This window comes from Rubrivivax gelatinosus, from assembly GCF_004340905.1.
Classification (GTDB): domain Bacteria; phylum Pseudomonadota; class Gammaproteobacteria; order Burkholderiales; family Burkholderiaceae_C; genus Rubrivivax; species Rubrivivax gelatinosus.
In genome coordinates, this window is the sequence record NZ_SLXD01000001.1 from 558,047 (window position 1) to 611,212 (window position 53,166).

Consider the following 53,166-nt stretch of genomic DNA (forward strand, 5'->3'; position numbering starts at 1 on the left):
GGCGATCACGGCAACGCGCTGCTGTCCAAGTACCCGATCGTCGCCTACACCAACCACGACGTCTCGGTCGACGGCCACGAGGCGCGCGGCCTGCTGCACTGCACGCTGCGCCTGCCGGCCGAAGGCGCGCAGGTGCACGCCGTCTGCGTGCACCTGGGGCTGGCCGAGGGCCATCGCCGGCGCCAGCTCGACCGGCTGTGCGAGCTGGTGCGGCGCGAGGTGCCCGACGACGCGCCGCTGGTCGTCGCCGGCGATTTCAACGACTGGCGCGACCGCGCCCACCCGGTGCTCGAGCGCGGCCTCGGTCTGCACGAGGTGTTCGTGAAGGCGCACGGTCGTTCGGCACGCACCTTCCCGGCGCGATTCCCGCTGCTGCGCCTGGACCGCATCTACGTGCGCAACACGCGCGGCCACCGCCCGCTGCCGCTGCCGCACCGGCCCTGGGCGCATCTGTCGGACCACGCGCCGCTGGCTGCGGAGATCGCGCTGTGAAGCTGCGGCCACGCTGGCAGGACGGCAACACCGTCGAGCTGCTCGAAAACGGCGAGGCCTTCTTCCCCGCCGTCTTCGACGCCGTCCGCAACGCCCGCCACGAGGTGCTGCTGGAGACCTTCATCCTCTTCGAGGACAAGGTCGGGCTGGCGCTGCACGCGGCGCTGCTGGAGGCCGCACAGCGCGGCGTGCAGGTCGACGTGATGGTCGACGGCTTCGGCTCGCCCGACCTGTCGCCCGAGTTCACCGGCTCGCTGCGCGCCGCCGGCGTGCGCCTGCGCAGCTTCGACCCGAGCTGGCGGCTGTTCGGCCGGCGCTTCAACGTGCTGCGCCGCATGCACCGCAAGATCGTCGTCGTCGACGGCGAGACGGCCTTCGTCGGCGGCATCAACTACTCGGCCGACCACCTGGCCGACTTCGGGCCGGAGGCCAAGCAGGACTACTCGGTGCGGCTGCGCGGGCCGGTGGTCGAGACCATCCGCCAGTTCGCGCTCGCCGCGATCCGCGGCGGCACACGCGGCGAGCCGCCGGTGCAGCGGCCGCGGCTGCCGCCGCCGCGCACCGAAGGCCCGGTGCAGGCAATGCTCGTCACGCGCGACAACCTCGAGCACCGCGCCGACATCGAACGCCAGTACCGCGCCGCGCTGCGCGCCGCGCGCCACAGCGTGATCATCGCCAACGCCTACTTCTTCCCCGGCTGGCGTTTCCTGAAGGAGCTGCGGCGCGCGGCCCGGCGCGGCGTGGACGTGCGCCTGGTGCTGCAGGGCACGCCCGACATGCCGATCGTGAAGACCGCCGCCGGCCTGCTCTACGAGCACCTGCTGCGCGACGGCGTGCACATCCACGAGTACTGCGACCGGCCGATGCACGGCAAGGTGGCGGTCGTCGACGAGGACTGGGCGACGGTGGGCTCGAGCAACCTCGACCCGCTGAGCCTGTCGCTGAACCTGGAGGCCAACGTCATCCTGCGCGACCGCGGCTTCGCGGCGCAGCTGCGCGAGCGGCTGCAGCACCTGATCCGCCACAGCTGCGAGGAGGTGAAGCCCGAGCCGACGCCGCGCTGGCGGCTGTGGGTGCGGCTGCGCAGCTACTTCGTGCTGCGCTTCGCCCAACGCTTCCCGCTCTGGGCGCGTGTGCTGCCGGCGCACCGGCCGACGCTGCAGCTGGTCGAAACCCCGCCGCCGCCCGCGCCGGCCTCCGAACGCGAAGACGAGGCGCGGAGCCTGCATGCCGGATGAGGCCGCACCGCGCCGCGCTCGCGCGCCTTCGTGGTGGCCGCGCGCACGCCGCTGGCTGGGCATCGCCTTCATCGTCGTCGTCGGCGCGCTCGTCGCCAAGGTTGCACGTTCGATGGACTGGGGCGCGGCCTGGGACGCGCTGCAGCGTGTCGAGCCGGGGACGCTCGCGCTCGCGGCGGCGCTGGCCGCGGCCAGCCACGCGCTCTACGCCACCTACGACCTGATCGGCCGCCAGCTGACCGGCCACGGCCTGGCCGCGCCCCGCGTGGCCGCGGTGGGCTTCATCTCCTATGCCTTCAACCTCAACCTGGGCGCGCTGGTCGGCGGTTTCGCGCTGCGCTACAAGCTCTACGGCCAGCTCGGGCTGGCGCCCGGCGTCGTGACGCGCGTGCTGGGTTACAGCCTGCTGACCAACTGGCTGGGCTACTTCGTGCTCGGCGGCACGGTGCTGCTGCTGCGGCCGCCGGCGCTGCCGCCGGACTGGGAGCTGGGCCGCACCGCGCTGCGGTTGCTGGGCGGCGCGCTGCTGCTGGCCGCGGCGGGCTACGTCGCGCTGTGCGCCTTCGCGCGGCGGCGCAGCTGGCGGCTGCGCGGCCACGAGCTGGTGCTGCCGCCGCTGCGCGTGGCGCTGCTGCAGCTGCTGCTGTCGGCGACGAACTGGGCGCTGATCGCCGGCGTCTGCCACGTGCTGCTGGGGCGCACGCTGCCCTACCCCGACGTGCTGACGGCGCTGCTGCTGGCGGCCGTGGCCGGCGTCGTGACGCATCTGCCGGCCGGGCTGGGCGTCATCGAGGCGGTGTTCGTCGCGCTGCTGGGCGCGCGGCTGGGCCAGGGGCCGGTGCTGGCGGCCCTGCTGGCCTACCGCGCCGTCTACTACCTCGCGCCGCTGGCCGTGGCCACCACGCTGTACTTCGCGCTCGAGGCGCGCGGCAGGCAGGCCGCGCCAGCGCCGTCTTCGGCGCGCTGACGGCGCCGCCGCCGGCGCCTGTTCCCGACCATTGCACTGCGGCAGTTGCCGCGTCGCCACAACGCCAGCGGGGTCTCTGCGAGGCAGACGCCGTTGCGATTTGGTCGATTTATCCGGCTTTGCGCTGTGTCAGATCGTGACCGCGGGGTCAGGACTGGAATGCATCCGTCGTCTGGACTGATTCCAGATCGCCCCGGTGCCCGATGGGCCGTCCCGGCCACCGGCTACAGATTCGGACGGATAGAGGAGATTCCATGCGCATTCGTTGGACCCCGGTCGCCCTGGCCGCCGCCAGTGTCCTGGCCGTCGGCGCGGCCGTTGCCCAGAGCCAGGAGCCGATCCAGCCGATCGTGCCCCCGCAGCAGGTGAACCTGGGCATGGTCGAACTGGGCAAGAAGCTGTACTTCGACCCGCGCCTGTCCAAGTCGGGCTTCATCTCGTGCAACTCGTGCCACAACCTGTCGATGGGCGGCACCGACAACATCCCGACCTCGATCGGCGACCGCTGGCAGCAAGGCCCGATCAACGCGCCGACGGTGCTGAACTCCAGCCTCAACGTCGCCCAGTTCTGGGACGGCCGCGCGGCCGACCTGAAGGCCCAGGCCGGCGGCCCGATCGCCAACCCGGGCGAGATGGCGTTCACGCACACGCTGGCCCTGGGCGTGCTCGAGTCGATCCCGGCCTACCAGCGCGAGTTCAAGCAGGTCTTCGGCAAGGACAAGATCGACATCGACCAGGTCACGGCCGCGATCGCCGAGTTCGAGAAGACGCTGGTGACGCCGAACTCGCGCTTCGACCAGTGGCTGCTGGGCAAGAAGGACGCGCTGAACGCCGACGAACTCGCCGGCTACAAGCTGTTCAAGGAAAGCGGCTGCGTCGGCTGCCACAACGGCCCGGCCGTCGGCGGCAACTCGTTCCAGAAGATGGGCGTGGTCGCGCCGTACAAGGCCAGCAGCCCGGCCGAGGGCCGCGTCGCGGTCACCGGCAAGGACGCCGACCGCTTCAACTTCAAGGTGCCGACGCTGCGCAACGTCGAGATGACCTACCCGTACTTCCACGACGGCGCGGCCAACACGCTGACCGAAGCCGTGGACATCATGGGCCGGCTGCAGCTGGGCAAGAAGTTCACGCCCGACGAGAACGCCAAGATCGTCTCCTTCCTGAAGACGCTGACCGGCGACCAGCCGAGCTTCACGCTGCCGATCCTGCCGCCGTCCAGCGACAAGACCCCGCGGCCGCAGCCGTTCAAGTAGCCCCACCGCGCCGGCCCGCCGGCGCCACCCCGCCCCGCGGCCTGTCCGGCGCGGGGCTGTTCTTTTGTCGACGACACACTGATCGCCGGCGTCAGAGCACGCCGCTGCCGACACCGGGCGCGCCGCTTGCTGACGGCGCCGGATGCGCCCCGCCCTGCCCTTCACGCTCCTGGCCCTGCTGTGCCTGCTGGTGGCGTGGAGCGCGGGCGCACAGCCGCAGCCGCCCGCCGCGGCGTTCGTGCTCCGGCTCGACGGCGCCGTCGGCCCGGCGGCCGCCGACCACCTGAAACGTGGCATCGCCGCCGCCCATCGCGACGGCGCGGCGGTCGTCGTGCTGCAGATCGACACGCCCGGCGGGCTGGACACGTCGATGCGCGAGATCGTGCGCGCCATCACCGCCGCGCCGCTGCCGGTCATCGCCTGGGTCGGGCCGGCGGGCGCACGCGCCGCCAGCGCCGGCACCTTCATCGTCTACGCCAGCCATCTCGCGGCGATGGCCCCGGGCACCAACCTCGGCGCGGCGACGCCGGTGGCGCTGGGCGGGCCGCCGGTCGAAGCCGGGCGCGCCGCCTCCACGCCCGACCCGTCGGCGGCCAAGGCGATGAACGACGCGGTCGCCTACCTGCGTTCGCTGGCCGAACTGCGCGGGCGCAATTCCGACTGGGGCGAACGCGCGGTCCGCGACGCTGCCAGCCTGGCCGCGCCGCAGGCGCTGGCCGCCGGCGTCGTCGAGATCGTCGCCGAATCGGTGCCGGCGCTGCTGGCGCAGGCCGACGGCCGCAGCGTGAAGCTGGCCGCCGGCACGGTGACGCTGCACACCGCGGGCCTGGCGCTGCGCCACCACGAGGCCGACTGGCGCACGCGTGCGCTGGCCGTGATCTCCAACCCCAACCTGGCGCTGATCCTGATGGCGATCGGCGTCTACGGCCTGCTGTTCGAGGCCATGAGCCCGGGCGCGCTGGTGCCCGGCGTCGTCGGCGCGATCAGCCTGCTGCTGGGGCTGTACGCGCTGTCGACGCTGCCGGTGACCGTCGCCGGCCTGGCGCTGCTGCTGCTGGGCCTGGCGCTGATGATCGCCGAGGCTTTCGCGGCCTCGTTCGGCGTGCTCGGTCTGGGCGGCGTCGTCGCCTTCGTGCTGGGCGCGCTGCTGCTCGTCGACACCGAGGTTCCGGGCGCCGTCGAGGTCTCGCTGCCGCTGGTCGCCGGCCTGGCGCTGGCCTGTGCGGCCGCGGCGCTGCTCGTCGTGCGCGCGGCGCTGCAGGCGCGGCGCCAGCAGCCGCGCAGCGGCACGCCGGCGATGCTCGGCGAGACGGCGCGTGTGCTCGACTGGGCCGGCAGCCAGGGCCACGTGCTGCTGCAGGGCGAACGCTGGCGCGCCGTCGCCGAGGCCCCGCTCGCCCCGGGCGACGGGGTGCACGTGCTCGGCGTCGACGGCCTCACGCTGCGCGTCGCACGCGCGGCCCCACCCCCGGGCTGAGGCCCGCACCACCCGACGGAGATGCCGATGTCCTCGCTGCTGATCTTCAGCCCGCTGCTGTTCCTCGTGATCATCGTGCTCGCGATGTCGATCCGCATCCTGCGCGAGTACGAGCGCGGCGTGGTCTTCACGCTCGGCCGCTTCACCGGCGTGAAGGGGCCGGGGCTGATCCTGCTGATCCCGGTGCTGCAGCAGATGGTGCGTGTCGACCAGCGCACCCAGGTGCTGGACGTGCCGGGCCAGGACGTGATCTCGCGCGACAACGTCTCGGTGCGGGTCAGCGCGGTGATCTATTTCCGCGTCGTCGGCCCCGAGCCCTCGGTGATCCAGGTGGAAAACTACCGCCAGGCGACGAGCGAGCTGGCGCAGACGACGCTGCGTTCGGTGCTCGGCCGCCACGAGCTCGACGCGATGCTGTCCGAGCGCGACAAGCTCAACGCCGACATCCAGAACATCCTCGACGCCCAGACCGAGGCCTGGGGCGTGAAGGTCGCCAACGTCGAGTTGAAGCACATCGACCTGGGCGAGAACATGGTGCGCGTGATGGCGCGCCAGGCCGAGGCCGAACGCGAGCGCCGCGCCAAGGTGATCAACGCCGAAGGCGAGGAACAGGCCGCGCGCAAGCTGCTGGAAGCCGCCCAGGTGCTGTCGGCGCAGCCCGAGGCGATGCAGCTGCGCTATCTCTCGACGCTGGCGACGATCGGCACGCAGAACAGCTCGACGATCGTGTTTCCGTTCCCGATCGACCTGGCCTCGATGCTGCGCGGCGCCGCACCGCCGGGACGCTGATGCCCTGGCTCAAGCTCGTGCACCTCGCCGCGGTGATCGTCTGGTGCGGCGCGCTCAGCTACCTGGCGCTGGCGCTGGCGAGCGCCGCGGAGCTGCCGCGGCGCTCGCTGCCGCGGGCGCTGTTCACCAGCGTCGCCACACCGGCGGCGCTGGTGGCCATCGCCTCGGGCACGGCGATCTTCGTCTGGCACGGGCCCTACGCGGCGTGGCTGGTGGCCAAGCTGATGCTGGTGGCGCTGCTGGTGCTGGGCCATGCGCTGGCCGGCGTGCTGGTGCTGCGCGTGGAACGCGACGGCGCTGCCGTGCCACGCGCCGGCGCGACGCTGCTCGGCTGGACCCTGGCATGGCTGGGCGCGATCGCGTGGATCGTGCTCGCCAAACCGTTCTGAGACCGGCGCCGTGTGCCAGCGCCCGACGTGGTCAGCCGGCGGTGTCGACGCCGACCGTCTTCTCGTAGACCAGGCGGCCGCCGAGGTAGGCCGCCAGCGCGATGAAGGCCGCCGTCAGCAGGCTCAGCGCCAGGCCCCAGGGCAGCACCACCGCCTCGCGGTCGCCGACCAGGCGCAGCGTCCAGTTCAGCGTCGCCAGCGACAGCATCATCACCGCCAGCAGCGCATGCGCCCAGGCGACGACGAGGCGGCGCACGCGGGCGATCGCCAGCAGGTCGACGAGGCCGAAGACGCTGGCCACCCAGCCGCCCAGCGCGCCGACGCCGGCCAGCCAGAGCGCCGCCCGGGCCCAGAAGGCGTCGCCGCTGACCAGGAAACCGAGGTCGGCACCGACCAGCCCGATCAGCGCCGCCACCGGGAAGTGGATGACCATCGGGTGCAGCGGGTGCCCGGCGATCGCGGCGCGGCTGAGGATGGGTTCGGCCTGCATCGGTCCATTCTGACCGCGGGCGCTGCCGCGGCGCTGGCCGGCTGCGAAGGCCCGCTGTCGGTACTGGATCCCGCTGGGCCGTCGGCACGCGCCGTGGCCGAGGTCTGGTGGTGGATGGCCGGCGCCGCGGCGCTGGTGTTCACCGGCACGCTGGCGGCCTGGATGCTGGCGATGCGCCGGCAGGCGCCGCCCGACGAGGCCCGGGCGCGGCGCGACGGCCGGCGCTGGCTGGTCGGCGGCGGGCTGCTGCTGCCGTCGGTGGCGGTGCTGGCGCTGCTGGTGCTGGGCTCGCCGGCCGCGCTGCACCAGCTGCCGCTGCCGGGCACCGGGACAGCGCCGCTGCGGGTTCACGCCGTCGGGCTGCAGTGGCACTGGGAGCTGGTCTACCCGGACGCCGGCATCAGCCTGGTCGACGAGCTGCGCATCCCGGCCGGGCGCCCGGTGGACGTGCACACCGAGAGCCGCGACGTGATCCACTCGTTCTGGGTGCCGCGCCTGGGCGGCAAGCTCGACGCGATCCCCGGCCACGTGCGTGTCGTGCGGCTGCAGGCCGACGCACCGGGGCGCTACCGCGGCGTCTGCGCCGAGTTCTGCGGCCCGGGGCACGCCGGCATGGCGATGACGGTCGTCGCGATGGAGCCGGCCGAGTTCGACGCCTGGCTGGCGGCGCAGCCGGGTGCCGCACGGTGAACGGCCCGCTCGCGAGCGAACCGGCCGACGACGGCGCGCCGCCGCGCGAGCCGCAGGCGCTGCACGCGGAGTTCGAACGCGTCTGGGGCAACCCCAAGGGCTGGCAGGCGCTGGCCGTCGTCAACCACGGCAGCATCGCGGCGCGTTTCGTCGTCACCGGCGGCGTCTTCTTCCTCATCGCCGGGCTGCTGGCGATGCTGATGCGCGCCCAGCTCGCGCAGCCCGGCCACCAGGTGCTGGGCCCCGAGGCCTATGCCCAGGCCTTCACGATGCACGGCACGCTGATGATGTTCCTGTTCGCGGTGCCGGTGCTGCAGGGTGTGGCCGCCTGGCTGCTGCCCAAGATGCTGGGCGCACGCGACCTCGTGTTCCCGCGCCTGTCGGCCTTCGGCTACTGGTGCTACGCCTTCGGCGGCACCCTCCTGACGGCCAGCCTGCTGCTCGGCGTGGCGCCCGACGCCGGCTGGTTCCTCTACACGCCGCTGTCCTCGGGCCGGCACTCGCCGGGGCCGAACTCCGACTTCTGGCTCATCGGCGTCACCTTCGTCGAGATCTCGACGATGAGCGCGGCCATCGAGGCCACGGTGGCGATCCTGCGCACGCGCGCGGCCGGCATGTCGCTGGACCGCATGCCGATCTTCGCCTGGGCGATGCTGGTCACCTCGCTGATGATCGTCGTCGGCTTCCCGCCGCTGATCCTGGGCTCGCTGCTGCTGGAGCTGGAGCGCGCCGCCGGCTGGGCCTTCTTCGACCCCGCGCGCGGCGGCGACCCGCTGCTGTGGCAGCACCTGTTCTGGCTCTTCGGCCACCCCGAGGTCTACATCATCTTCCTGCCGGCCGCCGGCATCGTCTCGACGCTGGTGGCGGCGCACGCGCAGCGGCCGCTGGTGGGCTACCGCTGGGTCGTCGTGGCGATGGTCTCGACGGGTTTCCTCAGCTTCGGGCTCTGGGTGCACCACATGTTCGCGGTCGGCATCCCGGCGCTGGCGCAGGCCTTCTTCTCGGCCGCCAGCATGCTGGTCGCGATCCCGACCGGGGTGCAGGTCTTCGCCTGGATCGCCACGCTGTGGGCGGGCCGGCCGAGCGGGAACGTGCCGATGCTGTGGCTGGGCGGCTTCCTGTTCGTCTTCGTCGCCGGCGGGCTGACCGGCGTGATGCTGGCGCTGGTGCCCTTCGACTGGCAGGTGCACGACACCCACTTCGTCGTCGCGCACTTCCACTACGTGCTCGTCGGCGGGATGCTGTTCCCGCTGGTGGCGGCGCTCTACCACTGGCTGCCGCTGGCGAGCGGGCGGCTGAGTTCGCCGCGGCTGGCGCGGCTGGGCTTCTGGCTCAGCTTCGTCGGCTTCAACGGCAGTTTCCTGGTGATGCACTGGACCGGGCTGATGGGCATGCCGCGGCGCGTCTGGCGCTACGACGCCGGGCTGGGCTGGGATCTGCCCAACCTCGTGTCGTCGGTGTTCAGCTTCGTGATGGCCTTCGGCGTCGCCGTCGTGCTGCTGGACCTGCTGCTGCACGCGCGCCTCGGGCGCCGTGCGCCGCCCAACCCCTGGAACGCCGACACGCTGGAGTGGGCCGCCGGCATGCCGCCGCGCGCCTACAACTTCGCCAGCCTGCCGCGGCTGGCGACACGCCACCCGCTGTGGGAGCGGCCGGAACTGCTGCGCACGATCGCCGAGGGCCGCCACGCGCTGCCGCAGGCGGCGCACGGCCGGCGCGAGACGCTGGGCTGCGACCCGCTGAACGGCCAGCCGCGCGAGGTCATCCACCTGCCGGGCAACAGCTGGCTGCCGCTGGTGGCCGCAACCCTGCTGGCTGCGCTGTGCATCGCGCTGCTGGCCAAGCACTACAGCGCGGCGGCGCTGCTCGGGCTGGCGGCGCTCGGCGTGCTGCTGCGCTGGTCCTGGCTGAACGGCGCGCACCCGCAGGCCGTGGCCGGCGAAGCCGCCGACCTGCCGCAGGGCCTGGCGCTGCACTCCCGCACGTTCGACGGGCCCGGCCTCTGGGGCATGGGGCTCGCGCTGCTGGCCGATGCGGCGCTGTACGGCTCGCTGCTCTTCGCCTGGGCCTACCTCTGGACCGTGGCGCCGGGCTTCAAGCCGCCGGCCCAGGCGGCGCTGCCCGGCTGGGCGCTGGGCGCGGTGGCCGCGGCCTTCGGGGCCGGGCATCTGCTGCAGCGGCAGGCGGTGGCACGCCTGCGCCGGTCGATGGCCGGCCGCCTGGCCGCGACGATGGCCGCGGCGGCGGCCTGCGGCGGTGCCGGCGCCGCCGGCCTGGGTCTGCTGCTGGCGACGGCGCCGCTGCAGCCGACGACGAACGCCCACGACGCCGTCGTCGTCTTCACGCTCGGCTTCCTGCTCGTGCACGGTGTGCTGGCCGGCGTGATGTCGGCGCTGCAGGCGGCGCGCGTGCGCGCCGGCCACGTCGGCGTCGCGGCGCCCTACGAGCCGACGGTGGTGGCGCGGTTCTGGGGCTTCAGCGTGGGCGCGGCGGTGCTCGCCTGGGCCGCGCTGTCGGGGCTGCCGGCGGCCTTCGGAGGCAGCGCATGAGGCTGACGGCCGACCACCCGCTGCAGCTCGTCGCCGGGCTCACGGTCTGGGCCGCCTGGTTCGTCGCCGTCTACGGCGGGCTGTCCCTGGGCTGCGCCTGGGTGCCGCCGGATCCGGCCGAGGGCGCCGCCACGGCACTCAACGCCGCACTGCTGGGCTTCAGCGTGCTGAGCTGCGCGGCGCTGGCCGCCGCTGCATGGGTCTGCGCGCGCGCAGCGCGTCGTCGCACGCAGCACGCGCGCCGCTTCGTGGCCGCGGTCTCGGCCGCGCTGTACGGCGTGGCGGCGCTGTCGACCGCCGTCATCGCGCTGCCTCTGCTGGCGCTGCCGCCATGCATCTGACGCTGCTGCTGCCGGCGCTGCTGCTGCCGGGCGCGGCGCTGGCGCACGCGCCGGGCAGCGGCGCGGAGACGCTGCTGCTGCGGCTGGCGCAGGCGCTGTTCGTCGTCAGCTGGTTCGGCTGGGCCTGGGGCGCGGCGCTGAAGCGGCCGACACCGGCGCGGCGCGCCGCGCTGCACGGCGGCATGGCGCTGGCCGGGCTGGCGCTGTTCGGGCCCTTCGACGACTGGGCGGCGCAGAGCACCAGCTGGCACATGCTGCAGCACATGCTGCTGATCGTCGGTGCGGCGCCGCTGCTGGTGCTGGCGCGGCCGCTGCCGCAGTGGCGCGCCGCCTTCGGCCATGGCACCGACCCGGCCTGGCGCGCCCTGCTGGCGCTGGCGCGCCGGCCGCTGGCCTGCGCGGCGCTGCACGGCGCGGCGATCTGGTTCTGGCACGCGCCCGCGGCCTACACCGCGGCGCTGCTCGATCCGGCGCTGCATCTGGCCGAACACGCCAGTTTCGCCGGCAGCGCCGTGCTGTTCTGGCAGGCGGTGCTGGGCGCCGGGCGGGCACGCGTGGCGGCCGCCGGGCTGGCACTGCTGCTGACGCTGATGCACACCGGGCTGCTGGGCGCGCTGCTGACCTTCGCGCGCGAGCCGCTGTACCTGCGCGAGTCCCGCGAGCTGTGGGACCAGCAGCTGGCCGGGCTGGTGATGTGGATTCCCGGCGGCGCGGCCTACCTCGCGGCCGCAGCGGTGCTCGCGCGGCGCCTTCTGGCGCCCGGGCACCTGCAGCCGGGCTGACGTGTTGGCCCGCACCGCCCGGAGACATCCGGGGCAGCCGACCCGGCACGACGGGGGCAGACGATGGCCCACAAGATCGTGATCGACGCGGACGCGGGGCCCGTGGGCGGATCGGGTTCGGGGGGCTCGCTGGCGCATCACGCCGAGCACAGCCAGGTGCCGGCGGCGAAGTCGGTGCCGGTGCGCGTGCGGGGCAACAGGCCGACGCTGCGCTGGCCTGCGAGCGGGGGGAAAGGTCGTGCTGATCGGGAGATCGCGGCGGCCGGTGTCGCCCGATACTCGGTGCTCCGGCCGACCGGGCCGCGCCGAGGAGAAGCAAGATGCCGGATTCCGGCCATCCGGGACAGGACGGGCACTGCAGGATCTGCCGCGACGGGGAGGCCTTCGGCGCGCCGCTGGCCTTCGCGTTCCAGCCCATCGTCGACGTACCCGCACGCAGCGTGTTCGCCCACGAGGCGCTGGTACGCGGGCCCCGGGGCGAGCCGGCGGCCAGCGTGCTGGCGCAGGTCGACGACCGCAACCGCTACGCCTTCGACCAGCGATGCCGGCGCGACGCGATCGCCGCCGCGGCCCGCCTGGGGCTGAGCGAGCGGCTGTCGATCAACTTCATGCCCAACGCGATCTACCGTGCCTCGGCCTGCATCCAGGCCACGCTGCGCGCGGCCGACGCCTGCGGCTTCCCGCTCGACCGCATCATGTTCGAGATCACCGAGACCGAGCGCGTTCGCGACGTCGCCCACCTGGTCGAGATCGTCACCGAGTACCGGCGGCTGGGCTTCCTGACTGCGCTGGACGACTTCGGCGCCGGCTATTCCGGCCTGAACCTGCTGGCCGCGTTCGAGCCCGACATCGTCAAGCTCGACATGGACCTCACGCGCGCGCTGGACAGCCGGCCGCGCTCGCGCGTGATCGTGCAGTCGCTGGTGCGGCTGTGCGAGGAGCTGGGCATCGCCGTGATCGCCGAAGGCGTGGAAACGGCCGGCGAGCGCGACGCGCTGCTGGACTGCGGTATCACCCGCATGCAGGGCTGGCTGTTCGCGCGCGCGGCCTTCGACGCGCTGGTGCAGCCCGACCCCGGCGCCTGGGGCGCCGCGCGCTGATCGCGGCCCTCAGACCGGTCGCGGCGCCGCCTGCGGGTTCGGAGCGTGGCACGCATCACGGCCGCCAGCGCCAGCCCGGCCAAGACACCGAGCAGGTGCTGCGACACCAGCACCGGTGCGCCGATCAGCTCGGCACTGCCGGCGGCCGGCCCCCACGCGAGTTCGACCAGGACCTTGGCGATGGCCGCCAGGCCCAGCAGCCGCGTCACCGGTTGCTGGGTCCGATCGGCGGCGAGCAGCACCGCGATCCCGTGCAGCGGGCCCGACAGGCCCGCCGCCCAGGCGTGCCGCGCCAGCAGGTGCTCGCCGAGCATCACCATCAGCGCCAGCAGCGGCAACGCGGCCAGCAGCCGCAGCCGTGCGGCGGGCGTGGCCAGGGCGACGAGCAGCAGCAGCGCGCCGAGGTCCAGCGCCCAGTGCGCGGCATTGGTGTGCACGAAGGCGCCGCTGGCCAGGCGCCACCACTGCCCGGCGTCGACCGCGGCGCGTACGTAGCCCGCCGCGTGCGGCCCGGCGGCGGTGGCCAGCACCGAGAGCGCCAGCCAGGCCGCCAGCAGCGCGGCCGCGCGGGCGTTCACCGCGCGGCGCGACGCCAGACCAGGCCCAGGGCGAGCGCCAGCAGCGCGCTCCAGTGCAGCGCGCCGCCGCCGCCTCCGCCGTCCTCGTCGGCCGTCGAGCTGCTGCCGGCGGCGGACACGGTCAGCGTCACCGTGACCTGCGTCGCGTCGGAGACGTCGGCATCGGCGTCGTCGCTGACCGCCAGCACCACCGAGTACGTGCCTTCGACCGGGTTGTCCCAGCCGAGCACGTTGTCGCTCACCGTCATGCCGCTCGGTCCGCTGACCAGCGTGAAGTAGACGGTGTCGCCGTCGGCGTCGCTGCCTTCGAGCTCGGTGCTGAAGGCGGTGCCGGCGGTGGCCGTCCAGCGGTCGGGCAGGTCGGCGGTCGCCGGGTTGTTGACGCTGACGGTCCAGCTGCTCGAGCCGCTCTGGCCCGCCGAGGACGTGACCACGACCTTGAAGACCATCGGCGTGCCCTTGGTCGCCGGTGCGGTGAACGACAGGCTGGACGTCGCCGCGCCGTTCAGCGTCACGCTGGGGCCGGAGACCTGGGTCCAGGCGTAGCTGTAGCCGGAGTCCACGCCCGACACGCTGGCCGTCAGCGTCACGGTGGCCGAACCGGCGACGACGCTGGAGCCCGAGATCGTGACCACCGGCGTCTGCAGCGCGGCCACCGCCGCCTGGGCGTCGAGCATGCCGGCGCCGCACTGGCCCGCGTTGTTGGCGCAATAGGTGCCGGACGGGTGGCTGGCGGCAGTCGACACCAGCAGCGAGCGCACTTGGGCCGGGGTCAGCGAGTCGTCGACGGCCAGCAGCAGCGCCGCCGCCGCCGCGACGTGCGGCGTCGCCGCCGAGGTGCCGGCGAAGCCGGTCAGCTCGCTCATCGTGCCGGCGCTGCGCGTGCCGGTGTTGCCGATCGTGTAGGTGGCGCGGCTGTCGCAGCTCGTCAGCAGCATGCAGGACCCGCCGCCGGGCGCGGTCAGCGTCACGTCGGCCGAGTGGTTGGAATAGGACGCGAGGTCGCCGCCGACGGTGTGCGCGCCGACCGCGATGACGTCACTGCAGTTGGCCGGCGCGCCGACCGAGGTCGCGCCGTCGTTGCCCGCGGCGACGACGACCACCGCCTGGCGCGAGACGGCTTCGTCGACCGCCTCCTGCAGGTAGGCGTAGCAGCTGGTGCCGGCCTCGGCGCCCAGGCTCAGGTTGATGACGCGCGCCGGCGTGGTGTTCGTCGGCACGCCGGAGACGCTGCCGCCGGCGGACCAGACCACGGCGTCGGCGACGTCCGAGAGGTAGCCGCCGCAGCGGCCGAGCGCACGGGCGTGCAGGATGCGCGCGTGGTTGGCGGCGCCGCCGGCGACGCCGTAGGCGTTGTTGGCCTCGGCGGCGATCAGGCCGGCGACGCCGGTGGCGTGCCAGGACGAGTCCGTGCCTTCGTCGTCGCAGTAGTCGCCGACGTCGGTCGGGTCGGCGTCGCGGCCGTCGCCGTCGCCGGCCATCGTGCTGTCGGAGATGAAGTCGTAGCCGCCGATCTGGTTGCTCGTCAGGTCCGGGTGGGCGAGCAGGCCGGTGTCGACGACGGCGACGACGATGCGGCTGCTGCTCGACGGCCAGGCCGCGAAGAGGTTGGCGGCGCCGGTGAAGCTGGAGCTTTCGCGCAGGCTCCACTGCGACGAGGCGTAGGTGTCCGACGGCAGCGCCGTGGCCTTCACGCGCACGTCGGGCAAGGCGTAGGCGACGCTGGCGTCGGCGGCGACACGCGCCGCCACCTGCCGCGCGCGCGCCAGCGTCAGCGGCGCCGCCAGGGTGTAGACGGTGGCGCCGGTGGCCGTCTGGCGCAGCGCCGACAGCTCGACGCCGGCCGCCTCGGCGAGCGCCTTGACGCGCGTGCGGGCACGTTCGGTCGAAGCGGCCAGGGCCTGGGTCTTGTACTTGACGACGAGGCGGGTGGTGGTGTCGGCCGTGGAGGCGGCACGAGCCGGCAGCGCCAGCCAGGCCGAGCCCGCCAGCGCCATGGCCAGAAGCGGTGTGAAGAGTTGACGCATCGAAGGTCCTGCGGGTCCCGCGCACGCACGGACGGCGTCGCGCTGGGCGTCTATTCGACGGGCAGGCGCCAGCGCTTGAGCCTTCGGACGCCCGCCTTTTCGCAGCTTTGCCGGGCGTCAACTTCGGACATCGAGACCACCGGTCGATCGCAAGGCACGGGCCGCGCGCCGAAACGTCTCTGCGGCCCTCGATGCGGGCGCGTTTTCACCAATTTGCGATGTTGATGCAGCTCAAACAGTCCATAGGGGCCCAGCCTAGAGTGACTTCGTCCAACAAACCGAACCGGAGTCCAATACAGTGGACCACAAGACCAGCAAAGTCCCGTCGCTGCAGCGCGCGATGGCGATCCTGGATCACATCGCCGAGAAGGGCGCGAGCCAGGGCAGCGCCCTCGTTCCCGTCCTCAACGCGCCCAAGAGTTCGGTCTATGTGCTGCTGGACGAGCTGAAGAAGCTGCGCCTGCTCTCCCAGGGGCCCGACGGCCTGTACCGGCTCGGCATCAAGCTGATCGAGCTCGGCGAGCAGGCGGCAGGCCAGCTGGACCTGCGCGAACTGGCCCGGCCCCATCTGGTCGAGCTGATGCAGGACACGGGGCTGCTCTGCCACCTGGGCGTCATCGAAGGCGACGCCGCGTACTACATCCTCAAGGTCGAGTCGCCGGGGACCATCCGGGTGCGCTCCTGGGAAGGCAAGCGGCTGTCGCTGTACAGCTCCGGCCTGGGCAAGTGCCTGCTCGCCTGGACCGACAAGGACAAGCAGAACCAGCTGATCGGCAATCTGCAGTTCGTGCGCGCCACGCCGCAGACCATCACCAGCGTCGCCGAACTCGACGCCGCGCTGCGCCAGATCCGGGCGCGCGGCTGGAGCTACGACGACCGCGAGGATCTGGAGGAGATCCGCTGCGTCGCCTGTCCCGTCTTCGACGCCAGCGGAAACATCGCCGCCGCGATCTCGGCCGTCGGCACGACGCTGCAGATCGACGAACACAAGCTGCCCACGATCTCGGCCCAGGTCATGAAGACCGCGGCGCGGATCTCGGGCGAACTGGGCTACGTGCCCGCCAAGGTTTAGTCGCCCGCGGTACTGGCCACACCGCGGGGGACTCTTTTCGAGTCGACACGAGCACGCCGACAGCGGGCAGGCGCCAGGCGCCGCGAGCACCGCCTCTTCAAAGAATGCCTCGAACGACTCCGTACCGACGCAACTGAAGCAGGAACAAGATGAAATTGCCAAAGATCAAGCAAGTCCGCGCTTACTTCATGGGCGGCGCCACGGCCGTCAAGGGCAGCGGCGGGGCCGATTACCACGACCAGGGCGGCAAGCACTGGATCGACGACCACATCGCCACGCCGATGAGCAAGTACAAGGAGTACGAGCAGTCGCGGCAGTCCTTCGGCATCAACGTGCTGGGCACGCTGCTCGTCGAGGTCGAGGCCGACAACGGCCAGAAGGGTTTCGCCGTCTCCACCGGCGGCGAGATGGGCTGCTTCATCGTCGAGAAGCACCTCAACCGCTTCATCGAGGGCAAGTGCGTCTCCGACATCAAGCTGATCCACGACCAGATGATGAACGCGACGATGTACTACTCGGGGTCCGGCGGCCTGGTGATGAACACCATCTCGTGCGTGGACCTGGCGCTGTGGGACCTGTTCGGCAAGGTGCTGGGCCAGCCGGTGTTCAAGCTGCTGGGCGGCGCGGTGCGCGAGGAGATCCGCTTCTACGCCACCGGCGCGCGCCCGGACCTGGCGCAGAAGATGGGCTTCATCGGCGGCAAGATGCCGACGCACTGGGGGCCGCACGACGGCGACGCCGGCATCCGCAAGGACGCGGCGATGGTCGCCGAGTACCGCGAGAAGTGCGGCCCCGACTTCTGGCTGATGCTCGACTGCTGGATGAGCCAGGACGTCAACTACGCCACCAAGCTCGCCCACGCCTGCGCGCCGCACAACCTGAAGTGGATCGAGGAGTGCCTGCCGCCGCAGCAGTACGAGGGCTACGCCGAGCTCAAGCGCAACGCGCCGCCGGGCATGCTGGTCACCAGCGGTGAGCACCACGGCACGCTGCAGTCCTTCCGCACGCTGGCCGAGACCGGCATCGACATCCTCCAGCCCGACGTCGGCTGGTGCGGCGGCCTGACGACGCTGCTGGAGATCGCGGCCATCGCCAAGTCGCGCGGCCAGCTGGTCGTGCCGCACGGCTCGTCGGTGTACTCGCACCACGCGGTCATCACCTTCACGAACACGCCGTTCAGCGAGTTCCTGATGACCAGCCCCGACTGCTCGAGCTTGCGCCCGCAGTTCGACCCGATCCTGCTCGACGAGCCGGTGCCGGTCGACGGCCGCATCCACAAGTCGGTGCTCGACAAGCCGGGCTTCGGCGTCGAGCTCAACCCGGACTGCAAGCTGACGCGGCCCTACACCCACTGAGCCCCGGGTCGGCGAGCCCCGCCACCCGCCCCGCATGGGGCGGGCCGGGCGGAGCTCGCCCGCGCGAAACCTGCACTCGCAACCAAGGCTGAAGGACATCTCGCCATGGCTACCACTCTGCTCGATCGGACCGTCACCAAGATGCGGTGGCGCCTGATCCCCTTCATGCTGACACTCTACGTGCTGGCATTCCTGGACCGCGCCAACATCGGCTTCGCCAAGCAGGCCTACCAGCTCGACACCGGCCTGAGCAACGAGGCCTTCGCGCTCGGCGCCGGCATCTTCTTCGTCGCCTACGCCTGCCTCGGCGCGCCGGCCAACCTTCTGATGAAGAAGTTCGGCGCGCGCAAGTGGATCGGCGTGACAACGCTGCTGTGGGGGCTGCTGTCGGCCGCCATGGCCTACGCCGACAGCGAAACCAAGTTCCTCGTCGTGCGCACGCTGCTCGGCGCCGCGGAGGCCGGCTTCTTCCCCGGCATGATCTACCTGACCTCGCAGTGGTTCCCGCAGCGCACACGGGCCAGCGTGATGGGGCTGTTCTACATGGGCGCGCCGCTGGCGCTGACGCTGGGCTCGCCGCTGTCAGGGGCCCTGCTGGAGCTGCAGGGCGTGGGCGGCCACCCGGGCTGGTTCTGGATGTTCGTCATCGAAGGCCTGCTGGCCGTCGCGGCGGGCTTCTGGACCTTCGCCTATCTCGACGACTCCCCCGAGACGGCCCGCTTCCTGAGTGCCGAGGAGAAGCGCACGCTGCTCGACCAGCTGCACAGCGAGGAGAGCGCCAAGGCCACGTCGCGCATCGCCGACGCGATCCGCAATCCGCAGGTCTGGCACCTGGCCTTCATCTACATGCTCATCCAGATCAGCGTCTACGGCCTGATCTTCTTCCTGCCGACGCAGGTCGGCGCGCTGCTGGGCAAGAAGGTGGGCTTCGAGGTCTCCGTCGTCTCGGCGATCCCGTGGATCGCCGCTCTGGCCGGCACCTACTTCATCCCGCGCTACTCCGACCGCGTCGGCGAACGCCGCAACATCGCCGCGGCGACGCTGCTGATGGCCGGCCTGGGCATCGGGGTCTCGGCGCTGGCCAGCCCGCTGGTGGCGATGGTGGCGCTGTGCTTCGCGGCCGCCGGCTTCATCGCCGTGCAGCCGGTGTTCTGGACCATGCCCACCGGCCTGCTGTCGGGCACGGCGCTGGCGGCGGGCATCGGCTTCACCAACATGTTCGGCGCCGTCGGGGGCTTCCTGGCCCCGCTGATCCGCGTGAAGGCCGACACCTTGTTCGGCAACCAGATCGCCGGTCTGCTGACGCTGGCCGCGCTGGCGGTGCTCGGCTCGGTGGCCATCATGGCGCTCAAGCAGGTGCGAGCGACCCCCGTCGCCCCGGCGGGCGGCTCGCGACTGGCCAAGACCTGATTCCCACCCCACCCTGGCAGGGCCGCGGCGCCGCTGGGCGTCGTGCAGATCCCGGTCTGCGCCGCGCCCTCAGCCTCCCCGGAGAGATGCACATGTCAAACCGTATCGTCCTGACCGAAACCTCGTTCTTCGGCGCCGGCAGCATCGGCGTCATCGGACAGGAAGTCGCCCGGCGGGGCTTCGCGCACGCCCTGCTGGTGACCGACAGCGGGCTGCCGGGCCTGGGCCCGGTGGAGAAGGTCGTGGCGGTGCTGGAGCAGTCCGGCATCGCCTTCACGCTCTTCAGCGAGGTCAAGCCCAACCCGAGCATCGCCAACATCCGCGCGGGCGTCGCCGCCGCGAAGGCCTGCGGCGCCGACTTTCTTCTCGCCGTCGGCGGCGGCTCGGCCATCGACGCCGCGAAGGGGATCGGCATCATCCTCGCCAACCCCGAGTTCGCCGACGTGCGCTCGCTGGAAGGCCTGTCGCCCACGCGCCGGCCCAGCGTGCCGCTGATGGCCGTGCCGACCACCGCCGGCACGGCGGCGGAGGTGACGATCAACTACGTCGTCACCGACGAGGAACGGCGCCGCAAGTTCGTCTGCGTCGACCCGCACGACCTTCCGTTCGCGGCCATCGTCGACCCCGACCTGATGGCCTCGATGCCCCGCGGCCTGGCCGCGGCCACCGGCATGGACGCGCTGACGCACGCGATCGAGGGCTACGTCACCCGCGCCGCGTGGGAGATGACCGACATGTTCACGCTGAAGGCCATCGAGCTCATCGGGCCCAATCTGCGCGCCGCCGTGATCGACGGTTCGCCCGAGGCCCGCGAGAAGATCAGCCTGGCGCAGTACATCGCGGGCATGGGCTTCTCCAACGTCGGCCTGGGGCTGGTGCACGGCATGGCACACCCGCTGGGCGCGTTCTACGACACGCCGCACGGCGTGGCCAACGCGATGCTGCTGCCCCACGTCATGCGCTTCAACGCCCCGGCCACCGGCGAGAAGTTCCGCCACGTCGCGCGCGCGCTCGGCGTCGAAGGCACGGACACGATGACGCCGCCGCAGTACCGGGAAGCCGCGTGCGCGGCCGTGCAGCAGCTGGGCGCCGACCTCGGCATCCCGACGCGGCTGTCGAGCGTCGGCGTCGACGAAACCGAACTCCCGGCCCTGGCGGCCGCCGCCTTCGAGGACGTCTGCACGCCGGGCAACCCGCGCGCGGCCAGCCTCGACGAGATCCTGGAGCTGTACCGACAGCTCTTCTGACCCGCTGCCGGCCGCCACCCTGCGGCGGCCGCGGCTCACCCTTGGAACATCATGAACAAGATCCCCTGCAACACCTTCAAGAAGGCCCTCCGGGCCGGGCAGACCCAGCTCGGCATGTGGCTGTCCTGCGCGAACGCGTACACCGCGGAGATCGCCGCGACCGCGGGTTACGACTGGCTGCTGATCGACGGCGAACACGGGCCGAACGACGTGCCGACGCTGCTCGCGCAGCTGCAGGCCGTCGCCCCGTACGCGAGCCATCCGATCGTGCGGCCGGTCAACAAGGATCCGGCGCTGATCAAGCAGGTGCTGGACATCGGCGCACAGACGCTGCTCGTGCCGATGGTCGACACGGCCCAGGAGGCGCGGGACCTGGTCTGCGCGATGCGCTACGCGCCGCGCGGCATGCGCGGCGTCGGCGCGTCGGTCGCTCGGGCGGCACGCTGGGGCCGCATCCAGGACTACGCCGAGACGGTCGAGGAACAGCTGTGCCTGCTGGTGCAGGTGGAGTCGGTGCGCGGCCTGGAGAACCTCGACGAGATCCTGGCCGTCGAGGGTGTCGACGGCGTCTTCATCGGCCCGGCCGATCTGTCGGCGTCGATGGGCTACATGGGCCAGTCTGATCACCCGGTGGTGCGGGCGGCGATCGAAGGCGCGATCCGGCGCATCCGCGCCGCGGGCAAGGCCGCCGGCTTCCTGGCACCGGACCCGGCGGTCGCGCGCCACTACCTCGAATGCGGCGCGAACTTCGTCGCCATTGGCGTCGACACGATGCTGTTCACCAAGGCCATGAGCGACGCCCTGGTCGCCGTCACGGGCAGCGGGGCCACCGAACGGATGCCCAGCTCGTACTGAGGCGGCCAGCGTCCCGCGCGGCCACGCGGCTGGGGACGCTGCATTCGTCCGGCCCGCACCCGCCTCAGGGCGGCCGGAGCCGGGCGAGCACCGAAAACGACGAAGCCCGCACGAAGCGGGCTTCTGAATTTGGTTGCGGGGGGATGCAACTGCTCCCGGAGGCGTACCGCCAGATCCTGATTCGGCGCCGCGGCTGCTGATCCTCGCCCTCGGCAGAGGCCCTTGCCGGCGCGCGCGCCGACTGGATACACTGTGTGTACCGCTGAAAGGCGGCCGGGATTGGCGTCCCGGTGCACCTGCGGCGAAGGCCGCACACCGCACGTCGTGCGGCTTTTTTCATTGCCTGGACCGCTCAATGGTGGCCCTGGCGGGGAGCCGCAAGGCTCGCCGGTTCCGTCCGCGGGTGCCCGGTACGCCAACCCGTCAGGGCTGCCGCCCCTTCTTGGCGTTCGGGGTGGCAGTTGGCTCAACTGCACCCACGGAGGCCATCATGGCTGACACCCCTCTCATCGCGACCGCCGAGGTCGCCCTCCCCCTTCTCCGCATCGCCGATGGCCAGGCCACGGCCACCAGCCTGCAGATCGCCGAGCACTTCGGCAAGCGGCATGGTGATGTGATCCGTGCCGTCCGAAAGCTGGACTGCCCGCCGGAGTTCAGCCGACGCAATTTTGCGTCGGCGAAATATCTGGACGAACAGGGAAAGCCGCGCGACTGCTACCACGTCACCCGCGACGGCTTCTCCCTGCTGGCCATGGGCTTCACGGGCAAGGAAGCGATGCGGTGGAAGCTGGCCTACATCGCCGCCTTCAACGCCATGGAGGCCCAACTGCGGGCGCTGTACGTGGCGCCGCTGGTCTGCGAGAAGGAGTTCCGCGACGGCATCAAGCTGCGCGACAAGCTGGTGCTGATGGAGCAGAGCCACAAGACGATGCGGCAACTGCGCGCCGAGGCGGACCCGGCGGTGCAGCGCAACCTGTACTGGCAGCTCCGCCAGATCAACGAGACGCTGGGCATCCCCACCGAGGCGGCCGGCACGCTGCTGGGCGCCGCAGCCCCCGCTCTGCTGGCAGGCCAGGAAGGCGGTGCCCAATGAGACCCGCACCTGGCATGACGCGGCCGATGCTGCCCTACCCCCAGCTGCTGACCCTGCTCGACGAGGCCGAGGTCGGCCTGGCCGGGCTGCTGGATCTGCTGGACAAGGCTGGCAACGCCAAGGCCGACTGCACGCAGCTCGCCTACCTGATCCGGCCCTTCCACCAGAAGATCGCCGCCGCCACCAACGACCTGCACGACATGAAGGTCTGACGCCGCAAGGCAGCCACCAAGGGCCCCACACGGGGCCCTTTTCATATCCAGGCGCCGCCACAGCGGCCGAAGTCGACCGCCGATCGTCAACAGGGCGCCGACTTCCCAAGCCAGCCCGCCGTAGCCCCTCCGGCCGGCCGTGAGGTCGTCCCCCGAGAGGGCCTCGTAGCGAGGTCTCGCAAGTGGGTGCAAGCACGCTGCGCCTTTCGCTCGTTCGCAGCACCGGAGCAGGCTCCAGGCACGCCATGATGAGTGCAGTTCTCTGTGGTTCTGGTGGGTGTCGGGAGAGGCATAACATCCCTAATCGGTGGATATACGCTCATCGGAAAGCGCTACAGCGACAGTCACTTAGCTCGCATTGTTGAGATATAACATTTACATAACATACCCATTACCTAGTTATACCGACGAGTACTCACCAGCCACCAAGAAAAATCCATTTCAGATCAACAACTTAGCGAGCGGTTATGTTTCAGGTTAGGTCGGATTAGCCCCTCAACATAATCAGCAAATCATCGAAGAATCAAAGACTTAGGACGCCTTGGCGGGCGCAGTGAGGTCGGTTAGGTCGTCCCCGAGTGCCGCCCCGGATCGCTTCTCGACCGTCCGGTTGCACACCCTGGCCGGTCGGCAGCACCGGGAGGCCCATGCGGCATGCGGAAGCCGTCGTTTCCCGTCGCCGCGAAGGGGGTGGAAAGCGCATCTAAGTGCCCGCCGCCGCACTTTTTTTCACTGCTCGTCGGCGCCGTCGAAAGGGACACACGAAGCGAGAGGGCGGGGCGGGGTCCCGAGCGCGCGCTGCGGGGTGTGACCGCCCCGCCTACCGCTTGATGCACCGGGCTGGTGCGACCGGCGAGCGGGCGGCGAGGCGGCGACGGTTGCCCCCGCGCGCGGCGCGGCGAACGCTGTGGGCGATGCGGGGACTTCCGCATCGGGGTACGCCCGCCGCCGCGCGGCACGGCGGCAGCAGCACGGCCTCCGGATCAAGCTGCTCCTAAGCGAGCCGGGGCGCTTGCCGCGCCGTGCGCCGAGTGGATACACTGTGCTCGCCGCTGAAGAAGCGGCCGGGCGTGGAACCCCGTAGCACCCGCGGCGAAAGCCGCACGCCGCATGCCGTGCGGCTTTATCGTTTCGGACCGCTCAATGGCGGCCCTGGCGGGGAGCCGCAAGGCTCGCCGGTTCCGCTCCGCGGGTGCCCGGTAGTTCCAACCCGTCAGGGCTGCCGCCCTTCGTTTGGAACCGTGGGCGGCAGTTGACTCAACTGCACCCACGGAGGCCACGATGGCACCCCTTCCCGCTCGCGCCACTCCCTTCATCCTCGAAGACACCTACGTCCGGCAAGATGAGCAAGGCCGCTACTCCCTCAACGATCTCCACGTAGCAGCTGGCGGCCAACCTCGGCACCAGCCGAGCAACTGGCTGCGCACGGCTCAGGCGCAGGAGCTCGCCGCGGCCGCGAGCAATTCCTCAGATTCGAGGAATTGCCCATCGATCTCCTCGGTGCAGCAACGCGGGACCTTTGTCGTCCGTGACCTGGTCTACGCCTACGCGATGTGGATCAGCCCAGAGTTCCACCTGAAGGTCATCCGCACCTTCGACGCCGTCGTCACCGGCCGCCTGTCGCCGGCTGCCGAGCCCGTCGGCGCCGTCTCCGGCCTGCCGGCCGCCAAGCTGATCAGCCTGCAGAACCAGAGCTGGTCACTGATCCAGCGGCTGCGCGCCGAGCGCGACCCCGAGCTGCGACGCGCGCTCTACGCGCAGCTGGCTGTCGTCATGGGCGACCTCGGCCAGGCGGCGCCGGCGCTGGAGAACATCGGCCGCGATGCCCCGGCCGTGCCGGCGGTCGTTGCCGACTTCTGGAAGGTCTACGTCCAGCTCGAGGCGAAGGGCGTGCGGCTGAACCACCACCGCAACCCGTCGCTCATCGCCGTGAACCTGCGCCACTTCGTCAAGGCCGCGGCCGAGCACAAGCTGCGTGCACCCCTGGCGCAGGCGCTGCGCGACAGCCTGAGGCTGAGTCGCGCGCCGCGCTTCGTCGACGCTCGCAACGTCAAGAGCGGGCTGCTCGGCACGGCGATCTTCTGCTGGGTCTTCGAGGCCGAGCCGGAAGGCGGTGCGCAATGAGGCCCGCACCTGCCATGACGCGGCCGATGCTGCCATACCCCCAGCTGCTTGATCTGCTCGACGAGGCCGAGGTCGGCCTGGCCGGTCTGCTGGACCTGCTGGACAAGGCCGGCAACGCCAAGGCGGACTGCACGCAGCTCGCCCACCTGATCCGGCCCTTCCATCAGAAGATCGCCGCCGCCACCAACGACCTGCACGACATGAAGGTCTGACGAGACCAGGCAACAAGAAAAGGGCCCCCGCAGGGGCCCTTATCGTGGTGGTGACTGGGACAGTCGCCCGGCATCTACCTGACGGGGTCGGTTTGCCCCGTCTTGTCGCCCTCGCCGTCATCGACGACGTACGGCTCGAAGCTGATCACATCCTCGCCGAGCCAAGCGTTCACGGCGCGCAGCCGCTCCTGCAGCGGCCGGATCTCGTTGCGCGCGAACACCTTCGCCGCCGGCAGCACGGCGCCGAAGCCGCCGGTGTTGCCCGGCACGATGCCCAGCAACTGCGGCGGGATGCGGTGCGCGGCGAGCATGTCGTCGCGGCTGACCGCCTTGATGTTCAGGAACTCGTCCTTCGCCGCGACCTCGCTGACGGGGATCAGCTGAATGCCGTCCTTCTTGCCGTTCGGGCTGTACAGGAAGAGGTTGCGGAAGTTCCCCGGGCCCTTGCTGTCGCGAAGCGCCTGCCGGATCGCGTCGATGTCGCCCTGCTGCTGTGCCGGGTCGGAGATGTACAGGATGAAGCCGGCGTGGCTGCCGTTGTTGTAGTACTTGCGCCGGAAGAGCGTCGCCGACTCGTTCAGCCAGGCCGACTGCAGCGCGGACAGGTACTCGGGCAGGCCGTACACCTCCTGGTGGATGTCGGCTTCGCGAAGGTGGTGGATCGTGCCGCGATCGAACTGGTGCTCGTCGCGCCAGCCGCGCACGAAGAAGTAGTCGTCGAGGTCGGCCCCGCGGCGGACATACTTGGCCAGCGCGTGCTGCAGCCGCACCATGCGGCCGGTTCTGCTCCCTCGCCGCTCCAAGTAGGCGTTCCCGAAGATCAGGAAGTCCAGCACCCAGGCCGAGAAGGTCGCCCGGTCGAGCAGCGGGTGCTCGATGAAGGTGCTCGCGATGACGTTGCGCTTGAAGTAGATCGCCGAACTGTGGTGCACCGCAGCGCGGAAGCTGGTGGCCAGCCCCTCCCAGGACACCGGCGGCTCGTACCAGCGGCCGTTGAGCCAGCACTCGACGTAGTCGAGGATTTCGCGCCGGTCCATCACGGGGACCGGGTCGCCGAAGGTGAAGGCCTCCAGTCGTGCGGCGTCGGCAGCCGGCGCGGCGCCGGCGGTGGGGGTGTCCATCAGCAGATCTCCAAGATGCTGTTGCCCTCGGAGGTCGCGCCTTCGAGGGGTTCGTTGTCCATCGCATGCATGCAAGCCCAGGCCAGGTCGGCGTGCCCGGTCTCGTCGCTTCGGCCGGCGTCGTAGGTGACGGCGCGGCCGGAGGCCGTCAGGGTCTTGCGGATCGCCAGGAAGGCGTGCGCCAGGTCGACCCAGGACGCGTCGAACTCAAGCCGGCCCTTCGAGATCACCGACTTCGCCTTCAGCACCAGGCGGGTCTTGACCTCGACCGAGTAGTTGATCGCCTTGGCCTGCGGGAAGAACTTCGACACCAGCTGGTAGACGCCTTGGCCGATGCCCGTGGTGTCGATGCCGATGTGCGTGACGTTGTAGGTCTGGGTGATCTTGCGGATCGCCTCGGCCTGGGCCTCGAAGTCCAGGCCCCGGAACTGGTGGCGCTCCAGCGCGCGGAACTTCCCGCCCGGCGTGGCCGGCGGCGCCAGCACGACGAGGCCGGCGGTGTCGCCGGTGTGGCTCGGGTCGTAGCCGACCCAGACCGGCCGCCAGCCGAACGGGCGCTGCGTGAAAGGCTTGTAGTCGTCCCAGACCTCCCACGAGTCGACCATGCCGCGCTGCAGCTCGGAGAGCGGGAAGACGCTGTGCGAGTCGTCGATGAACTCGCACATCAGCAGGTTGGCGAACTCCTCGGGGTTGTATTCGAGGCGCAGCTCGTCGATGTCGAAGAGGTTGCAGCCGCCGGCCGCCGCGTCCAGGATCGTGACGATGTTCCGCCACACGCGATCCTCGCCAGTGAAGCCGCCGGCGAGCCGGTCGTGCGACAGGTCCAGCGCGATGCGGTCGGACTTCTCGCGGCGCTTGTTGAAGCGGTCGCCGCTCCAGTGCGCGTAGGCCTCGTGCTGGATGCTCGACGGCGTCGAGAAGTAGGTCTTCCGCCAGTGCTTGTGCATCGCCATGCCGCTGGCGACCTTGTTCAGCTCTTCGAAGCGGTGGGTCCAGAAGAACTCGTCGAAGTAGAAGTTCCCGTGGTAGCCCTGGGCGGTCTTCGCGTTGGTTCCCAGGAAGTACAGCGTGGCGCCGTTGGACAGGACGATCGGGTCGCCGGTGAGCTGCACACCGCAGGCCTCCTGGGCGAAGGCCACGATGTACTGCCGGAAGATGTGCGCCTGCGCCTTCGAGGCCGATAGGAAGATCTGGTTGCGGCCGGTCTCGATCGCGTCGGCCAGCGCCTCCCGGGCGAAGTACCAAGTCGCGCCGATCTGGCGCGACTTGAGGATCATCCGGGTGCGCTCGTGCCCGTTGCGGAACCACACCTTCTGGTAGCCGAACAGGCTGTCGCGGAAGGCGTCGAGCAGCTTCTCGTGCTGCTCCTCGTCGATGTGGTTGCGGTCGGGGCGCTTCTTGGGGCCGGCGTTGCGGCGCTCGATGTTCGGGTTGAGGTCGGCTTCCTTGCCCGTCTGCTCGTAGCGGCGCACGCGCGCCAGGCGCTCGATTTGGCGCCCCAGCAGGTCGATCTCCTTGAAGTCCCCGCCGGTCTTCTGGTCCTTGCCGATCAGCTGCACCAGCCGGGCCTCGAGCGCTCCCTCGACGCGCTCGGTGGGTTGCGCCTTGTCCCAGGCCTCGGCATCCTTCCAGGTCTGAACAGTGGTGCGCGCCTCGCCGAGGTACTCGGCGATCGAAGAGATGCGCCAGCCTTGCCAGTAGAGGTGCCGCGCGGCGCGGCGGTTGCCGGCGCTGCGCTCTGCGGCCGGCACGGTCGGCGTCTGTACAGGGGCTGCTGAGGTCACCGATCGAGGCTATCTGCGGGCCTCTCGCGCGCGACCACAGCCATGCGCGGCTGGCATCCAGCCGCACCCGCGCGCGTTGAATCCAGCGGCGGCGGCAATGAGCATCGTCGGTGTCCCTCACACCCGACCAGGCACGACGACATGGCTCAGAAATCGAAGTGGTTCCGCGTGGCCACTGAAGGCGCGACGACCGACGGCCGCCGCATCGAACGCTCGTGGATCGAGCAGATGGCCGCCAACTTCGACCCGAAGCGATACGGCGCGCGCGTCTGGCTGGAGCACTTCCGGGGCATCTACCCCGACAGCGCGTTCCGCGCCTATGGCGACGTCGTCGGCCTGAAGGCCGAGAAGGTCGAGGACGGCAAGCTCGGCCTGTTCGCGCAGATCGCGCCGCTGCCCGAGCTCGTCGACATGGTCGGCAAGGGCCAGAAGATCTACACCTCGATCGAAGTGAACCCCAAGTTCGCCGACACCGGCGAGGCCTACCTGACGGGCCTGGCCGTCACGGACAGCCCGGCCAGCCTCGGCACCGAGGTGCTGGCGTTCGCGCAACAGCACCCGGACGCCAACCCGTTCACGAAGCGCAAGAGCCACGCCGACGCGCTGTTCACCGCGGCCGTCGAGGCCTCCCTCCAGTTCGAAGACGTCGCAGACGAGGACACCGGCGTGCAGCGCTTCGCGGCGCAGCTGCGCTCGCTCGTCGACCGCTTCAAGTCGCGCGCCAAGGGCGATGACGCCCGCTTCGGCGAAGTCGTCACCGCGCTGGGCGACATGTCCGAGGCCTTCGAGGCCGCGCTCGACGACCAGGCCGAGCAGTTCAAGGCCGCCGGCGACCGGCTGAAGAAGCTCGAGGACCAGGTCGTGAAGCTGTCGGCCGACCTGAAGGCCGCCCAGGACACGCTGGCCAAGGTCGACAAGACCGAGAACCACTCGACGCAGCGCCCGCCGGCCACCGGCGGTCCCGGCCAGGTCGTCACCGACTGCTGACCCGCCGCCCGCAGCCCCCCCTCACACCATCCCTGGAGCACACCACACCATGCGCAACGAGACCCGCGCGGCCGTCAACGCCTACCTCTCCCAGCTCGCCAAGCTCTCCGGCGTCGACAGCGCCGAGAAGCAGTTCACCGTCGCCCCGAGCGTCCAGCAGACGCTGGAATCGAAGATCCAGGAGTCGAGCGCCTTCCTCTCGCAGATCAACGTCATCGGCGTGCGCGAGCTGCAGGGCGAGAAGCTCGGCCTGGGCGTCACCGGCCCGGTGGCCAGCCGCACGGACACGACGCAGAAGGACCGCGCGCCGCGTGACATCACGACGCTCGACGCCGACGGCTACCTGTGCCGCAAGACCGACTTCGACACCTTCCTCTCCTACGCGAAGCTGGACGCCTGGGCCAAGTTCCCCAACTTCCAGCAGCTGGTGCGCGACGCGATCATCCAGCGTCAGGCACTGGACCGCATGATCATCGGCTTCCACGGCATCGAGGCGGCCACCGAGACCAACCTCGCGACCCACCCGATGCTGCAGGACGTCAACATCGGCTGGCTGCAGAAGATCCGCGCCGCGGCAGACCCGCGCGTGCTGGACAGCGGCAAGACGCCCGGCAAGGTGACCTTCGGCCCGGCCGCGGGCGCCGACTACAAGAACCTCGACGCGCTCGTCTACGACGCGGTGCAACTGCTCGACCCCTGGTACCGCGAAGACCCGAGTCTGCGCGCCTTCGTCTCGCGAGACCTGGTGCACGACAAGCTGTTCCCGCTGGTCAACGACTCGCAGGACGCGACCGAGAAGGTGGCCGCCGATGTCCTCATCGGCGCCAAGCGCCTGGGCGGCCTGCAGCCGGTGCAGGTGCCCTATTTCCCCGAGGGCACTGTGCTCATCACGAGCTTCAAGAACCTGTCCATCTACTGGCAGGAAGGTGGCCGCCGCCGCACGGTGGTCGACAACGCCAAGCGCGACCGGATCGAGAACTACGAGTCCAGCAACGACGCCTACGTCGTCGAGGACTACGGCATGGTCGGCCTGGTCGAGAAGATCGAGCCGCTCAACGCCTGACGGGGAATCGCATGGCCAAGAGCCCGGTCATGCTCGCCCGCGAGCGCAAGCTCGCGGCGCGGGCGGCGCAGACCACGCCGCATGGCGCCACAGTCACCGGCAGCGCCTACGAGCTGATGCTGGCGCAGCTCATCGAGCACAAGCGCGCGCTGAAGGACATCCAGAGCGTCGAGCGCAAGATCGAAGCGAAGCGCAGCTTCCTGCCGGTCTACGACGCCTGGGTGACGGCCGCGCTGGAGCACGGCCGCGGCGCGCAGGACCTGGTGCTGATGACGCTGCTCGTGTGGTACCTTGACGTGGGCGATTTCGCCCGCGGCCTGGCCGTCGCAGAGTACGCCATCCGCCACGGACTCACGCTGCCCGACCAGTACGACCGCAAGCTGCCGACGCTGCTGCTGGATGAAGTCGCCGGCGCCGCGCTGGCCGGCAAGATTCCGGCGGAGACCGCCCTGCAGGTGCTGCAGCAGGTCGAGGCGCTGACCGCCGAGCACGACGCGCCCGACCAGGCGCGCGCGAAGCTGCAGAAGGCGATCGGTTACGCGCTGATCGGCCGGCTGTGGGCCAGCGACGTCGACATCGCCGCGCTGCCGCAGGACGTCGCCCAGGCAGCCCTGCCACCCCTGCGCCGCGCGCTCGAACTGTTCGAGGGCGTCGGCGTGAAGAAGGACATCGAGCGCCTCGAACGCCGGCTGAAGGCCGCCGGCGGCGAAGGCGCGTGATACCGATCGGCCCCGCGCCCCGGGGGCTCGGGCTGAGTCCAGGGCGGCGCAAGCCGCCCTGGACGTTGACGCCCGATCACCCCCGACCTACACCATGAGCTTCCTCGGCAGCACCATCCCTCCGACGGCTGAAGAAGAGCCGCCGCTGGCCAACGACGGCTTCGCGCCGGAGATCGACCTGCAGGCGGTGCGCGCGGCGATCCGGCTCGACGGCACCGTGACGCCGGCGCGGCTGCGCCACGCCGTGACCAACGCGGTGCTGGAGGTCAACGCCGCGATCGCCGACTGGCGAGCCGCGCAGCGGGCGGCGGGCTACGACACGCTCGCCGAGGTCCCTGGTCCAAGGCTGGGAGAGGAGCGCGCGCTGGTTCTGCACTACCTGCGCGCCGTGTACGCATCCGCGCATGCGAGCCTAGTGGAGGCCTACCGGGACTTCGACACGACCGGCGCCGGCGACAAGCGCGCCGAGAAGCTCGAGCTCAGCGCCGACGCGCTGCGCCGTGACAGCCAGTGGGCGATCGCGGATCTCGTCGGCCGCCGGCGCACGACCGTGGAGCTGATCTGATGCAGGTGCGCGCGCTCCAGGGCGACACCGTCGACGCGCTGTGCTGGCGCCACCTCGGCCGCACGCAGGGCGTCGTCGAAGCGACGCTCGAACTCAACAAGGGTCTGGCCGCGAGCAGCGTGCTCGCCGCCGGGCAGCTGGTCGAGCTGGCCGAGCCGGCGGCCAGCACCACCACCACCCGCTCGACCGTCCAGCTCTGGGAGTGACCCCGACATGCCTCCGGAAACCGTCCCGAACACCGCCAGCCTGACGGCTGGCTCCCTGGCTGCGATCGCCGCCGGCATGCCCTCGGGCCTCACCATCGCCGCGGCCATCGTCGGCGGCCTCATCGCGGTCTGGATGGAGCACAGCGACGAGATCTCGATCAGCCTGCGCTGGGTCGGCGGCGCCGCCCTGCGCGTCATCGTGTCGGCCGCCGCCGGCATCGCGCTCGCCGCGATCGCGCTGGCGATCGCGGCGCATCCGGAGAGCGTGCTGGCGCCTATCGCCGGCGCGCCGGAGTGGGCCCTGGCCGGCGTGATCGCCGCCAGCGTCCGAAAGTTCGCGCCCCTGGCCTGGTCGGCCGCCACCGCCTGGCTGCAGCGCAAGACCACCCGGGCGGCCGCTGAGGAGTGACCATGGACCTGCTGTTCGGCCTCGCGTGCATCCTCGTCGCCGGCGTCGTCATGACGCTGGCCCTCGTGATCCTCGGGACGTCGGCGCGCCGCGAGCTGTCGCTGCGCACCGCCGCGGCGGCCACGCTCGCGCTGAGCGGCGTCGGCCTGCTGGTGCTGGGCATCGACGGTGCCCAGGCCGGCGCCGAGCGCTGGCTGGCGCTGCTGCTGCCGCTGGCGGCCGCGCTGTGGAGCGCACACGCCTGGCGCCACCGGCGCCGCCGCGCTGCGGCCAGGCCTCCGCTCACCGCGAGGCGCTCGTGGTGATCCGCGACGACCTGCTGCAGCACGCCGCAGTGGGCGGGCAGATCTGCGGCTTGGTGATCATGCTGCTGGTGCCCCACGGCTGGAGCCTGGGCCCGGCCATCGGCTTGGGCCTGCTGCTGGCCGGCGCCGCCGCGCTCGGCCGGGAAGCGTGGCAGTGGTGGAAGCGCACGGGCACGGCCGCGCCTGACGACGCCGCCGCCACCTACGCCGGCGCGCTGCTGATCGCGGCGGTCGCCCAGTGGGCGATCGGGGGCTGACCGTGGCCGCGAAGACCGCCGCGCTGCGCGACGTGCCGCCCGAAGGGCTGGAACTGGTGAAGTCCTTCGAAGGCTGCCCCGACGGCGACCCGAGCACCGTCAACCTCGACCCCTACCTGGACCCGGTCGGGATCTGGACCATCGGCTGGGGCCACGCGATCGCCGACGGCGCCGGGCGCTGGCTGCGCGGGCCGGCGGCCGCCGTCCAGGCCCGGGCGCTGTACCCGGGCGGCATCACCCGGGACCAGGCCGAGACGCTGCTGCGCGCCGACCTGCTCGACGCCTGCCGCGACGTGCAGCGCCTGGTGACGGGGCCCCTGAGCGACGCGCAGTTCGGCGCCCTGGTCAGCTTCACCTTCAACCTCGGCGCACCGGCCCTGGCCAGATCCAAGCTGCTCGCGTGCCTCAACGCAGGCGACGCCGCCGGCGCCGCGGACCAGTTCCTCGTCTGGGACAAGGCGCGTGTGGACGGCGTGCTCCAGGCGCTACCGGGGCTGACGCGCCGCCGCCGCGCCGAACGCGCGCTGTTCCGCGGCCAGGACTGGCGAGCCGCATCCAGGAGCCCACGATGAACCGTCTCACCGTCGTCGCCATCGCAGCGCTCGCAACGCTGGCCAGCGGCCTCATCGCCTGGGGCCTCGGGTCGGCAGCCGGGGCTGCAGACGCCCGCACCGCCTGCTCGGCCGCGGAAGACAGGACCACCGCAGCCCACGCCCAGGCCGCGGCGTCGGCGGCCACCAGCGTGCTCTACACCGAGCGCGACGTGCGCCAGCTGCTCGACGACCAGGCCGCCAACCTCCGAAAGGACGCCGACCGTGAGAAGGCATCTCGTGATCGCATCGCTGCTGACGTCCGCGCTGGCGCTGTCCGCATGTCAATCCCCGTCGCCGCCGCTGCGCCTGGTGCAGCCGCCTGTGGTGCAGCTTCCGCCGCTGCCGCCGGAGATCGGCACGAAGCGCGAGCCGAACTTGCGCCAGAGACTGGACTCGCTCTTACAGCCATCGCCGACGACGGCGACGACGCCATCGCCCAGCTCAACACCTGCATCGACGCCTACAACGGCGCCCGGGCCCGGCTCGCGGGCCAGCAGCTGACCGAGGTGCGCTGATGTACAAGCCGGCCAGCCTGCGCGATCACCTGACGTCGGCGCTGCCCGACCTGCGCCGCGACCCCGACAAGCTGGCGATCAGCATCCAGAAGGGGACGGTCCAGGCCACGGCGGCCCCGGGCCTGTCGAACCTGCTGCAGTACACGCTGCGCCTGCTCTTCCTCGACTACGCCGGGCACGTCGACGCGATCACGGTGCCGCTGCTGGCCTGGCTGCGCCGGCACCAGCCCGAGCTGCTGGACAACCCGGACCTGCGCGCGCGTGCAGTGCGCTTCGAGGTCGACTTCCTGAACGCGAAGACCGTCGACCTGCAGATCGAGCTGGACCTGTCCGAGCGCGTTATCGTCACCGAGTCCACCGAACAGCCCGGCCGCCTGGATGCTCGGCACCCGGTCGAGCCGGCCCTGCTCGACGACCGGCCGATGCCCGAGCACTGGGAGCTGTACCTGCGCGACCAGTTGCTCGCGTCCTGGGATCTGCCGGCCAGCTGATGGACAGCCTGCGCGCACTCGAAGACTGGGCGGAGCCGCTGCTGCGCCAGCTGAGCCGCGCCGAACAGCGCAAGCTGGCCCGCACCGTCGCGCGCGAGCTGCGCCGCAGCCAGGCGGCGCGCATCGGCCAGCAGCGCAACGCCGACGGCTCGCCATACGAGCCGCGGCTCGACCGTCGCCGCCTACGCGAGCGCATGTTCCAGCGCTTGCGCACGGCCGCGCGATTGCGCATGCTGGCGGACGCCGAGGGCGCAGCCGTCGGCTTCACCGGGCGCACCGCCAGAATCGCCCGCGTTCACCAGCTCGGCCTGCGCGACCAGGTGCAGCCCGGCGGCCCGACCCACATCTACGCGCGCCGCGAGCTGCTCGGTTTCACGCCCGGCGACGTCGAACTCGTGCGCGACCTCCTCCTGCAGCACCTGACCGCTCGCGGCTGACAGCCAGCCGCACCTCGCGCGCGCGACTGGCGCACGCCCCGCCGGCACCATCAGCCGGATGGAATCGGAGCTGTCCCGCCGCCTTGCAAACGTCATCCGCGCCGGCGTCGTCGCGCACGTCGACGGCGCCGCGGCGCGCGTGCGCGTGCGCAGCGGCGAGCTGCTCACCGACTGGCTGCCCTGGCTGGTGCAGCGCGCCGGCGACGTCGTCACCTGGTGTGCGCCGTCGGTGGGCGAGCAGTGCCTGCTGCTGGCGCCCGGCGGCGATCTCGCCGCGGCCGTCGTGCTGCCCGGCATCTACAGCACTGCCGTCCCGGCGCCGGCACAGGATGTCCAGGTCGCGCTCGTGCGCTTCCCCGACGGGACGGTGCTGCGGCACGACTTCGCCGCGCGCGAGCTGCTCATCGATGTCGCCGCGGGCGGCAGCCTGACGCTGCGCTGCGGCCCCTCCAGCCTCGTCCTCGACGCCGAAGGCGCGCGCATCACCGCGCCGCGCATCGACCTGAACTGAGCACATGGCCGTCACCCTGTCCCCCGCGACCGACCTGCCGCTGATCCTGGCCCAGGAGCACGAGGTCAGCCAGATCGCAACGGTCACGGCCGCGAGCGACCTGCCGGAGGACCCGGTCACCGAGGTGACCTGGAGCGCGCCCGAGCCGCTGCCGCCGCAGTGCACCGTCGTGGTCGCCGTCCCGTCGCTGACGCTGACGATCCCGCATTTCGCCGACCTCTTCCCGATCCGCGAGATCCGCTTCCTGCGGGCCGGTGAGATCGCCTCGTGCACGCGCTGGGTCGACCTGCCGGCCGACGCGGAAGATGTCGTCGCCTACCGGCCCGACACGCGCTCGATGCGCGACTTCGCGTTCCGCGTGGCCGCCAAGACGCAGGCCGGCCTGACGGCCGCCGCCACCTACGTCATCCGCGTCTACGCCAACTACAGCCTGGGCCGAGACACCCTGCAGGAGGCGATCGATGCCCGCCGTTAGCCGCCTAGGCGACACCTGCACCGGACATGGCTGCTTCCCGCCACGCGCGAGCACGGGCGGCAGCGGCAGCGTCTTCATCAACGGGAAGCCGGCGCACCGGCAGGGCGATGGCTGGGCCGTGCACAGCTGCGGCGATTCGCACCACGCCTCCCAGCTCGCCAGCGGCAGCGCCAGCGTCCGCGCCAACGGCCTGCCGCTCGCGCGCATCGGCGACCCGATCGCCTGCGGCTCGGCGGTCGCCGTCGGCAGCGACAACGTCTTCGCGGGGGGCTGATGCAGGGCATGAACCGCACCAGCGGCGCCGCGATCTCCGACGTCGCCCATCTGCAGCAGAGCATCGCCGACATCCTCGGCACGCCGCTCGGCACGCGGCTGATGCGCCGCGACTACGGCAGCCTGCTCCCCGAGCTGCTGGACCAGCCCGACAACGGCGCCACGCGCGTGCGGCTCCACGCGGCCATCGCCTCGGCGCTCATGCGCTGGGAGCCGCGCATCCGCCTGTCGAGCGCAGCCATCAGCACCGGCACGCGCGCCGGACAGGTCATCGTCGACATCACCGGCACCTACATCCGCGCGTCGGGTGAGCAGCAGCTCCTCGCGCTGCGCGTGCCGATCCTCGCCGCAGGAGCCGTATGAGCAACGCTCAGCTCATCGACATGTCCAAGCTGCCGGCCCCGACGGTCGTGCAGACCCTGGACTTCGAGACCATCTTCGCTGGGCTGAAGGCCGACCTGGTGGCCGCCTATCCCGACGCCGCCGACGTGCTCGAGCTGGAGTCCGAGCCGCTGACGATCTGGCTGCAGCGCACCGCCTACGAGGTACTGCTGCTGCGCAGCCAGATGAACGACGCAGCGCGGGCCGTCATGCTGGCCTACGCCACCGGCAGCGACTTGGACCAGCTCGGCGCGTTCTTCGGCGTCGAGCGCCTGGTCGTCACGCCGGCAGACGTCGAGGCGATCCCTCCGGTGGAAGCCGTGATGGAGAGCGACGACGCGCTGCGCGAGCGCATTCAACTTTCGCCGCAGGGCTACACGACGGCCGGCCCGGTGGGTGCCTACGTCTACCACGCACGCTCGGCCTCGGGCCAGGTCCTGGACGCGTCGGCAACGAGCCCGTCGCCCGGGCAGGTGCTGGTCAGCGTGCTGTCCAGCACCGGCGACGGCACGGCCGGCGCCGAGCTGCTGGCCACTGTGGCTGCGGCGCTGTCGGCAGAGGATGTGCGGCCCATCACCGACGAGGTCGTCGTGCAGAGCGCGACGATCGTGCCCTACCGCATCGAGGCCACCGTCTACACGCTCTACGGGCCGGACTCGTCGACGGTGCTCTCCACCATCGACACCCGCATCCGCGCCTACGCGGCAGCGCAGCACCGGATCGGACGCCAGCCGACGCTCTCGGGCATCTACGCGGCGCTGCACATCGACGGCGTTCAGCGCGTCGTGCTGACCTCGCCGGCGGCCGACGTCGCCGTCGGGGCGACCCAGGCGTCGTGGTGCGAAGAGATCTCGATCACCTACGGGGGTACGGGTGACTAAGTCGCTGCTGCCGCCCAACGCCGGCGCGCTCGACCGAGCCGCCGAATCGGCCGTCGCCAACGCGATCGGGGCCATCCCGATCCCGCACCGGGATCTCTGGTCGCCCGAGCGCTGCCCGATCGACCTGCTGCCCTGGCTGGCCTGGGCCGTCGGGGTCGAGGGCTGGCGCTCGTACTGGCCGGAGGCGCTCAAGCGCGAGCGCGTGCGCCGCGCCATCGAGATCTCCCGCACCAAGGGCACTGTGGCCAGCGTGCGCCGGGTCGTGGAGAGCTTCGGCGGACAGATCGCCCTGCGCGAGTGGTGGCAGACGACGCCGAAGGGCACGCCCCACACCTTCGAGCTCGTGCTGACGCTCACGGGCGACAGCGGCGCCGAAACCAGCGCCGCCTTCGTCGACGACGTCATCGCCGAGGTCAACCGCACGAAGCCGCTGCGCAGCCACTTCACCTTCGTCCAGGGGCTCGCTGCCCAGGCCGGCGCGTCGATCGTCGCCGCGGCGCGACCAGCCGCCTACGCCAGGCTCGACCTGGCCGTCCAGTAACCGCTATGACCGCCCTCGTCTTCAAGCTCTCCGACGCCGGCCGCGCCGCGTTCGTCAACCCGTCGAACACCGGCACCGTCGCACGCACGGTGGTCTCGGTGGGCATCACCGCGACCGCGTTCGCGCCGACCGCCGCCCTGGCCGCAGTGCCCAACGAGATCAAGCGCCTGGCGACGATCAGCGGGGCCGCTGTGGGCGACGACACGGTGCACGTCACGATCCGCGACGAGAGCGCCGACGTCTATTCGGCGCGCGGCTTCGGGCTGTACCTCGACAACGGCGTGCTCCTCGGCACCTGCAGCCAAGCCGGCGTGATCGTCGAGAAGTCCGCAGGCGCGCTGATGCTGCTGGCGACCGACCTGCGCTTCATCGACAGCGCGGTGCCGGCCAGCGCCGTCCAGTTCGGCAACGCCGACTTCATGAATCCGCCGGCGACGACCTCGCGGCAGGGCGTCGTCGAGCTGGCGACCCCTGACGAAGCCGTGACCGGCACGGACGCCGCCCGGGCTGTCACGCCGCTGGCGCTTGCCTCGGTCGCCAACCTGCTGATGCAGGCGATTTACACCCGTGCGACCTGGGGCACGACCCTGAACGCCTACGGCATCAGCGACGCCTACACGAAGACGGCGGTAGATCAACTGCTCGCCGGGAAGGCCGCCAAGGGCACGACGCTGGGCGCTTACGGCATCGCCGACGCCTACACGAAGGCGTCGGTCGACCAGGCGCTCGCCGCCAAGGCGGACAAGGGCACGACCCTGGGCGCCTACGGGATCACCGATGCGTACACCGCGGCGGCTGTCGATCAGCTGCTCGCCGGGAAGGCCGCCAAGGGCACGACGCTCGCGGCATACGGCATCAGCGACGCAGCTCCCGCGTCTCACGTCGGGGCAACCGGCGCTGCTCACGGCGTAGCCACCTCGTCGGCCGCAGGGTTCATGTCGGCGGCGGACAAAGCGAAGCTCGACGGTGTTCAGGCTGGCGCGCAACAGCAGGCCGTCACCTCGGTCGCTGGTCGGTCCGGCGCGGTTACGCTCAGCAAGGCGGACGTAGGTCTCGGGGCTGTCAACAACACCGCCGACAGCGCGAAATCTGTCGCCAGTGCCGCGAAGCTCACCACGGCACGGAAGATCAACGGCGTCGACTTCGACGGCTCAGCCAACATCACCGTCTACGACGAAACGAAGCTGCCGAAAACGGGCGGGACGGTGACCGGGAATGTCATCGCTCAGCAAGAGGGGAAAGGCGGCGTCGCGATCCGATCGACCGCCACAGACGGCAGAACCGGGCTGGTGTCGTTCGACGGGCAGAACGGGACGCGACAGGGGTACATCGGCTACTCCAACAGCGAATCGACGACCATGGACGGCGGCAGCCTCACCTATGCCGCCGCGGCGCATGCGTTCTACGGGGCGATGACCCGCAACGGAAAGAACATCGTCGACATCGCCGAGTTCGTGGCCTCCATCGCCGCCAACGGCTACTGCAAGCTCCCGAATGGCCTGATCGTCCAGTGGGGCACCTACACCGGGCTGTCGAGCGGGAACACCGTCGTCTACTGGCCGATGACATTCCCGAACCTGTGTTTCGGGGGCGTCGCGTCGTTCGCCAACTCTTTCGCCACCTCCGCGGACGGGGGTCTCGGCCTGGCTGCCGTCTACACGACGAGCGGGACCATCAGGTCGTCGCAGGGCAGTGCCTCGGCCTTCGTCATCGTCATCGGCTACTGAGCGCCCCCACCATGAGCCTCTTCTATTCCGCTGCCACCGGCGGCTTCTACGACGACAGCCTGCACGACACCTTGCCGGCCGATGCCGTCGAGGTCGACGAGCAGACCTACCGGACGCTCCTCGCAGGGCGTTCCGCCGGCCACCCCATCTCCGCCGACTCCGCCGGCCGCCCCGTCCTGGGCGAACGCCCGGGCCAGACGCTGGAACAGTCCTGCGCTGCGCTGAAGGCCGCGGTGCAGCTGCGCCTGGACGAAGCCGCCCAGGCCGCCGGCTACGACGACATCAAGAGCGCCGTCAGCTACGCCGACGAGCCCGCAGTGCGCCAGTACCAAGCCGACGGCCTGCGGCTGCGCGCCTGGCGCTCGCGCGTTTGGGCGTTCGCGCTGCCCGTCATCAACAGCGTCGCCGCCGGCGAGCTTGCGCCCGATGCAGCCTCCGCGCAGCTGGCCGCGCTGCCGGAGCTCGACTCCCCCACCACGACCACGACCGAAAACTGACCGCGGCGCCGCCGCCCACCTCCCTGGAGACCTCCATGTCCCTGACCACCTACCACCACGGCGTCCGCGTCACCGAGCTCAGCGAAGGCGCCCGCACCATCCGCACCGTCTCGACGGCCATCATCGGCCTGGTGGCCACGGCCGCCGACGCCGACGCCGCGACCTTCCCGCTCGACAAGCCGGTTCTGCTGACCAACGTCTGGGCGGGCATCTCGAAGGCCGGCACGCAGGGCACGCTGGCCACCGCGCTGAACGCCATTGCCGCCCAGGCCCGGCCGGTCGTCGTCGTGGTGCGCGTCGCCGAAGGCGAGACCGCCGCGGCGACGACGACCAACGTCATCGGCGGCGTCAACGTCGCAGGCCAGTACACGGGCGCCAAGGCGCTGCTGGCGGCGCAGGCTCAGCTCGGCGTCAAGCCCCGCATCCTGGGCGCGCCGGGCCTCGACACCCAGGAGGTGACGTCCGCCCTGGTGGAGATCGCCCAGAAGCTGCGAGCGATGGTCTACGCGTCCTGCCACGGCGCCGCGACGATCGCCGCGGCCCAGACCTACCGCGAGCAGTTCGGCCAGCGCGAGCTGATGCTGATCTACCCGGACTTCACCGCCTGGGATTCCGTGGCCAGTGCCTCGGCCGCCGTGCCGGCTGTCGCCTACGCGCTCGGCTTGCGCGCCAAGATCGACGAGGAGATCGGCTGGCACAAGACGCTGTCCAACGTCGTCGTCAACGGCCCGAACGGCATCACGAAAGACGTCTTCTTCGACCTGCAGAGCGAGTCGACCGACGCCGGCTTGCTGAACGCTGCCGACATCACCACGCTGATCAACCAGGGCGGCTACCGCTTCTGGGGCAGCCGGACCTGCAGCGAGGACACGAACTTCGCATTCGAGTCGTCGACCCGGACCGCCCAGGTCCTGGCCGACACCGTCGCCGAGGCGCACTTCGCGGCCGTCGACCTGCCGCTGCTGCCGGGCTCGGTGCGCGACATCCTGGACGGCGTCAACGCCAAGCTGCGCGAGCTGAAGACCGGCGGCTACATCCTCGACGGCACCGCCTGGCTGGACGAGGAGATCAACACCGCCGACCGCCTGAAGGCCGGGAAGCTGGTGATCGACTACGACTACACGTCGGTGCCGCCGATCGAGGACCTGGCCTTCCGCCAGCGCATCACCGACCGCTACTACGGCGACTTCGCCAGCAGCGTCGCCACCTCGGCCGCCTGAGCCCCCTCACCCTGACCAGAAGGAACCGTCATGGCTCTCCCGAAGAAGCTCAAAAACTTCGTCCTCTTCAACGCCGGCAACAGCTACCTGGGTGAGATCCCCGAGGTGGTGCCGCCGAAGCTCAGCCGCAAGACCGAGGACTACCGAGCCGGCGGCATGGGCGGCTCGGTGAAGACCGACCAGGGACTCGAGGCCCTGGAGATGGAGTGGACCGCGGCCGGCTACCTGCGCAGCCTGTTCGTCCAGTTCGGCACGCTCAAGCACGACGGCGTGCAACTGCGCTTCGCCGGCGCGCTGCAGGCCGACGACTCCGAGACCGTCACGCCCGTCGAGATCGTCGTGCGCGGCCGGCACACCGAGATCGACTTCGGCACCGCCAAGGCCGGCGACAACACCGAGATCAAGGTGAAGACCGCGATCAGCTACTACCGCCTCACGCTCAACGGCGAGGTCCTGATCGAGATCGACCTGGTCAACATGATCGAGAACGTCGGCGGCGTCGACCGCATGGCCGCCGTGAAGGCGGCGCTGGGCGTCTGAAGCACTGGAGCACACGATGAACAACGACACCACCACCCAGGTCGCCGCCTCCATCCGCGAGGTGCAGCTCGACAGCCCGCTGATGCGCGGCGAGCAGCGGATCACCTGCATCGGCCTGCGCCGCCCTCGCGCTGGCGAGCTGCGCGGCATCTCGCTCGCCCAGCTTCTGCAGCTCGACGTCGGCGCGCTGCAGGCGGTCCTGCCGCGCATCACCGTGCCCACGCTCACCCGGGCCGAGGTCGACCAGCTGGACCCGGCCGACCTGGTTGCGCTGGGCACGGAGGTGGCCGCTTTTTTGCTGCCGAAGGCGGCGCTGGCGGCCGCCGAATCCCCGACCGCGTTGATGCACTGATGGCCGACCTGGCGGTGGTCTTCCACTGGCCACCGTCCGAGATGTCGGCCATGCACATCGACGAGCTGATGGACTGGCACGAGATGGCCCGCGAGCGGGCTGAACAGCAGAGCGACTGATGGCGGCGAACGATCTCCGCCTGCAGGTGATCCTGCAGGCCCTCGACAAGGCGACGGCGCCGCTGCGCGCCATCGAGCGCAGCTCGAAGGGCGCCGCTACGGCGCTCAAGGCCGCGCGCGAGCGCGTCGCCGAGCTGAACGCGCAGCAGCGTGCGATCGACGGCATGCGCCAGCAGCAGGCAGCACTCGCCGAGACCACCAACAGGCTCAAGGTGCTCCGCGCGCAGCTGGACAGCATGCGCACGGCCGGCACCGCCTCGACGCGGCAGATCGCCGCCCAGGAGCGCGCCGTCGCCAAGCAGACGGCCGCCTACGAGGCCCAGCGCCAGGCGCTGGTGCAGCTGCGCACGCGCATGAACAGCCTGGGCATCGGCAACGTCGCCCAGGCCCAGGCGAGGCTGGCCAGCGAGACCGACCGGGCGAACGCCGCCATCGCCCAGCAGACGGCCAAGCTGCAGGCGCTCGCCGCGCGCCAGCGGCAGCTCGACGCCATCGCGGCGCGGCGCGACCAGGCCCAGACCCGGGCCGGCCAAATCGCGGCCGCCGGCGTCGGCGCCACAGCCGCCGGCGCGGCGACGCTGACGCCCATCGCCCAGGCCGTGCGCGAGTACTCGCGCTTCGAGGACGCGATGCTGGGCATCGCCCGCCAGGTGAACGGCGCCCGCAGCCCTACGGGAGAACTGACGGCTCTCTACTGGGACATGGCCCGGCAGATCCACCAGCTCGGCCGCGAGATCCCGCTGGCGACGACCGAGATCGCCGACATGGTGACGGCCGGCGCGCGAATGGAGGTGCCCACCGAGCAGCTCGCCGAGTACACCCGTCAGGCCGCAATGATGGCGATCGCCTTCGACGCTGTGCCCGGTGAGATCGCCGAGCAGATGGGCAAGATCGGGAAGAACTTCCAGATCCCGCTCACCGGCATCTCCGGTCTGGCGGACGCGATCAACTACCTGGACGACAACGCGATCAGCAAGGGCAGCGAGATCATCGACGTCCTCAACCGCATCAGCGGCGTCGTCAGCACCGTCGCCATGTCGTCGAGGGACGCTGCCGCGCTGGCCAGCACGCTGCTCACGCTCGGCGAACGGCCGGAGACCGCGGCCACCGCGATCAACGCCATCACGCAGAAGCTCGCTGCTGCCACCAAGGGCACGAAGAAGTTTCAGCAGGCCGTCTCCGAGATCGGCCTCGACAGCGGCGCGATCCAATCCGGCATGGCGAAGGACGCCACCGGCACGCTGCTCAGCGTCGTCGAGGCGATCCGCAAGCTGCCCGAGGCCAAGCGGGTCGGCGTGATGGTCGAGCTGGTCGGCATGGAGCACAGCGACACGCTGGCCAAGCTCGTGACGAAGCCCGAGGAGCTGCGGCGCCAGCAGCAGCTCGCCAACGGCATGGAGGCTTCCGGATCGATGGCGCGCGAGTTCGCGGCGCGGGTGGATACCCTCTCCGCGCGCTGGCAGATGGCCAACAACCGAATGTTCGAGGCCTCCAGCACGATGGGCAAAAGCCTGCGGCCGGCGCTGGTCAGCGTCATGGACACGGCCAGCGCGGTGCTCGAACGCGTCAGCGCCTGGGCCACCGCGCACCCGCAGCTCACCGCGGCGATCCTGAAGACCGGCGCTGTCATCGGCGTGCTGCTGCTCGTCGTGGGCGGCCTGCTGCTGGCCGTCGCGTCGGTGCTTGGTCCGCTTGCCCTGCTGCGCTACAGCTGGGCGATGCTCGGCCTGCAGGGGCCGATCCTGATGGGTGTCATCCAGGGCATCGGGTCGGCGATGCTGGTGCTCGGCCGCGCGATGCTGGCCAACCCCGTGATGCTGGCCGTGGCAGCTCTGGCCGCCGGCGCCTGGCTGCTGTACAGCAACTGGGACCGGGTGGGCACGCTATTCACGACCCTGCCGGCGCGGTTCGCGGCCGCTGGACGCGAGATAGTCCAGGGCCTGGCCAACGGCATCACCAACTCGATCGCGGCGGTGCGGGAGGCCGTGGGCGGCGTCGCTGACGCGGCCCTGGGCTGGTTCAAGGCCAAGCTGGGCATCAAGAGCCCGAGCCGGGTCTTCATGGCCGCCGGCGGCGACGTCGCCGCCGGCGCTGCCATCGGTATCGACCAGGGCCGTGAGGACGTTCGCCGCGCGGCCCTCGGCCTGGCCGATGCCGCCGGCGAGGGCGCGCCTTCGGCAGGCGCAGGCACCGGCAAGGCGCGCACGCAGCGCACCGCGCCGCTCACGACGGGCTACCGTGGCGGCGCCGCCGCAGCCGCCAGCGGCCCGCACCAGATCACGATCCACGCCCAGCCCGGCATGGACCCCCAGGCGATCGCCAGGGCCGTCTCCGCCGAGCTGGACCGACGAGACGCGGCTGCCCGTTCGCGCCGGCGCTCGACGCTCACCGACCCGGCCGACTACTGATCCCGGAGACCCGACCATGATGATGGGCCTCGGCCAGTTCGTCTTCTCGCTGCAGACGCTGGCCTACCAGGAGCTGCAACGCAGGACCGCATGGCGCCACGCCAGCAACGCCCGCGTCGGCGCGCGCGCCGGCCGGCAGTACGTCGGGCCCGGCGACGACACGATCACCCTCTCGGGGGTGCTGGTGCCCGAGGTCGCAGGCAAGGCGGCATCGCTCGACCAGCTGCGCGAGATGGCCAACAGCGGCAAGGCCTGGCCGCTCGTCGACGGCGCCGGCCGCGTATATGGCGCCTACGTGATCGAGGACATAAGCGAGACCCGCACGCTGTTCACCGATACCGGCGTCGCCCGGCGCATCGAGTTCGGGATCACGCTGCAGCGCTTCGATGACGACCTGACCGATTCGATCGGACAGAGCACCGCGACGGCGTCATGAGCGGCGTCCAGCAGGCGGCGCTGCGTGCGCCCGACTACCGTATCAGCCTCGGCGGCCGCGACATCACGCGGTCCGTCGAGCCGCGCCTGGGCAGCCTGACCCTCACCGAGTGCCGAGCCGGCCAGGCCGACCAGCTCGACCTCGAGCTGAGCGACCACGACGGCCTCCTCGAGATCCCGCGCCGCGGCGTGACGCTCAGCCTGGCCATCGGCTGGGCCGGTGAGCCGCTGGTCGACAAGGGCACCTTCATCGTCGACGAGGCCGAGCACAGCGGCCCGCCGGACAAGGTCGTCATCCGAGCGCGCAGCGCCGAGCTCGCCGGCGATCTGCGCACGCGCCGTGAAACGTCCTGGCACGACACGACGCTCGGCGCAATCGTGCGCACGGTGGCGAAGCGCCACTCGCTGGAGGCGAAGGTCGGCGATGTGCTGGCCAGCCGGGCGATCGCGCACATCGACCAGACGCAGGAGAGCGACATCGCCTTCCTGACGCGCCTGGCGCGGCGCCACGACGCCGTGGCCACCGTGAAGGCGAGCCGCCTGCTCTTCCTGCCGATCGTCGGCGCACGCAACGCGGGCGGCGTCCAGGTGCCCACGCTGACGATTCGGCGATCCGACGGCGATCAGCACCGATGGCACGCGGCCGAGCGCGACGCCTACACGGGCGTGAGGGCGTACTGGCACGACCCGAATCGCGCAAAGCGCCGCGGCGTCACCGTTGGCACGGACGCCAACGCCAAGCGCTTGGCCGAGACGTTCAGCAGCGAGGCCGACGCGCTGACCGGCGCGCGCGCCGAGTGGGGGCGGATCCAGCGCGGCGCGGCGACGCTGGAGCTGACACTGGCGCACGGCCAGCCAGCGCTGGCGCCTCAAACTCCGGTGAAGGTGACAGGGTTCAAGGCGCCGATCGAAGCCGCGGAGTGGCTGGCGGTCAAGGTGACCCACTCGATCAGTGAAGGCAGCGGCTTCACCACGGCCGTCGAACTGGAGACCGGCATCCCCGAGGGGACCGCCGGGGCTAGAGTCGAGGACGTCGGCTGACGCGCCGGCGGCTCAGCGCATCGCGCGCACGGCCGCGTCGACGAGGAAGCCGGAGCGGGTCTTCCCGTTCGCCTTCGCGAAGGTGTCGATCCGCTGGAGGATGCGGCGGGGGACCGTGATGTTGATCTTCTCCGCACGGCCGTCGAAGCGGCTCGTGTCGATGTCGACCACGGCCCACACGCCGCCGGCGTAATCGCCATTGCCGAGATGGCTGGCCACAGGCGCAGCCACCGGGAGGTCTTTACCGTCCTCGGCCAGCCCTTCGAGATGCAAGTCGATCGCCTCGCGCACGCTCTCCAGCGCCTCATCGAAGGTGTCGCCGGCCGAGAAGCAGCCGGGCAGGTCAGGGACGGTGACGCCGTAGCGGACGCCGTCGTCGGTGTGGAGCACTACCGGGTATTGCATGGTCTTTCCTTTCACTTCCAGCCGGCCTGCTTCTTGATGCTGTTCAGCGTGCCCTTCGGGATATCCGAGTCGGGGTGCTTGACGGTCACCAGCCCCGGGCGGGTCGGGTGCTTGAACTGGTGGTGTGAGCCCTTCACGCGGGCCAGGAACCAGCCGTTCGCTTCGAGCATCTTGATGACCTGCTTGCTGTCCATGTCGAGAATTATATCCACCATACCCACCGCGTCAACACGGTAGGTATAGGGCGCAGCGCGACGCGAGGTGAGCGGGGCGGGCTATCCTCGTAGCCGAAAGCAGGGGGACGTGCAGCATGAAGTATCCGATCGCCATCGAGCCCGAGAAGCCAGGGACCACCTGGCGCGTCACGGTGCCTGATCTGCCGGGCTGCAGCGCCGTCGGCGCCGGCGTCGACGACGCCATTCGGGCGGCGAGCGCAGCGATCGCGAGGTGGATCGACGCGGCCGTCGCCGAAGGCCGGGACATCCCCCTTCCCCGTCCGATCGACATGCACCGCCAGGGCGAGCGATTCGCCAGCGCCATCTGGGCGCTAGCCGACGTCGACCAGAACGTACTGGAGGACCGCGTCGAGCGGGTGAACATCTCCCTGCCGTCTCGCGTGCTGCGCCGCGTCGATGAAGCGGCCCACCATGCACGCGAGACCCGGTCAGGCTGGCTGCTGCGCGTGGCCGTGGAGGCCATCAGCCGCGGGCGACACGCCGGCGGCGGGTGAGGTGTCGAGACGATCGCGCCAGGCTCTGCAGCGCCCGTGCGGCCGGCGAGCTGAGCTGCCACTGTCCCGACGCGGCCGCAGTGTCGCCAGCAGCGATGACCTGGGCCATCGCCCCGAAGGGGGTTAGCAGTCAGTGGCTGTTCCGGCCTCGGCAGCAGAGTCCGGAAGGACGCCTGTCTGCGCCAGCTCGAAGAACTCCGGCTCGCTGACGATGTAGGAGCCGAGTTCGCGGGCGCCTTCGACCTTCGTCGGGCCGGCGTTCGGCCCCGCCACCAGGAACATGAGGTCGCGCGTCACGCTCTTGACGACCCTGAGTCCAGCATCGGCGGCAACACGCTCGAGGTGAGCTCGTTGCACGGCCGCGAACCCCGTGAAGAGGATCGCCGGCCTGGCGCCAGGTGGCGTCTCTCTCCTGACAACTGGAGGCGGTGGAGCGTCGGGCTCACGCAAGTATTCTCGCCCGCGCAGGTACTCAACGACGCGATCCTTCCGGAACGACAGCACCTGGTTCGCCTCGGGGTCGAATCCCTGAATGTAGTGGCCGGTCTCCACCCAGGCTGTCAGCCTGCGCACGCTGGCGCGACCGTGGCCGCTGACATAGGTGAACTCAATCGAGCCTCGATCGGCTTCCGTCATCCTGCCCTCATCGCTGGTGGCCTCCGCGCTATCGGCGCGTGGGCCAGCACCATGCCACCGGCTCAGCGCTTGGCGACTTGAGCGAGCGCAGTGAGGACGTACCGCACTGCCGCTTTGCCCTCATCGGTGGCCGCGGCGTAGTGCTCCAGCAGCGAGACCTGCTCTGAGCTGAGGCGATCGGAGAAGGTGGCCGAACGGACACCTGTCACGACGTAGAGCACGTCGACACCGTGGCCCGCCACGGCGGCAAGGTAAGCCGCGTCCGGCACGCGATCCCCGCGCTCGTACCTCAACTGGGCGTCCTTCGAGACCTGGCCAAGAGCTCCGAACTCGGTCTGCGTGAGTCCGAGTCGTGCGCGTTCTTCGCGTAGGCGATCAGCAAGATCAGACACAAAGCCACTTTCATTGTTGACAAGTAGTGTTTTGGCAACCTAAAGTTGTGTATCCACTACCGCACACGAGGATACACACCGTGTGCCCTCGGAGCCCTTGCCGCATGCCCGCACCCGCTAACTCGCAGCCACCGCGCAAGCGCGCGCCGAACGGCGTGCTCTCCCGCACCCCGGTCGCGCTCCGGCTCCTGGAGGAAGAGAAGGCCGAGCTGGAAGCCCTGGCGGCCCGAGAAGCACGGTCGACGGCTGCACTCGCGCGGCTGCTGTTCCTTCGCGGCCTCCAGGCGTACCGCGCCGACCAGAAGGTCCTCCCTGAGTAGCAATCACCGAGGAATCTGAGCATGTACCCCGACCCGAAGCGCGTCCGCGACAACCGCCTGACGATCCGGCTCGACGACTACGAGCACGACCTCGTCACCGCCCTGGCGAACTACCAGGGCGAGCAGGTGAGCACGTTCCTGCGGCAGATCGTCATCAAGGAAGCCCAGCAGGTGCTGGCGGCAGCCACCCAGAGTGTCGAGCGCCGCTCGGCCTGACGCCAGGAGCTGAACAGCACCTGTTGCGCACCAGCTCGTCGCCAAAACGTCTGACGGAAAGCACCCTCTTCAATGCCCGAGCACGACATCCAGCTCAGCGAGGCCGACACCGCGCTGCTCGAGCAAGTGCGGCAGCGCCACGGCCTGGACTCGATCGAGCAGGCCGCCGAGATGCTGGCGAAGGCCCGGCTGCGCCGAGCTGCGCACACCAGCAACGGCCGCGGCCGCGCGCTGCAGTTGGTGGCCGGCCCCCCCCAGCGAGGTAACCGCTCATGAGCCGCCCGCGCGCCGCACGCCTGGGTGTCCGCTGCCCGCACTGCGACGCGCGGTGCGTCGGCCAGCGCGACCGCCGCATCTCGCGCGTGCTGACCGAGGTCGACTACCTCTGCACCAACCCCGAGTGCAACCACCGCTTCGTCGTAGCCGTCGAAGCCGTGCGCACGATCGGGCTCTCCTCGACGCCGCGCACCGACGTGCACCTGCCGCTGTCGAGCCACATCCGCCGCGGCGTCATCGCCACGCAGATCTCGACGCTGCCGCCGGCGCGCAGCAGCGACGAATGGCCCGCTGGCCAAGCCGCCAGCGACTCCACCGGCGACCTGTTCGAGGCGACCGGATGACCGCACCACCCACCCCGTCAGGCCCCGCCTGACCGGCTGAACCCACCCAAAACCACCCGCTGCAGGGCCTGTTCGGAGGCCCCTGCGGATCAGCTCACGCCTACGAGACCGCCATGGCCACACGCCCCCGCCGATCACCCGCCAAGTCCTCATACGAGGGCGTCATGCAACAGCTCGCCCGGCGCGACGCCGCCCCCCTGGCTGAAGCGGCGCTGGAGCACGAACTGGAACGCCACCGCACGGCGCTCGCAGTGCTGGAACGCCTCGCCGTTCAGCTGCAGGTGCTGGACACCTTCCGCCCGGCGCTGGCTGCCAAGGGCGTGAAGATCTCATACGGCCAGCTCAGCACGATCGGCGCTTTCGACAAGGTCGTGTACTTGAGCGACCCGATGTTCGCGGGCGACTGGGGCCAGCGGCTGAAGGCAGCCCTGCTCGAGCTCGGCTGGAAGCTCGTCGAGTGCCGGGACCACGGTAGCTACGAGTCGGTGAAGCTGACCACCACGGTGGACCGCCGCCGCTGCACGCTGCAGTTCACCGCGTACAAGCCGAAGGCGGCGACCGGAGCGGGTGCAGCGTGAGCCCCGACCTGCTCAAGGCCGTCCTGGAAGAGCTGGGCGAGTTCGGGTTCAAGGAAGAGGGCTCCGGCAAGGAGCGCTGGCTGCGCAAGGGCACCTGCCCGAGCTGCGGCAAGCGCGAGCTGTGGGCGATCGGCAATGCGCCCTGGGTCGTGAAATGCGCGCGGCTGAACAACTGTGGCTACGAGGCCCACGTCAAGGACCTGTACCCGCACCTGTTCAGCGACTGGAGCAAGCGCGCCAAGGATCGGGCTGCGGCCAACCCGTCAGAGCCTCCCAACCCGCGCGCCGCGGCTGACCTGTACATGTCCGAGGGGCGCGGCTTCCAGCTCGCGCTGATCAATGGCTGGTACACCCAGGAGCACTACTGGGACGACGAGGCCGACAACGGCCGCGGCGCCGGCAGCGCGACCGTCCGCTTCGCCGTCGGCGACACCTACTGGCAGCGGATCATCGACAGGCCCGAGCGCTTCGGGAAAAAGAAGGCGCACTTCAAGGCAGGCTCCAGCTACCGCGGCCAGTGGTGGCAGCCGCCCGGCATGCTGCCGGCCGAGTGCCGCGAGATCTGGATCGTCGAAGGAATCTTCGACGCGATCGCGCACTTCCACCACGCTGTCCCGGCCGTCGCCGCGCTCAGCTGCAACAACTACCCCGAGAAGGCGCTCGCCGAGCTGCGCATCGCCGCGGCCGCTCGGGGCGTAGAGCCGCCTACCCTCGTCTGGGCACTCGACGGGGACGCAGCTGGTCGCGCCTACACGCTCAAGCACGTCGAGCGGGCGCGCAAGGAAGGCTGGACCTGCGAGGCCGCGCAGATCCCGCAGAGCGGCCGCGGCAAGCTCGACTGGAACGACATGCACCAGCGCGGGCGCCTTGAGGCCAAGGACCTCGAGGAGTACCGCTACCACGGCGCGCTGCTGATCGCCGAGAGCGCCAGCGCCAAGGGCCTGCTGATGTACCGCCACAGCGGCGGCGCACGGCCCGAGTTCGACTTCGATTTCCGCCGGCGCCTGTACTGGTTCAAGCTGGACGTGGAGGCCTTCAACCGGGCCTTCCAGCAGTTGGAGAAGGACGACGAGGGCAAGCGCAGCGAAGAGGAACTGCGCGAGGAGGCTCTGAAGAAGAGCCACACGATCCGCCCGATCGCCAACTGCTTCCCGGTGCCGCTGTACTTCCAGGAGAACAAGCTCACCGACGAGAGCTGGTACTACTTCCGCGTCGAGTTCCCGCACGACGCGGCGCCGGTCAAGAACACCTTCAGCGCGGCCCAACTCAGCGCCGCGGCCGAGTTCAAGAAGCGGCTGCTGGGCATCGCGCCTGGCGCCGTCTTCAGCGGCACGAGCCAGATGCTCGAACGAATGATGGAGCGGCAGCTCTACGCGATCAAACGCGTGGAGACGGTCGACTTCATCGGCTACTCGGCCACCCACGGCGCCTACGTGCTGGGCGACGTCGCTGTGCAAGGCGGTCAGGTGCACGAGATCAACGCCGAGGACTTCTTCGACCTCGGCAACAAGCTCGCGCTGAAGAGCCTCAACCAGTCCGTCGCCCTCAGCATCAACAGGGACGCGCAGGACTACCGGGCCGACTGGCTGGGCCTGCTGTGGCGGTGCTTCGGCGCCAAGGGGCTGGCCGCCCTCACGTTCTGGTTCGGCGCGCTGTTCGCCGAGCAGATCCGCGGCTCGCAGAAGTCGTACCCGTTCCTCGAGGTCGTCGGCGAGGCCGGCGCCGGCAAGTCGACGCTGATCGAGTTCCTCTGGAAGCTGGTTGGCCGGCGCGACTACGAGGGCTTCGACCCGTCGAAGTCCTCGCTCGCGGCCCGGGCCCGGAACTTCGCCCAGGTGTCCAACCTGCCGGTCGTCCTGATCGAGAGCGACCGCGAGCGCACCGGCGACAACCCGCACGTCAAGTCGTTCGATTGGGACGAGTTGAAGACCTGCTTCAACGGCCGCAGCGTGCGCGCCCGCGGCATGGCCACCGGCGGCAATGAGACCTACGAGCCGCCCTTCCGCGGCGCGATCGTCATCAGCCAGAACAACCAGGTCGCCGCCTCCGACGCGATCCTGCAGCGGATCGTGCACCTCGACTTCGACCGCAAGGGGCAGACGCCGGCGACGCGCGAAGCAGCGATCACGCTGGAAAGCATGCCGGTCGAGCAGGTCAGCGGCTTCGTGCTGCGCGCCGCGACGGCCGAGGCCCAGGTGCTGGCCAAGGTCGCCGAGCGCACGCCGGTGCACGAGGCCCACCTGCAGACGCTGGTGAAGAGCACCCGGATCGCGAAGAACCACGCGCAGATGAAGGCGCTGGCCGACGCGCTGTGCCTGGTGGCGCCGATCACCGATGAGCAGCTCGCCGCCCTGCAGGCCCAGATCGACACGATGGCCGTGCAGCGCCAGGCGGCGATCAGCGCCGACCACCCGATGGTGGCCGAGTTCTGGGAGGTCTTCGAGTACCTGGAGAACTTCCAGGCGCTCAACCACGCGCGCGACGAAGACGTCATCGCCGTCAACCTCAACCACGTCTACGAGGTCGCGCGCGAGCACGGGCAGACGCTGCCGCCGCTGGGCGACGTCAAGAAGGTGCTGAAGACCAGCCGGTCGCGCCTCTACGTCGACAGCAAGAACGTCAACAGCGGCCTCCGCGCTCGCGGGGAAAACGTCGCCGCGGTGCTGTTCTGCCACCGCTTCCTCAAGCCGGGCGTCAAGCCCACCGGCAAGCACTGACCACCACCAGGGAGGCTCCATGCACCTCGCACTCGTCCATTCGTCCCCGGCCGCGGCGGCGGCCATGCCCGGCCCGGCGCTGCAGCGCTACGCCGTCGTGCACGTCGACGACGACGGCCGCCGCCGCGCCTACAGCGAGCTCGCGCCGTCGGCGCGCGCCGCCGAGGACCGCGCCGTCGACCGCTTCGGCCTGCCCCGCCTGCTGCGCGCCTGGAGGGCCTCGTGATGGCAAGCGTGCAGCGCGTGCAGCGCCACTACGTCACCGCCTGGGGCATCGGCTTTCGCCTCGGGCTGCTCTACGGCGTCGCCGGCGGCGGTGCCGTCATGGCGGCCGTCTTCCAGGTCGCGCTGCTCTGGCCGGCGCGCTGATTCACCCGTCCCCGAGGACTTGACCATGAACCACCCCACCACCATCGGCGTCGATCTCGCGGCCGGGCCCGACGTCGCCGCCTTCATCCACTGGCCGCCGGCCCAGACGCCTCTGCCGGCGATCCTGGGCCTGTGCGGGCTGCCGGGCGCAGGCAAGGATGCCGCCGCCGAGGTGCTCCAGCGCCACGGCTGGCGCCGCATCGCCTTCGCCGACGCGCTGCGCCGCGAGATCTCCGAGGCCTGGGGCGTCGACGTGCGCCTGCTGCAGGACCGCGGCACCAAGGGCGTGCCGCTGGGCGCGCTGGCCATCTGCCGCTGCGCGGAGCCGGCGTTCATCGGCTGGGCCCGCCGCGAAGGCCTGGACCTCGCCGCCCCGCGCAGCCCGCGCTGGCTGATGCAGCGCTACGCGACCGAGTTCACTCGCGACCGCGATCCCGACTACTGGGTGCGCCAGGTGCGCGAGTGGCTGCTGCAGCAGCTGGGCGCCGGCGCGATGCGCCTGGTGATCACCGACGTGCGCTTCGGCAACGAAGCAGAGATGGTGCGTGCCCTCGGCGGCCGCCTGGTGCGCTTGCATCGCCGCGAGGT

General features: G+C 70.9%; 66 protein-coding genes and 1 pseudogene (2 of these 67 only partly in view). 58 read left to right on the plus strand and 9 right to left on the minus strand.

The features are described 5' to 3' along the window. The 7 genes from EV684_RS02645 to EV684_RS02675 form a co-directional block, all read left to right on the plus strand. Positions 1–492 carry the 3' portion of an endonuclease/exonuclease/phosphatase family protein gene (locus tag EV684_RS02645; protein ID WP_132644643.1) on the plus strand. Its footprint begins 264 nt before the window's first position, so 492 of the gene's 756 nt are visible here — the last part of the coding sequence; its start codon lies beyond the left edge, outside the window; its stop codon occupies positions 490–492. Next, positions 489–1,730 (plus strand): cardiolipin synthase ClsB, encoded by a 1,242-nt coding sequence (gene clsB / locus EV684_RS02650; protein WP_132644644.1) that lies wholly within the window; start codon positions 489–491, stop codon positions 1,728–1,730. Before EV684_RS02645 ends, clsB begins: the two co-directional genes overlap by 4 nt. Further along, positions 1,720–2,697 carry a lysylphosphatidylglycerol synthase domain-containing protein gene (locus EV684_RS02655; RefSeq protein ID WP_132644645.1) on the plus strand — a complete coding sequence of 326 codons (978 nt, stop codon included), beginning with the start codon at positions 1,720–1,722 and terminating at the stop codon, positions 2,695–2,697. Before clsB ends, EV684_RS02655 begins: the two co-directional genes overlap by 11 nt. 254 nt (positions 2,698–2,951) lie before the next feature. After that, positions 2,952–3,950, plus strand: a complete 999-nt coding sequence (locus EV684_RS02660; RefSeq protein ID WP_132644646.1) for a cytochrome-c peroxidase — start codon at positions 2,952–2,954, stop codon at positions 3,948–3,950. A gap of 142 nt (positions 3,951–4,092) precedes the next feature. Then, the gene (locus EV684_RS02665; RefSeq protein WP_132644647.1) at positions 4,093–5,427 is read left to right on the plus strand and encodes an NfeD family protein; all 1,335 of its coding nucleotides are present in this window, start codon (positions 4,093–4,095) and stop codon (positions 5,425–5,427) included. Positions 5,428–5,454: 27 nt separating this feature from the next. Then, positions 5,455–6,216: a slipin family protein gene (locus EV684_RS02670; RefSeq protein WP_132644648.1), complete on the plus strand. Its 762-nt coding sequence runs from the start codon at positions 5,455–5,457 to the stop codon at positions 6,214–6,216. Continuing rightward, on the plus strand, positions 6,216–6,605 hold the full coding sequence (locus tag EV684_RS02675; protein ID WP_132644649.1) for a hypothetical protein: 390 nt from the start codon (positions 6,216–6,218) through the stop codon (positions 6,603–6,605). The genes EV684_RS02670 and EV684_RS02675 overlap by 1 nt, the downstream gene beginning before the upstream one ends. Positions 6,606–6,636: 31 nt before the next feature. On the opposite strand, the gene EV684_RS02680 is transcribed toward EV684_RS02675, so the two are convergent. After that, on the minus strand, positions 6,637–7,095 hold the full coding sequence (locus tag EV684_RS02680; RefSeq protein ID WP_132644650.1) for a DUF2231 domain-containing protein: 459 nt from the start codon (positions 7,093–7,095) through the stop codon (positions 6,637–6,639). On the opposite strand from EV684_RS02680, the gene coxB reads away from it, so the two are divergent. The 5 genes from coxB (at position 7,051) to EV684_RS02705 (ending at position 12,557) form a co-directional block, all read left to right on the plus strand. Beyond that, positions 7,051–7,785: a cytochrome c oxidase subunit II gene (gene coxB / locus EV684_RS02685; protein WP_310733527.1), complete on the plus strand. Its 735-nt coding sequence runs from the start codon at positions 7,051–7,053 to the stop codon at positions 7,783–7,785. The two genes, EV684_RS02680 and coxB, sit on opposite strands and share 45 nt — an antisense overlap. Further along, positions 7,782–10,334, plus strand: a complete 2,553-nt coding sequence (ctaD, locus tag EV684_RS02690) for a cytochrome c oxidase subunit I (RefSeq protein ID WP_132644651.1) — start codon at positions 7,782–7,784, stop codon at positions 10,332–10,334. Before coxB ends, ctaD begins: the two co-directional genes overlap by 4 nt. Beyond that, positions 10,331–10,675, plus strand: a complete 345-nt coding sequence (locus EV684_RS02695) for a hypothetical protein (protein WP_132644652.1) — start codon at positions 10,331–10,333, stop codon at positions 10,673–10,675. Before ctaD ends, EV684_RS02695 begins: the two co-directional genes overlap by 4 nt. Further along, positions 10,666–11,457 (plus strand): cytochrome c oxidase assembly protein, encoded by a 792-nt coding sequence (locus EV684_RS02700; protein WP_132644653.1) that lies wholly within the window; start codon positions 10,666–10,668, stop codon positions 11,455–11,457. Before EV684_RS02695 ends, EV684_RS02700 begins: the two co-directional genes overlap by 10 nt. Positions 11,458–11,777: 320 nt before the next feature. Continuing rightward, the gene (locus EV684_RS02705; RefSeq protein ID WP_132644654.1) at positions 11,778–12,557 is read left to right on the plus strand and encodes an EAL domain-containing protein; all 780 of its coding nucleotides are present in this window, start codon (positions 11,778–11,780) and stop codon (positions 12,555–12,557) included. 62 nt (positions 12,558–12,619) lie between these two features. Here EV684_RS02705 and rrtA read toward each other — a convergent pair. Continuing rightward, positions 12,620–13,135, minus strand: a pseudogene (gene rrtA / locus EV684_RS24640) (rhombosortase); the annotation flags it as partial. Continuing rightward, positions 13,132–15,162 carry a S8 family serine peptidase gene (locus EV684_RS02715; protein WP_132644655.1) on the minus strand — a complete coding sequence of 677 codons (2,031 nt, stop codon included), beginning with the start codon at positions 15,160–15,162 and terminating at the stop codon, positions 13,132–13,134. The gene EV684_RS02715 and the pseudogene rrtA, both read right to left, overlap by 4 nt. A 298-nt stretch (positions 15,163–15,460) precedes the next feature. On the opposite strand from EV684_RS02715, the gene EV684_RS02720 reads away from it, so the two are divergent. From EV684_RS02720 to EV684_RS02760, 9 genes are all read left to right on the plus strand, one after another. Continuing rightward, positions 15,461–16,234 carry an IclR family transcriptional regulator gene (locus tag EV684_RS02720; protein WP_132644656.1) on the plus strand — a complete coding sequence of 258 codons (774 nt, stop codon included), beginning with the start codon at positions 15,461–15,463 and terminating at the stop codon, positions 16,232–16,234. Between the two features lie 149 nt (positions 16,235–16,383). Then, complete coding sequence (rhmD, locus tag EV684_RS02725; RefSeq protein WP_132644657.1) at positions 16,384–17,589, plus strand: L-rhamnonate dehydratase; 1,206 nt, start codon at positions 16,384–16,386, stop codon at positions 17,587–17,589. Positions 17,590–17,694: 105 nt separating this feature from the next. Continuing rightward, entirely contained in the window at positions 17,695–18,999 is a 1,305-nt protein-coding gene (locus EV684_RS02730) for an MFS transporter (protein ID WP_132644658.1), read from the plus strand. Between the two features lie 92 nt (positions 19,000–19,091). Continuing rightward, positions 19,092–20,246 carry a lactaldehyde reductase gene (gene fucO / locus EV684_RS02735; RefSeq protein WP_132644659.1) on the plus strand — a complete coding sequence of 385 codons (1,155 nt, stop codon included), beginning with the start codon at positions 19,092–19,094 and terminating at the stop codon, positions 20,244–20,246. A gap of 51 nt (positions 20,247–20,297) precedes the next feature. Then, the gene (gene hpaI / locus EV684_RS02740; protein WP_132644660.1) at positions 20,298–21,101 is read left to right on the plus strand and encodes a 4-hydroxy-2-oxoheptanedioate aldolase; all 804 of its coding nucleotides are present in this window, start codon (positions 20,298–20,300) and stop codon (positions 21,099–21,101) included. A gap of 490 nt (positions 21,102–21,591) precedes the next feature. Further along, positions 21,592–22,194, plus strand: a complete 603-nt coding sequence (locus EV684_RS02745; protein WP_200222278.1) for a Rha family transcriptional regulator — start codon at positions 21,592–21,594, stop codon at positions 22,192–22,194. Beyond that, positions 22,191–22,406, plus strand: coding sequence for a hypothetical protein (locus tag EV684_RS02750; protein WP_132644662.1), 216 nt, complete (start codon positions 22,191–22,193; stop codon positions 22,404–22,406). The genes EV684_RS02745 and EV684_RS02750 overlap by 4 nt, the downstream gene beginning before the upstream one ends. 1,281 nt (positions 22,407–23,687) lie before the next feature. Continuing rightward, a complete protein-coding gene (locus tag EV684_RS02755; protein WP_132644663.1) occupies positions 23,688–24,530 on the plus strand; it encodes a KilA-N domain-containing protein in 843 nt (280 codons plus the stop codon). Positions 24,531–24,556: 26 nt separating this feature from the next. Next, complete coding sequence (locus tag EV684_RS02760; RefSeq protein WP_132644664.1) at positions 24,557–24,742, plus strand: DUF1484 family protein; 186 nt, start codon at positions 24,557–24,559, stop codon at positions 24,740–24,742. A 74-nt stretch (positions 24,743–24,816) separates the two neighbouring features. On the opposite strand, the gene EV684_RS02765 is transcribed toward EV684_RS02760, so the two are convergent. Both EV684_RS02765 and EV684_RS02770 read right to left on the minus strand, forming a co-directional pair. Beyond that, complete coding sequence (locus tag EV684_RS02765; RefSeq protein WP_132644665.1) at positions 24,817–25,863, minus strand: phage portal protein; 1,047 nt, start codon at positions 25,861–25,863, stop codon at positions 24,817–24,819. Beyond that, positions 25,863–27,614, minus strand: coding sequence for a terminase ATPase subunit family protein (locus EV684_RS02770; RefSeq protein ID WP_243651020.1), 1,752 nt, complete (start codon positions 27,612–27,614; stop codon positions 25,863–25,865). The genes EV684_RS02765 and EV684_RS02770 overlap by 1 nt, the downstream gene beginning before the upstream one ends. 174 nt (positions 27,615–27,788) lie before the next feature. On the opposite strand from EV684_RS02770, the gene EV684_RS02775 reads away from it, so the two are divergent. From EV684_RS02775 to EV684_RS02905, 27 genes are all read left to right on the plus strand, one after another. Continuing rightward, positions 27,789–28,634, plus strand: a complete 846-nt coding sequence (locus tag EV684_RS02775; protein WP_132644667.1) for a GPO family capsid scaffolding protein — start codon at positions 27,789–27,791, stop codon at positions 28,632–28,634. Between the two features lie 49 nt (positions 28,635–28,683). After that, on the plus strand, positions 28,684–29,697 hold the full coding sequence (locus EV684_RS02780) for a phage major capsid protein, P2 family (RefSeq protein WP_132644668.1): 1,014 nt from the start codon (positions 28,684–28,686) through the stop codon (positions 29,695–29,697). Positions 29,698–29,708: 11 nt separating this feature from the next. Further along, positions 29,709–30,416: a phage terminase small subunit gene (gene gpM / locus EV684_RS02785; RefSeq protein ID WP_242478390.1), complete on the plus strand. Its 708-nt coding sequence runs from the start codon at positions 29,709–29,711 to the stop codon at positions 30,414–30,416. Between the two features lie 94 nt (positions 30,417–30,510). Continuing rightward, a complete protein-coding gene (locus EV684_RS02790) occupies positions 30,511–30,981 on the plus strand; it encodes a head completion/stabilization protein (RefSeq protein ID WP_132644669.1) in 471 nt (156 codons plus the stop codon). Continuing rightward, a complete protein-coding gene (locus EV684_RS02795; RefSeq protein ID WP_132644670.1) occupies positions 30,981–31,187 on the plus strand; it encodes a tail protein X in 207 nt (68 codons plus the stop codon). The genes EV684_RS02790 and EV684_RS02795 overlap by 1 nt, the downstream gene beginning before the upstream one ends. Positions 31,188–31,194: 7 nt before the next feature. Beyond that, complete coding sequence (locus tag EV684_RS02800) at positions 31,195–31,596, plus strand: hypothetical protein (protein ID WP_132644671.1); 402 nt, start codon at positions 31,195–31,197, stop codon at positions 31,594–31,596. 2 nt (positions 31,597–31,598) lie between these two features. Beyond that, a complete protein-coding gene (locus tag EV684_RS02805; protein ID WP_132644672.1) occupies positions 31,599–31,901 on the plus strand; it encodes a hypothetical protein in 303 nt (100 codons plus the stop codon). Next, positions 31,898–32,158: a hypothetical protein gene (locus EV684_RS02810; RefSeq protein WP_132644673.1), complete on the plus strand. Its 261-nt coding sequence runs from the start codon at positions 31,898–31,900 to the stop codon at positions 32,156–32,158. The genes EV684_RS02805 and EV684_RS02810 overlap by 4 nt, the downstream gene beginning before the upstream one ends. A 2-nt stretch (positions 32,159–32,160) precedes the next feature. Further along, positions 32,161–32,730, plus strand: a complete 570-nt coding sequence (locus tag EV684_RS02815; protein WP_132644674.1) for a lysozyme — start codon at positions 32,161–32,163, stop codon at positions 32,728–32,730. Beyond that, complete coding sequence (locus EV684_RS02820; protein WP_132644675.1) at positions 32,727–33,266, plus strand: hypothetical protein; 540 nt, start codon at positions 32,727–32,729, stop codon at positions 33,264–33,266. Before EV684_RS02815 ends, EV684_RS02820 begins: the two co-directional genes overlap by 4 nt. Next, entirely contained in the window at positions 33,266–33,757 is a 492-nt protein-coding gene (locus tag EV684_RS02825; protein WP_132644676.1) for a phage tail protein, read from the plus strand. The genes EV684_RS02820 and EV684_RS02825 overlap by 1 nt, the downstream gene beginning before the upstream one ends. Then, a complete protein-coding gene (locus EV684_RS02830) occupies positions 33,757–34,194 on the plus strand; it encodes a phage virion morphogenesis protein (RefSeq protein ID WP_375138613.1) in 438 nt (145 codons plus the stop codon). Before EV684_RS02825 ends, EV684_RS02830 begins: the two co-directional genes overlap by 1 nt. A gap of 58 nt (positions 34,195–34,252) precedes the next feature. After that, positions 34,253–34,705 carry a phage baseplate assembly protein V gene (locus EV684_RS02835; protein WP_132644678.1) on the plus strand — a complete coding sequence of 151 codons (453 nt, stop codon included), beginning with the start codon at positions 34,253–34,255 and terminating at the stop codon, positions 34,703–34,705. Between the two features lie 4 nt (positions 34,706–34,709). After that, positions 34,710–35,180 carry a hypothetical protein gene (locus tag EV684_RS02840; RefSeq protein WP_132644679.1) on the plus strand — a complete coding sequence of 157 codons (471 nt, stop codon included), beginning with the start codon at positions 34,710–34,712 and terminating at the stop codon, positions 35,178–35,180. Continuing rightward, positions 35,167–35,454, plus strand: coding sequence for a PAAR domain-containing protein (locus tag EV684_RS02845; protein WP_132644680.1), 288 nt, complete (start codon positions 35,167–35,169; stop codon positions 35,452–35,454). The genes EV684_RS02840 and EV684_RS02845 overlap by 14 nt, the downstream gene beginning before the upstream one ends. After that, positions 35,454–35,816 carry a GPW/gp25 family protein gene (locus tag EV684_RS02850; RefSeq protein ID WP_132644681.1) on the plus strand — a complete coding sequence of 121 codons (363 nt, stop codon included), beginning with the start codon at positions 35,454–35,456 and terminating at the stop codon, positions 35,814–35,816. The genes EV684_RS02845 and EV684_RS02850 overlap by 1 nt, the downstream gene beginning before the upstream one ends. After that, a complete protein-coding gene (locus EV684_RS02855) occupies positions 35,813–36,715 on the plus strand; it encodes a baseplate assembly protein (protein ID WP_132644682.1) in 903 nt (300 codons plus the stop codon). Before EV684_RS02850 ends, EV684_RS02855 begins: the two co-directional genes overlap by 4 nt. After that, a complete protein-coding gene (locus EV684_RS02860) occupies positions 36,708–37,256 on the plus strand; it encodes a phage tail protein I (RefSeq protein WP_132644683.1) in 549 nt (182 codons plus the stop codon). The genes EV684_RS02855 and EV684_RS02860 overlap by 8 nt, the downstream gene beginning before the upstream one ends. 5 nt (positions 37,257–37,261) lie before the next feature. Next, the gene (locus EV684_RS02865; protein ID WP_132644684.1) at positions 37,262–38,983 is read left to right on the plus strand and encodes a gp53-like domain-containing protein; all 1,722 of its coding nucleotides are present in this window, start codon (positions 37,262–37,264) and stop codon (positions 38,981–38,983) included. A gap of 11 nt (positions 38,984–38,994) precedes the next feature. Then, positions 38,995–39,480 (plus strand): hypothetical protein, encoded by a 486-nt coding sequence (locus EV684_RS02870; RefSeq protein ID WP_132644685.1) that lies wholly within the window; start codon positions 38,995–38,997, stop codon positions 39,478–39,480. Positions 39,481–39,515: 35 nt separating this feature from the next. Continuing rightward, entirely contained in the window at positions 39,516–40,700 is a 1,185-nt protein-coding gene (locus EV684_RS02875) for a phage tail sheath subtilisin-like domain-containing protein (protein WP_132644686.1), read from the plus strand. Positions 40,701–40,730: 30 nt separating this feature from the next. Continuing rightward, positions 40,731–41,240, plus strand: coding sequence for a phage major tail tube protein (locus EV684_RS02880; RefSeq protein WP_132644687.1), 510 nt, complete (start codon positions 40,731–40,733; stop codon positions 41,238–41,240). 16 nt (positions 41,241–41,256) lie between these two features. Next, the gene (locus tag EV684_RS02885) at positions 41,257–41,592 is read left to right on the plus strand and encodes a phage tail assembly protein (RefSeq protein WP_132644688.1); all 336 of its coding nucleotides are present in this window, start codon (positions 41,257–41,259) and stop codon (positions 41,590–41,592) included. After that, positions 41,592–41,711, plus strand: a complete 120-nt coding sequence (locus EV684_RS02890; protein WP_200222280.1) for a GpE family phage tail protein — start codon at positions 41,592–41,594, stop codon at positions 41,709–41,711. The genes EV684_RS02885 and EV684_RS02890 overlap by 1 nt, the downstream gene beginning before the upstream one ends. Continuing rightward, positions 41,711–44,119, plus strand: coding sequence for a phage tail tape measure protein (locus EV684_RS02895; RefSeq protein ID WP_132644690.1), 2,409 nt, complete (start codon positions 41,711–41,713; stop codon positions 44,117–44,119). The genes EV684_RS02890 and EV684_RS02895 overlap by 1 nt, the downstream gene beginning before the upstream one ends. A 16-nt stretch (positions 44,120–44,135) precedes the next feature. Then, complete coding sequence (locus tag EV684_RS02900; protein ID WP_132644691.1) at positions 44,136–44,555, plus strand: phage tail protein; 420 nt, start codon at positions 44,136–44,138, stop codon at positions 44,553–44,555. Beyond that, a complete protein-coding gene (locus EV684_RS02905) occupies positions 44,552–45,595 on the plus strand; it encodes a phage late control D family protein (RefSeq protein WP_132644692.1) in 1,044 nt (347 codons plus the stop codon). Before EV684_RS02900 ends, EV684_RS02905 begins: the two co-directional genes overlap by 4 nt. Before the next feature lie 12 nt (positions 45,596–45,607). Here EV684_RS02905 and EV684_RS02910 read toward each other — a convergent pair whose 3' ends face one another. Together EV684_RS02910 and EV684_RS02915 are read right to left on the minus strand one after the other, a co-directional pair. Then, positions 45,608–46,000: a type II toxin-antitoxin system HicB family antitoxin gene (locus EV684_RS02910; protein WP_132644693.1), complete on the minus strand. Its 393-nt coding sequence runs from the start codon at positions 45,998–46,000 to the stop codon at positions 45,608–45,610. Positions 46,001–46,011: 11 nt separating this feature from the next. Then, positions 46,012–46,194: a type II toxin-antitoxin system HicA family toxin gene (locus EV684_RS02915; protein ID WP_165908375.1), complete on the minus strand. Its 183-nt coding sequence runs from the start codon at positions 46,192–46,194 to the stop codon at positions 46,012–46,014. A 116-nt stretch (positions 46,195–46,310) separates the two neighbouring features. On the opposite strand from EV684_RS02915, the gene EV684_RS02920 reads away from it, so the two are divergent. Next, positions 46,311–46,730, plus strand: coding sequence for a type II toxin-antitoxin system HicB family antitoxin (locus EV684_RS02920; protein ID WP_132644694.1), 420 nt, complete (start codon positions 46,311–46,313; stop codon positions 46,728–46,730). Positions 46,731–46,853: 123 nt separating this feature from the next. Here the strand turns inward: EV684_RS02920 and EV684_RS02925 are convergent, their stop codons facing one another. Beyond that, positions 46,854–47,366: a BRCT domain-containing protein gene (locus tag EV684_RS02925; RefSeq protein ID WP_242478391.1), complete on the minus strand. Its 513-nt coding sequence runs from the start codon at positions 47,364–47,366 to the stop codon at positions 46,854–46,856. Between the two features lie 62 nt (positions 47,367–47,428). Continuing rightward, entirely contained in the window at positions 47,429–47,758 is a 330-nt protein-coding gene (locus EV684_RS02930; protein ID WP_132644695.1) for a helix-turn-helix domain-containing protein, read from the minus strand. A gap of 104 nt (positions 47,759–47,862) precedes the next feature. Between EV684_RS02930 and EV684_RS02935 the strand changes: the two genes are divergently transcribed. From EV684_RS02935 to EV684_RS02970, 9 genes are all read left to right on the plus strand, one after another. Then, positions 47,863–48,078: a hypothetical protein gene (locus tag EV684_RS02935; RefSeq protein ID WP_132644696.1), complete on the plus strand. Its 216-nt coding sequence runs from the start codon at positions 47,863–47,865 to the stop codon at positions 48,076–48,078. A gap of 21 nt (positions 48,079–48,099) precedes the next feature. Then, entirely contained in the window at positions 48,100–48,294 is a 195-nt protein-coding gene (locus tag EV684_RS02940) for a type II toxin -antitoxin system TacA 1-like antitoxin (RefSeq protein WP_132644697.1), read from the plus strand. A gap of 72 nt (positions 48,295–48,366) precedes the next feature. Further along, positions 48,367–48,570, plus strand: coding sequence for a hypothetical protein (locus EV684_RS02945; RefSeq protein WP_132644698.1), 204 nt, complete (start codon positions 48,367–48,369; stop codon positions 48,568–48,570). Beyond that, complete coding sequence (locus tag EV684_RS02950; RefSeq protein ID WP_132644699.1) at positions 48,567–48,914, plus strand: ogr/Delta-like zinc finger family protein; 348 nt, start codon at positions 48,567–48,569, stop codon at positions 48,912–48,914. The genes EV684_RS02945 and EV684_RS02950 overlap by 4 nt, the downstream gene beginning before the upstream one ends. 164 nt (positions 48,915–49,078) lie before the next feature. Further along, on the plus strand, positions 49,079–49,492 hold the full coding sequence (locus EV684_RS02955) for a hypothetical protein (RefSeq protein WP_132644700.1): 414 nt from the start codon (positions 49,079–49,081) through the stop codon (positions 49,490–49,492). Beyond that, a complete protein-coding gene (locus EV684_RS02960; RefSeq protein WP_132644701.1) occupies positions 49,489–52,209 on the plus strand; it encodes a toprim domain-containing protein in 2,721 nt (906 codons plus the stop codon). Before EV684_RS02955 ends, EV684_RS02960 begins: the two co-directional genes overlap by 4 nt. 19 nt (positions 52,210–52,228) lie before the next feature. Continuing rightward, entirely contained in the window at positions 52,229–52,435 is a 207-nt protein-coding gene (locus tag EV684_RS02965; RefSeq protein ID WP_132644702.1) for a hypothetical protein, read from the plus strand. Continuing rightward, complete coding sequence (locus EV684_RS23900) at positions 52,435–52,578, plus strand: hypothetical protein (RefSeq protein WP_165908376.1); 144 nt, start codon at positions 52,435–52,437, stop codon at positions 52,576–52,578. Before EV684_RS02965 ends, EV684_RS23900 begins: the two co-directional genes overlap by 1 nt. Positions 52,579–52,603: 25 nt before the next feature. After that, a protein-coding gene (locus EV684_RS02970) for a deoxynucleotide monophosphate kinase family protein (protein WP_132644703.1) crosses the window boundary here: on the plus strand, positions 52,604–53,166 show its 5' portion. The gene runs 166 nt beyond the window's last position; 563 of the gene's 729 nt are visible here — the first part of the coding sequence; it begins with the start codon at positions 52,604–52,606; the stop codon falls past the right edge of the window.

Bases quoted from the DNA above. Each gene is read 5' to 3' on its own strand.
- EV684_RS02655 (WP_132644645.1), top strand. From the start codon at position 1,720: ATGCCGGATGAGGCCGCACCGCGCCGCGCTCGCGCGCCTTCGTGGTGG.
- EV684_RS02660 (WP_132644646.1), top strand. From the start codon at position 2,952: ATGCGCATTCGTTGGACCCCGGTCGCCCTGGCCGCCGCCAGTGTCCTG.
- EV684_RS02665 (WP_132644647.1), top strand. From the start codon at position 4,093: ATGCGCCCCGCCCTGCCCTTCACGCTCCTGGCCCTGCTGTGCCTGCTG.
- EV684_RS02670 (WP_132644648.1), top strand. From the start codon at position 5,455: ATGTCCTCGCTGCTGATCTTCAGCCCGCTGCTGTTCCTCGTGATCATC.
- EV684_RS02675 (WP_132644649.1), top strand. From the start codon at position 6,216: ATGCCCTGGCTCAAGCTCGTGCACCTCGCCGCGGTGATCGTCTGGTGC.
- EV684_RS02680 (WP_132644650.1), bottom strand. From the start codon at position 7,095: ATGCAGGCCGAACCCATCCTCAGCCGCGCCGCGATCGCCGGGCACCCG.
- EV684_RS02695 (WP_132644652.1), top strand. From the start codon at position 10,331: ATGAGGCTGACGGCCGACCACCCGCTGCAGCTCGTCGCCGGGCTCACG.
- EV684_RS02700 (WP_132644653.1), top strand. From the start codon at position 10,666: ATGCATCTGACGCTGCTGCTGCCGGCGCTGCTGCTGCCGGGCGCGGCG.
- EV684_RS02705 (WP_132644654.1), top strand. From the start codon at position 11,778: ATGCCGGATTCCGGCCATCCGGGACAGGACGGGCACTGCAGGATCTGC.
- EV684_RS02715 (WP_132644655.1), bottom strand. From the start codon at position 15,162: ATGCGTCAACTCTTCACACCGCTTCTGGCCATGGCGCTGGCGGGCTCG.
- rhmD (WP_132644657.1), top strand. From the start codon at position 16,384: ATGAAATTGCCAAAGATCAAGCAAGTCCGCGCTTACTTCATGGGCGGC.
- EV684_RS02730 (WP_132644658.1), top strand. From the start codon at position 17,695: ATGGCTACCACTCTGCTCGATCGGACCGTCACCAAGATGCGGTGGCGC.
- fucO (WP_132644659.1), top strand. From the start codon at position 19,092: ATGTCAAACCGTATCGTCCTGACCGAAACCTCGTTCTTCGGCGCCGGC.
- hpaI (WP_132644660.1), top strand. From the start codon at position 20,298: ATGAACAAGATCCCCTGCAACACCTTCAAGAAGGCCCTCCGGGCCGGG.
- EV684_RS02745 (WP_200222278.1), top strand. From the start codon at position 21,592: ATGGCTGACACCCCTCTCATCGCGACCGCCGAGGTCGCCCTCCCCCTT.
- EV684_RS02750 (WP_132644662.1), top strand. From the start codon at position 22,191: ATGAGACCCGCACCTGGCATGACGCGGCCGATGCTGCCCTACCCCCAG.
- EV684_RS02755 (WP_132644663.1), top strand. From the start codon at position 23,688: ATGGCACCCCTTCCCGCTCGCGCCACTCCCTTCATCCTCGAAGACACC.
- EV684_RS02760 (WP_132644664.1), top strand. From the start codon at position 24,557: ATGCTGCCATACCCCCAGCTGCTTGATCTGCTCGACGAGGCCGAGGTC.
- EV684_RS02765 (WP_132644665.1), bottom strand. From the start codon at position 25,863: ATGGACACCCCCACCGCCGGCGCCGCGCCGGCTGCCGACGCCGCACGA.
- EV684_RS02775 (WP_132644667.1), top strand. From the start codon at position 27,789: ATGGCTCAGAAATCGAAGTGGTTCCGCGTGGCCACTGAAGGCGCGACG.
- EV684_RS02780 (WP_132644668.1), top strand. From the start codon at position 28,684: ATGCGCAACGAGACCCGCGCGGCCGTCAACGCCTACCTCTCCCAGCTC.
- gpM (WP_242478390.1), top strand. From the start codon at position 29,709: ATGGCCAAGAGCCCGGTCATGCTCGCCCGCGAGCGCAAGCTCGCGGCG.
- EV684_RS02790 (WP_132644669.1), top strand. From the start codon at position 30,511: ATGAGCTTCCTCGGCAGCACCATCCCTCCGACGGCTGAAGAAGAGCCG.
- EV684_RS02795 (WP_132644670.1), top strand. From the start codon at position 30,981: ATGCAGGTGCGCGCGCTCCAGGGCGACACCGTCGACGCGCTGTGCTGG.
- EV684_RS02800 (WP_132644671.1), top strand. From the start codon at position 31,195: ATGCCTCCGGAAACCGTCCCGAACACCGCCAGCCTGACGGCTGGCTCC.
- EV684_RS02805 (WP_132644672.1), top strand. From the start codon at position 31,599: ATGGACCTGCTGTTCGGCCTCGCGTGCATCCTCGTCGCCGGCGTCGTC.
- EV684_RS02820 (WP_132644675.1), top strand. From the start codon at position 32,727: ATGAACCGTCTCACCGTCGTCGCCATCGCAGCGCTCGCAACGCTGGCC.
- EV684_RS02825 (WP_132644676.1), top strand. From the start codon at position 33,266: ATGTACAAGCCGGCCAGCCTGCGCGATCACCTGACGTCGGCGCTGCCC.
- EV684_RS02830 (WP_375138613.1), top strand. From the start codon at position 33,757: ATGGACAGCCTGCGCGCACTCGAAGACTGGGCGGAGCCGCTGCTGCGC.
- EV684_RS02835 (WP_132644678.1), top strand. From the start codon at position 34,253: ATGGAATCGGAGCTGTCCCGCCGCCTTGCAAACGTCATCCGCGCCGGC.
- EV684_RS02840 (WP_132644679.1), top strand. From the start codon at position 34,710: ATGGCCGTCACCCTGTCCCCCGCGACCGACCTGCCGCTGATCCTGGCC.
- EV684_RS02845 (WP_132644680.1), top strand. From the start codon at position 35,167: ATGCCCGCCGTTAGCCGCCTAGGCGACACCTGCACCGGACATGGCTGC.
- EV684_RS02850 (WP_132644681.1), top strand. From the start codon at position 35,454: ATGCAGGGCATGAACCGCACCAGCGGCGCCGCGATCTCCGACGTCGCC.
- EV684_RS02855 (WP_132644682.1), top strand. From the start codon at position 35,813: ATGAGCAACGCTCAGCTCATCGACATGTCCAAGCTGCCGGCCCCGACG.
- EV684_RS02865 (WP_132644684.1), top strand. From the start codon at position 37,262: ATGACCGCCCTCGTCTTCAAGCTCTCCGACGCCGGCCGCGCCGCGTTC.
- EV684_RS02870 (WP_132644685.1), top strand. From the start codon at position 38,995: ATGAGCCTCTTCTATTCCGCTGCCACCGGCGGCTTCTACGACGACAGC.
- EV684_RS02875 (WP_132644686.1), top strand. From the start codon at position 39,516: ATGTCCCTGACCACCTACCACCACGGCGTCCGCGTCACCGAGCTCAGC.
- EV684_RS02880 (WP_132644687.1), top strand. From the start codon at position 40,731: ATGGCTCTCCCGAAGAAGCTCAAAAACTTCGTCCTCTTCAACGCCGGC.
- EV684_RS02885 (WP_132644688.1), top strand. From the start codon at position 41,257: ATGAACAACGACACCACCACCCAGGTCGCCGCCTCCATCCGCGAGGTG.
- EV684_RS02890 (WP_200222280.1), top strand. From the start codon at position 41,592: ATGGCCGACCTGGCGGTGGTCTTCCACTGGCCACCGTCCGAGATGTCG.
- EV684_RS02895 (WP_132644690.1), top strand. From the start codon at position 41,711: ATGGCGGCGAACGATCTCCGCCTGCAGGTGATCCTGCAGGCCCTCGAC.
- EV684_RS02900 (WP_132644691.1), top strand. From the start codon at position 44,136: ATGATGATGGGCCTCGGCCAGTTCGTCTTCTCGCTGCAGACGCTGGCC.
- EV684_RS02905 (WP_132644692.1), top strand. From the start codon at position 44,552: ATGAGCGGCGTCCAGCAGGCGGCGCTGCGTGCGCCCGACTACCGTATC.
- EV684_RS02910 (WP_132644693.1), bottom strand. From the start codon at position 46,000: ATGCAATACCCGGTAGTGCTCCACACCGACGACGGCGTCCGCTACGGC.
- EV684_RS02915 (WP_165908375.1), bottom strand. From the start codon at position 46,194: ATGGACAGCAAGCAGGTCATCAAGATGCTCGAAGCGAACGGCTGGTTC.
- EV684_RS02920 (WP_132644694.1), top strand. From the start codon at position 46,311: ATGAAGTATCCGATCGCCATCGAGCCCGAGAAGCCAGGGACCACCTGG.
- EV684_RS02925 (WP_242478391.1), bottom strand. From the start codon at position 47,366: ATGACGGAAGCCGATCGAGGCTCGATTGAGTTCACCTATGTCAGCGGC.
- EV684_RS02935 (WP_132644696.1), top strand. From the start codon at position 47,863: ATGCCCGCACCCGCTAACTCGCAGCCACCGCGCAAGCGCGCGCCGAAC.
- EV684_RS02940 (WP_132644697.1), top strand. From the start codon at position 48,100: ATGTACCCCGACCCGAAGCGCGTCCGCGACAACCGCCTGACGATCCGG.
- EV684_RS02945 (WP_132644698.1), top strand. From the start codon at position 48,367: ATGCCCGAGCACGACATCCAGCTCAGCGAGGCCGACACCGCGCTGCTC.
- EV684_RS02950 (WP_132644699.1), top strand. From the start codon at position 48,567: ATGAGCCGCCCGCGCGCCGCACGCCTGGGTGTCCGCTGCCCGCACTGC.
- EV684_RS02955 (WP_132644700.1), top strand. From the start codon at position 49,079: ATGCAACAGCTCGCCCGGCGCGACGCCGCCCCCCTGGCTGAAGCGGCG.
- EV684_RS02965 (WP_132644702.1), top strand. From the start codon at position 52,229: ATGCACCTCGCACTCGTCCATTCGTCCCCGGCCGCGGCGGCGGCCATG.
- EV684_RS23900 (WP_165908376.1), top strand. From the start codon at position 52,435: ATGGCAAGCGTGCAGCGCGTGCAGCGCCACTACGTCACCGCCTGGGGC.